The following is a 57671-nucleotide window of genomic DNA, read 5'->3' on the forward strand; positions in this document are numbered from 1 at the left end:
CCTGAGTATAGCGCACTCCCGGGCACGGCCGAAGGTGATGAGGCTGAGATCGGAGATATTCCGAATTATAGCTTCGTCCCGGAAAGTAACAGACTACAGTATCAGGCCGGACTCGGTTGCGACCGTTATGTAGCGACCAGATATCAGCGTTTGTTCTTTTATTACGGACTTGAAGCAGGATTTGCTTACGGACGTAGTACGGCAAATGCCGAAGATGAAACTTATAGCGGGAAGGCTGTCGGCGAGACGTTTAACATCAACGGTTCGTTCGTCACCGGATTCCAGTATTTTATTGCAGATGCCATCTATACCGGTATCGAGATTTGCCCCGTAGGTTATTCTTATGCAGTAAATAATCTCAGACCTCAGGCCGGAGTGAAGATGTTGTCGGCAGATACACATCAGTTCAATTTCCTGGCCAGTCCCATGATTAAACTAGGCTTCCGGTTTTAATTCAAACCCTTTGTATAAATAGAAGGGGGTGTGCCTGGCACATCCCCTTTTTTAGTTTTATTCATTGTGACAAACAATGAAAAAGGTTGTAGCTATACAACCATATTAAAAACATTTTTGGCAGTTATATTTACATGATATGATAATGGGTATGGTACTATATGAAATATCTTAATATAAAGAAGGCTTTGGCCGCATGGCAGGAATTACAGCCATTGTCTGAAAAGGACAGGGAAAATAACAGGGCAGGGCAAGAGGGAAAACTCTCTCCGGTGGAGTTGGCTGCCTTGTTTCATTACCGATATATACGAATTCACCCCTTTGAGGATGATAATGGCCGTATTGCCCGGTTGATGGTGAATTTTATTCTGACTTGCCATAATTATCCGATGGTTGTGATTCGTAGTCGCAAGAAGAGTGAGTATCTTGAGGCTTTGCATCAAACAGACCTTGAAGTCGGTCCTATACCTGGCGATGGTGCCCATGCGGATATTAAAGATATCCGTCCGTTCTTGAAATATTTCAATGATCTGGTTGCTGTTGAAATATATAATGATGTGAAAGAAATTACAGGCATAAGCATCGCTGCCATTCAAAAACTGCCTGACCAACTCATTCAGAAGAAATACGTTGAGCGAGGTGAAAAGGATGGCAGTTGGAGAGTGTTTGTGACACAGTGACATACCCCTTATAGTTGACGAAAAAAGAGGGGGTATCGATCATTTCGACTTACCCCCAATATTTCCCGCAACTTTTTCCATTGTCAGTTTCCGTGTTTGGAATGTAACTTCAGCCGCATCAGCCGAAGATCTTCTTCTGCATAATCTCCTTCGAATTCGTCGAAAGCTTCGGAAATATTGTCGGAACTCGCCTCCATAAAATAATCCATGATTTCCTGCTGTTGCTCTTCGTCGAGGATCTTATTGATATAATAATCGATGTTTAATTTCGTTCCGGAAAAGACGATCGCTTCCATCTCCTTGATCAGTTCGTCGAAGTTGAGCCCCAAAGCCGAAGCGATATCTTCCAGATCGATCTGGCGGTCGATATTCTGGATGATGTATACTTTGAATTTGGATTTATTGGCTACTGTTTTCACGACCATATCCTGTGCCCGTTCGATCTCGTTGTCTTCAACGTATTGTTTGATGACTTCGACGAATTCTTTGCCGTATTTCTGTGCTTTCCCGGCACCTACGCCCTGGATGTTGGCCAATTCTTCGAGTGTGATCGGATAATTGGTACACATATCTTCCAGTGACGGGTCCTGGAAAATGACGTAAGGAGGCAAGTTATTGGTCTTGGCTATTTTCTTCCGTAAATCTTTCAGGATAGCGAATAAAGTGCTGTCCAACGCAGATACACCACCTTTCTCCTGTATCTTTTCTTCTTCTTCGTTCTCGTCGAAATTGTGATCTTCCATCAGCATAAAACTTTTAGGGTTATCCAAAAATTTTTGGCCTTCATCCGTTAGTTTGATTACTCCGTATTGTTCTATATCTTTTTCGATAAATGAACTGACTAAAGCCCTCCGGTATACCATCGTCCAGAATTGCCGGCTTTTTTCCGAACCGGCACCGAATAATTCCAGTTTATCATGCTTATACGATTTGATGGCAGAATCGGCTTCACCGATGAGGATATTAACCAAATGTTCGATTTTGAATTTTTCTTTAACATCGCTGACCAGTTGCAGGGCATCGACCATATAATCTTCGCCTTCGAACTCTTTCTTCGGATAGAGGCAGTTGTCACAACAGCCGCAGTTGTCTTCTTCATAGGTTTCTCCGAAATAATGGAGCAGTACTTTACGCCGGCATAAAGAAGTCTCGGCATAAGCGACTGTTTCCATCAGCAATTGTTTACCGATTTCCTGTTCGGCAATGGGTTTCCCCTGCATAAACTTTTCGAGCTTTTGGATGTCTTTAAAACTATAATAAGTCAGACAGATTCCTTCGCCACCATCCCGTCCTGCCCGTCCTGTCTCCTGATAATACCCTTCGAGACTTTTAGGAATGTCATAATGGATGACAAAGCGTACGTCTGGTTTGTCGATCCCCATACCGAAAGCAATGGTCGCTACAATAACGTCCACCTCTTCCATCAGGAAGCGGTCCTGGTTGGTACTTCGGGTACTGGCATCCATTCCCGCATGATAAGGAGCTGCTTTGATACCGTTGATACTAAGCACTTCCGCCAGTTCTTCCACTTTCTTCCGGCTCAGACAGTAGATGATACCGGATTTCCCTTCATGGTTTTTAATAAACTTAATAATGTCTTTCGTGACATCTCCTTGTTTAGGACGTACTTCGTAGTATAGGTTCGGTCGGTTGAAAGAAGATTTAAAAACCTGGGCATCCATCATATCCAGGTTCTTCTGGATGTCGTTCTGCACTTTGGGTGTCGCTGTCGCAGTCAATGCAATGATCGGCGCTTTACCGATTTCTTCGACGATCGGACGGATTTTCCGGTATTCTGTCCGGAAATCGTGGCCCCATTCCGAGATACAATGTGCCTCATCCACAGCAAAGAAAGAAATCTTGATCTTCTTTAGAAATTCAACATTACTTTCCTTGGTCAAGGATTCGGGAGCAACATAGAGCATTTTCGTTTTACCGCTCAAAATGTCTTCTTTCACATTTAAAATCTCATTTTTGGTCAACGAAGAGTTGAGAAAATGCGCAACTCCTTCAGCGGCTGAAAATGAACGCATGGCATCCACCTGATTTTTCATCAGAGCAATCAGCGGAGAAATAATAATCGCGGTGCCCTCGAGAAGCAATGCCGGTAATTGATAACACAACGATTTACCACCTCCTGTAGGCATCAATACAAAAGTGTTATTTCCTGCCAGCACGTTCTTAATGATGGCTTCCTGATTTCCTTTGAAATGATCGAAGCCAAAATACTCTTTTAATTTTGCGTGTAAATTAATCTGCAATCCCATTGTATTATTCATATATTTTGCACACCCTTTTTCTCAAGGAAATGCAAATTTATAACTTAATTTGTTTGGACAAACAAAATGGCACAATAAATGTTATGATCACCTAAGCAAATGAATGACAAAAATTGGTATTTTTGTCGTTTAGTAAAGTTATAGGAAAAAAATCGGGTTACCATAATTTTTTCTGATTTTTTTGGCATAAATATTGTCTATTGTTTAAGAAATATTTTAAAGAATAATCTAAGATGGTTGATATTAAGGAGGTTGCAAAAAAAGTAATTGCTGATGAAGCTTTAGCTATACAGAATCTGGCTCGATTTATCGACGACGATTTCGAAAAAGTGGTCCGATTGATCTATAATACGAAAGGACGGGTGATCGTTACAGGTATAGGTAAAAGTGCCATTATTGCCCAAAAAATAGTGGCTACTCTCAATTCGACCGGTACTCCTGCTGTTTTTATGCATGCGGCCGACGCTATCCACGGTGATCTGGGGATGATTTGCCACGACGATGTCGTCATTTGTATTTCCAAAAGCGGGAACACCCCCGAAATCAAGGTGCTGGTCCCGTTGATCCGGAATGTCGGTAACGAACAGATCGTGGCTATGGTATCGAATACCGATTCTTTCCTGGCAAAGAATGCGGCTTATGTATTGAAAGCACAGGTCGACCGTGAAGCTTGCCCGAATAATCTGGCGCCGACCAACTCGACGACAGCACAACTTGTGATGGGAGATGCCCTTGCTATTTGTCTGATCCAATGCAGGAGTTTTTCAAGCCGTGATTTTGCTAAATATCATCCCGGAGGATCCTTGGGGAAACGTTTATATACCCGGGTATCCGATGTATTCGATCAGGATAACCGGCCTTATGTATCTTTGGAAGACGGAATCCGTAAAGTGATATTGGAGATGTCGGGCGGAAGATTGGGCGCAGTGGCGGTGACCGATGCCGAAGGAGGATTGTTAGGCATTATTACCGACGGGGATTTGAGACGTATGCTCGAGAAATATGAAGATGTGGATGGCTTGAAAGCCCGGGATATTATGTCGGTTTCTCCGAAAACTATTCAGGAAGAAGAACTCGCTTACAACGCTTTCCAGAAAATGGAACAGAATAGTATCACTCAATTGGTGGTCGTGGACGAAGATAAAAAATACAAGGGAATGGTTCATATCCACGATATATTGAGAGAAGGGGTAGTATAATGATCATGAATAAAAGAATCGTATTATTAGTTGTATTACTGTTACTTGGACAATGCATGTGGGCTCAGAGTACCCGGGTGAAGGGGAAAGTGACGGATGCCAAGACGGGAGAAGTTTTACCTCTGGTCAATGTTTTTTTTACCGGGACGACTATTGGAATGACCACCGACTTCGATGGAGAATATTACCTCGAAACCCGCGAAGAAGTGACTGAGCTCCAGGCGTCTTTTGTCGGTTATCTCCCGAAAACAGTAAAGATAAACAAGGGGGCGTACAATGCTGTCGATTTTCAGCTGGAACCTCAGACTTTCGATCTGGACGAGGTAAAAGTTACTCCCGGAGAAAATCCGGCACATGTGATCCTCCGGAATGTCAGTAAAAACAAATACAGAAATAATCCTGCCCGGTTCGAACAATATTATTGTAAGACTTATACCAAGATGGAGCTCGACCTGACGAATATCAAGCCAGGGTTTAAAAATAAGAAGTTACAAAAGAATTTCGGATTTATCTTCGAGCACATGGATACTTCGGTCATTACGGGAAAGGCTTATCTGCCTGTGATGATTTCCGAAGCTTCTGCCGATTATTATTACCGGAAGTCACCGTCCTTATCCCGGGAGATTGTGAATGCCAGCCGGATTTCCGGTATTGAAGAAGACTATACCTTGGCGCAGTTTACCGGCCATTTACATGCCAACGTCAATTTTTACGACAACTATATCGATATTTTCGAAGTACGTTTCGCCAGTCCGCTTTCGGATCACGGGCTTTTATTTTATAAATATTTCCTGGTCGATAGTTTGCAGATCGATGGCCGGAAGACCTATAAAATCAGATTTCATCCCAAATCTTTCTCTACACCTGTATTGGATGGGGAAGTAAATATCGATTCGATGACCTGGGCATTGCAATCGGCTCACGTCAAAATGATGAAGGGGTTGAATGTGAACTGGATCAGACACCTGGTGTTGGATAATGAAAATCAGTTCCTGGACGATTCGGTCTGGTTTCCGAAGCAGGATAAAATCTTTGCCGATTTTTCCATCGTCATGTCCGATTCTTCGAAGATGGTGTCCTTTTTGGGGCACCGGCAAGTAGATTACTCGCATATACAGCTGAATCCGGTCATTCCCGACAGGGTGCTCAAAATGGATAATAATGTGATTATCGATAATAATGTCCTGAAAAATGACGATCGTTTTTGGGATACGATCCGGCCCTATGCATTGAGTGGTAAGGAAAAACAGATCTATGGAATGGTCGATTCGATTAAAAACGTACCCCTGTATCAAAATATATACACGATTGTCTCTATGGTCCTGGGTGGGTATTACGATACCGAATATGTAGAGTGGGGACCTTATTATAAGTTGCTTAGCTTCAACAAACAGGAAGGATGCCGTTTTCAGTTGGGCGCCCGGACTACAACCGATTTCAGCAAGAAAATCCGTCTTTTCGGTTACGGAGCCTATGGAACGAAGGATCGTCGCTGGAAAGGAGCCGGTGGATTCGATTATTCCTTCAACGATTTACCGACTTCGAAGTTATCGGCTGCTTTCAAACACGATGTCGTGCAATTGGGAGCGGGAATCAATGCGTTTACCGAAGGAAATATCCTGAGTTCAATCTTTTCGAGAGGGGATAACGATCGGTTGAGTATGGTCAACCAGTTGGATGTGAACTTTGAGAAAGAATGGCGGCAAGGGGTTTCCAATACTTTTGGGGTACAGGTCAGGGACCTGTTTTCTAATCCTTATGTGCCTTTTGTGAAACCTGACGGAGAATTGATGCCCTCTGTACAGTCGACGATAGTACGCTTGAATACCCGTTTGTCTAAAGATGAAATAGTCGTTCGTAAAGCATTCGATAAATACAGTTTAGGATCCGATTATCCGATTATCGGCGTCGATCTGGCCATGGGGGTGAAGGGGCTGTTTAAAAATGACTATGAATTTTACCGGGCTGTAGCTTCTATCAATTATGATTTTCCGATTTCGCCGATCGGTAAGTCTCATGTGGTACTGACCGGAGGAAAAATTTTCGGGAAAGTGCCTTATCCTTTACTGAAACTTCACGAAGGAAACGCTACCTATTTTTATGATCCTTACGCTTTCTCATGTATGAATTACTATGAGTTTGCTTCGGATACCTGGCTGGCATTTTTCTACGAACATCATTTTAAAGGTTTCTTTTTGGGGAAGATTCCTTTGATGAAAAAATTGAAATGGCGGGAAGTATTTATTTTCAAAGGATTGATCGGAACACTTTCCGATAAGAATAACGGAAGCCTGCCCGATACCCGGGCCATACTGTTGTTCCCCGAGGGAATGTCTTCGGTGTCCAAGCCCTATTTTGAAACAGGGGTCGGCATAGAAAATATTTTCCGGCTGTTCCGGATCGATGCGATATGGAGACTGACCCACCGCGAAGACCGGCCAGGACAGCATGTCCAGAATTTTGCTATTAATTTTTCTGTTTATTTGAATTTTTAAATCATTTTCCTGTAGTCCTTGTATTTTTTTTCTTCCTCTCTGTCTTTTTCTTATCTTTGTGATCTAAAACAGCACATGATGATACTAAGAGCAGAACATTTGATAAAGAAATATAAAAGTCGTACCGTTGTCAAAGATGTATCGGTGCAAGTGGAGCAAGGAGAGATTGTGGGTTTGTTGGGGCCTAATGGTGCTGGGAAAACGACTTCTTTTTATATGATTGTCGGACTGATCACTCCGAATGGTGGTCGGATCTTTCTGGATGATCAGGAAATAACCAAAGAACCGGTTTATAAGCGTGCACAGTTGGGGGTAGGTTATTTGGCACAGGAGGCTTCGGTGTTCCGGCGGCTGAGTGTCGAAGACAATATCCGCGCTGTATTGGAAATGACCAAAATGACCAAAGAAGAGCAGAAAGACCGGCTCGAAGAAATGCTCGACGAATTCGGGTTGCAGCATATCCGTAAAAGCCTGGGAATCCAGTTGTCGGGAGGAGAACGACGCCGTACGGAAATTGCCCGGGCACTTTCGATCCGGCCTAAATTTATTTTGTTGGACGAGCCTTTTGCCGGTGTAGACCCTATCGCAGTCGAAGATATTCAAAATATCGTACAGAAATTGAAGGATAAGAACATCGGTATTTTGATTACCGACCACAATGTACAGGAAACACTTTCGATCACCGACCGGGCCTATCTGCTTTACGACGGCCGTATCCTGCAAGCCGGAACAGCAGAGCATCTGGCTGCCGACCCGGAGGTACGGAGAGTATATTTGGGGAAAAATTTTGAATTGCGCCGCAAGAAATAATCTCCGGCTAAAATGTAGGTTTATTTCGTTACCAATTCGTCTCCGGTGATCGGAATTGTCGACCCGGTCACCTCTGTCGGTCGTCTACCTTTTTCTATCACTGACCGGCGGGACTCCTCACTTCGCAAAAAACTTTACGTTACGTTTCCGTCAGACACCACCGGTCTGACGGTATAAAAACCGGAATCGGAATAGAAGAAAAAATGCCCCTGGATTTTATTTTTAATTATTATTTCTTTTTATTAATTTCCGCAACAAAAATATCCAATTCAGAAGAGTAAACCTGTATGGTCCAAGTTCATTACGGAGGTATTGATAAGCTCTTTTTTTTAAAGTTTTCAGTGTATTAACCGAAATTTTCAATTGTTCGGCGATTTTGGGATTAGATACTCCTTCCAGCGTCAGTAGTACAATTTTTCGTGTCTGTTCCGGTAATTTATAAATTGCATCGTACATAGATCCGAATACCTCCTCTTCTATGATTTTACGCTCCAATGGCTCCCTCAATTCATTTTGTAGCCATACATTGAGTTCTGTACTATTCCTGTTTCGTACTTTGTCATGCCGGAGATAATCAAGTGCTGCATTCCGGACATTCCGGAAAAGATATACACGGATAGCTGTAAAGCTGTCAAATCCTTTTAAATGATCCCACAACTGGATAAAAGCCTCTTGTACCAAATCTTCCGCTATGTCTTTGTCTTTAACATAGTGAAATGCGAATGACCAAAGTGAAGTGTAATGGCGGTCGAATAACCGGTCGAATACATCTGGCTGGTCATATGAGAATTCCTGTAAATCAGTTTTAGCATGGTTGTCTGAGGCTTTTTTCAGCATAGTATAATAATAACGAACAAAAATAATGGCAAATATATGAAATTACTTATTTTCCTCTATAATTTATTAGTAATCCTATAACTTTTCAGCCATTAAAACTGTTTTATTTTCTCTACTATATCATTTTTTTCCGATTGTTTCTAATGCTTTGTCTACAACTAAAACTTCATTACCTGGCATGTATCCGGAATGGGTCCATACCACTTTCTTATCGTTTATAACTAAAACATAGGGAATTGCTGAAATATTGAATGCTTTATATAGCTCTTTATTCGGGTCGAGCAGTACTTCGAATGGCCATTTTTTCCCTTTTACAAGGGATTTTACTTTAGCCATTGCTCTGGCATCATCAATTGATACTGCTATAATCCGGACTTTATTTTTCCAGGAGTCTTCTAAATCTTTTAATGCTTCCAGTTCACTTTGGCAAGGCTTACACCAGGTTGCCCAAAACGATATGATTACCGGGCCTTGTTGTACTGCGTCTTTAAAAGTAATTTTTTTCCCGTCCAATTGTTTTAAGGTTACATTTTCCGGAATCATTTGTCCGCAAACTTGTAGGTTCCAGATCAATAAAGTGAGTAAAATTAGAATTCCTGTTTTCATTTTTTTCTTTTTATTAGGATGAATAAGTTACTTCTTTTTAAGAAACGTGTAGCCCTGTTATTCGGGTGACAATTCTTTTGATTTTATATATAAAATCCCAGGGATATTTCCGGGAGAACCAATGAAATGGATCTTACCCTTTGCCGCCGGAAAAATATTTTTCCTGAAATGTATTTTTTTTCAGTCACCCTGTCAGGTGGGGTATACGTTTCTTATTTGAAAAATAACTTTTAAACTTATAAATTATGAGAAAATCGTTTTTATTGTTTTTGTCTGTTATCTGTGTGGTAGCGTTTTCTTGTTCTGATTCGGACGATGGAGATGATACTGGTGACGGCATTTTAAGCGGTCTTACCTTGACTTCAGACCGTTTTTATTTTTCAGCAGATGGTGTGGATGCTGTAGTTTTTACCGTGAAGGACAATACCGGGAAAGATGTGAGTACACAGTGTGTGTATAAAGCCAATGACCAGGAATTAGTCGATAACACCTTGTCTTCTGACACTCCGGGTACTTATAAAGTTGTTGCAACTTACAAGGGAATTGTATCTAATACCTTGGATGTGATTGCTATGAATGAGAATGTAAAGTTAAAGGTGACTTCTGATAAAAAGAGTATCGTGGCAGATGGCGGAGATTTTGCCTGTCTTTATTTAGTTGATGAGCAGGGGAGCCGTATTTCTGGGGGAGAGTTTTATATTGACGGGGAAAAGTTAGATAGCCCCTATTTCGGAACGACAGAGGCCGGGATGCATCGAATTACTGCAATGTGGCAGGGGAAAGAAGCTGAAGAGGCATTGAATTTGGGTGCATTTAAAGAAGGTGAGTTTACAGCGCGTATGTTAGTAGAAAGCCTGACTGGAACGAATTGCGGATACTGTACCAGTACAATCCAATTACTGACTGAAGAAGATGCATTGGCCCGGAAAGATCCCAGAATCGTTTTGATCGAGACGCATTACGAGGGACAATCTCCTGAAATGTGGCAGAAATACGATGAACGCAGCCGGGAGATGGAGAAAGCTTTTATTGCATATTTCGGCTCTACGGGTACTCCTTCGGTTTATTTAGATCGTAATAAAGATAAATTTTCAGTCGATGCTATGGGACGTGATGGATTACTGTCGGCTATTAAATCCAAGGCTGAGGTTGCTATCGCCATTAAAAATTCTTTATCGGAAGATAAAAAACAAGTTGAATTGACTGCTGTGATCGGTAGTAAAAAATCTTTCAACGGTAAAGTGATCGCTGCTTTGGTTGAAGATGGCATGTATTTGAATCATGTTTCTTTAGGGATGATAGAGTGGTTTCATACCATGCGTGATTATATGCCTTCATTTGAAGGAGAGGAAGCGGTGGCTTTTGAACCGGGTGCCCCGAAAGAAATTAAATTCCAGATCAATATGGGAAAAGCAGATCCGGTAAAGAGTACGCTTGTGGTTTTTGTAACGAACGAACAGGGGGTGGTTGAGAATGTGCAACAGGTTGCTATTGGGACGAATGTCGGGTATTGAATCTTTGAATATAGGTAGGAATGTGTAATTGTAAAATTCCTGTTTTATTGGTTGTATTTGCTGTATTTTCCGGGTTTGTACAAGCTCAGGAAATACAGCACTCCAAGGGACATTTTAGCGGAAGTCTGGAGACGAACTGGGGATTCTACATGAAGGATGATAAGTTGGGGGTGAAGAAGGTAGAAGATAAAGTGGCTACCAATACTTATCTGACTTTAGGATATTCATTTAAAGCTTTCCGGTTTGGTCTGGAGTATGATATCTATGAACCTCCGATGATTGGTTTTTCTCCGGACTGGGAGGGATGTAAGTTGATGAGAGGATTTGCTGAATGGACCGGTAAGTCTTTGGAATTACGTGCAGGGACGGTATATGAACAGTTTGGAAGTGGTTTGATTTTCCGTACTTATGAGGAAAGGGCCTTGGGGATTAATAATGCCTTGATGGGGGGAAATATCAGGTGGCGTCCGTGGGATGGGGTGACTTTGAAAGGTGTGGCCGGAGTACCGCAGAAATTTCGGGAATATGCTCCGGTACGGATCTATGGTGCAGATGGAGAAATGGATTTGGGGAGTTTGTTGTTCCCGGAAAACGGAATGCTGCTTTCGGTGGGTGGTTCTTGGGTATTGCGTGATGACAGAAGTGACGAACATGATGTGAAGGCCGACCGGGTAGTACGGAATTATGCCGGCAGGCTGGATTTGTCCAAGGGGATATTTTCCCTGGGAGGGGAATATGTTGCAAAGAGTCGCTCTTTGTATTGGGACGACGCATATAATATCCGCTATGGAAAAGGTCGTAATGTGCTGTTGTATGCAGGGATCGATGCTCCGGGAATAGGTTTTTCCGCTACGTTTCGTGCTTTTGAAAACGGAGATTTGCGGGTCGACGATTGCTTAAACGATGAAAGTGTCAGTTTGAATTATGTGCCGGCATTGACCATGCAACATAAATATGCATTGTTGACTTTATTTCCGCATGAGATAAAAATGGCAGGAGAGACAGGAGGACAATTCAGTTTGTTTGGGGAGCTGCCTATAGGAAAAAAAACAGCAAATCCACTGTCTTTTGCAGTGAACGGATCTATGTATCGGAGTCTTACTATGAAAAAGGACGATGAGAGTACGTATCTTTTCAGGCAGAAAGGAAAATTACTTTATGGAGAGATCGGCTTGGAATTGGAGAGAAAATGGTCGAAGAGTTTCAAAAGTACATTGTTGTTTTTCCACCAGAAAAAACTGGAATTCAGTAAATATGGTTTTGGGAATATGAGGATGGACTCAGAGGTATTGGTTGCCGATCTGCTTTACAAAGTTACCCCGAAGACTTCTTTACGGATGGAGTTACAGCATGTGTGGAGTGATTCAAAAGATAATCAGCGTTGGGCCATGGGATTGTTGGAGCTGGGATTGGCCCCGGCATGGATGGTATATGTAAGCGATATGTGCAATTATGAAAGTTATGGTGATAGCCTTCATTATTATCGTGTCGGAGGGAGTTACAGCTGGCGCAGCTTGCGGGCATCTGTCGATTATGGCCGGAATCGGGAGGGAATACAATGTGCCGGAGGAGTATGCCGCTATTTTCCGGAACATACAGGAGTTACTGTTATGTTATCTGTCGCTATTTAAAAATGGTTAACCATTAAATATAAATTTATGAAGACAAAATATTTATTTTTTAGTGTTTTATTCGTGTTCATCGCATGGGGTATCGTTGCCTGTAAAGATGATGATGGGCTCGATATGCCTGTTGAGTTGATAATTGGCGGAAATCAAACAGCTTTTGAGTTTCCGGCAATGGGCGGAGAGCAAAAACTGGCTATGAAATCCAATTATCCCTGGGGAGCGGAGATGTCTCCACTGGAAGACAGTGTATGGTGTAAATTGAAAGTCTCTGAAAAAGAATTGGTGATCAGTCCTTTACAAAATCTGGATACCTTAGTACGTTCTTCCCGGGTGAAAATTTTTTCGGGGGAAGGAGAGAATATGAAAACTTTGTACCTGGACGTTGTCCAAAAGGCCGGAGATAAAATGTCTATTATGTTTTCTCCGGAAAAAGTCGTTTTTTCTCCGAAAGAAGAAACCCGGGAAGTGATGTATATGACTTTCAGTCCGGAAATCGAGTACAAGTGGCATGGGGATACCTTGGTTGATTGGATTACCGTACGACTTGATGCAGAAAATTCAAAATTATTACTGACTTCCGAATTTAATGAATTGTTGACAGCCCGGCGTGCAACGTTGGAAGTATCCGGTGGTGTCGGAGGTAACCGTTTCACCGATACTTTGGCTATCGAACAATTGGGAAATGAGCCGATGATCATGGCGAATCCGGATACTGTCCGTATAGATGCTGCCGGAGGGGCTGTCGATATTGAGGTTTTATCGACGGTTGAAAAATATAATATAGTGGCCGCGGGATGGGTAAAAATGGAGCCGAAAGAAGGAGAAACGGATAAATATCTGTTATCGGTAGAAGCTAATCCGACTCTGAATGAACGTACCATTACAATTTTATTAACCACACCTTACGGTGTTATTCCTTCTGTGAACGGAGAATTGATAGTTATCCAGGAAGGAAATGTTTTGGCGAAAATTTCTACCGATCAGGAAAAAGTCAACTTTAAGACAGAAGGCGGTGAGATGACGGTAAAAGTAAACTCTTCCTGGGAAAACTGGAAAGCAGAAGTCAATAAAGAGGCACAGGAATGGTGTTCTGTCAGTACAGAGGGAGACGTGTTGAAGGTGAATGCGACTGCTTCTGAGTTGGAAACAGAGCGTACGGCTACCATTACCCTGAGTACCGGTGCGGCTTCTAATACGGCTTCATGTGAAGTGATTGTAACTCAACTCGGCACCAAACCGTCACTGGCACTTTCGGCAGACCGGGTTACCCTGAATGAGGCTGGAGATGAAGTGATCGTAAAAGTCTCTACGAATGCAAAAATGTGGGGAACAACCCTGCCTGAAAGCGAAGATAAGTGGTGTACCGTGACACCTGACTTTACTAATAATCAGATAAAGATCAGTGCTACACCTGCGGAAGCCGGTTCCCGTTCTGTTGAATTAATTGTTGAAATTCCTCAGACGGATGTGAAAGTGAAATTGACTATTGTACAGAGTAAATATTATAAAGTAGGTGATTTGTATGTAGTCAATGGCGAAACCTTAGGCCTGGTATATGAAATCAGTGACGGAGGTGCCCATGGTAAAGTGGTAGCTTTGAAAGCTCACAGGGATCTGAACTTGTGGTATCGTGTCGGATTACCTTATGATGAAACCAATGTAGATGATCCTAACAATGTGGGTACAATTGCCCGTAGCGAAACGGACGGACGGGAGAATATGAAAGCTTACAAACAGATTGCCGATTGGAAAACTCATTATCCTGTAGCCGCTTATGTCAGTGATTTGAATGACGGGAATGGAAATCCCGGATGGTATTTGCCGGCTATTCGAGAAATACAGGCAATGGTAGCCTGGATTGACGGAGAAGTTTTATCCCCTGATGGTGAAGCTGGTCGTGAACCTACTGAAGCCATAAAAGAAAAACGTAAAGCTGTTAACCAGTTGATCGTTGATAATGGAGGTGATGAGTTCTATTTCTACGGGAATGATAACAGTTTTATCATTAACCAGGACAATTCATGGGAGGCAGATTATTTCAACCGGATTTATACGTCGACAGAAACCGATTATCAGATACATCCGATGGTATTTAAGTTTTATTTGCGAAATGGTTGGTGGGAAACGATGCATATCTATGGAGATCTGGCCGGAAGTTATGGAGAAGTTCGTCCGTTCCTTGCATTTTAACAAGTAAAAATATCAGATATGAAATATTTAATTAATTTATTGTTTCTTTTGGGAGCAGCCTTCTTTTTAGGAGGTTGCTCAGACAACGGCGATCCTGTAGATACGCCCCGGCTGGAAGTCTCGGAGAGTTCCCTGCGTTTCGGTTCTCTGGCGACAGAGCAGATTATTCAGGTAACTTCTAGTGAGGCCTGGAAAATTGTAAATATTCCCGAGTGGTTATCGGTGGAGCCGGTAAGTGGACCGGCCGGAGAATGTGAGGTAAAGGTTACGGTAATTGAAAATACGACTGAAATAGAACGAAAAGTACGCCTGGTGGTTCAAGCAGGAACAGAAAGCTGGAATTTACCGGTATATCAGATGGAAAAAGGGGTATTGGAGTTGAATGAAAAAGAGTTCATCGCTTTATATAACCATACTTCCTTGAAAGTTCCTTACCGGTCGAACGGAACTTTAAAGGTAACCTTCAGCGAAGGGGTGGATTGGATAACAGCCCCTGTTACCAAGGCGGTAACCGACCGCAACCTGGCTTTAACTTTGACAGTGAACAATTCCAGTGTTATCCGGGAAGCCATGGTTTATTTGAAGGACACCCAGAGTAATCTGAGCGATACGCTGAAAGTGACCCAATATCCGGAACCCAAATGGAAATTGAATAACGATAAGCTGTTTGCCAAATATGATATGACAGAATTGACACATTCGTTTGAATGTAATATACCTTTCGATGTGGTGTTTGACGAAGAGGTAGAATGGGTGAAATTAAAGGAGACAAAAAGCGAAGACGGACAATTCAAGATGGTTTTCGAGTTACAGCCCAATACCGGTGAGTTTTTCAACCGTACGAAATTACGTCTGGAAAATGAAGTACTGGGATTGAGTTTCCCGCTATCCTTGAGTCAGATGTATAAAACTTACGACGGACATACTGTGATCTGGAAAAAACCGACTTATAATGATCCTTTTGCATCAGTACCTGATTTCCCGCGTATTACTTTTAATTTTATTCTGATTGGAGACGGTTTCACGAAAGAAGAAATCGAATCGGGGGTTTATGATTTGTATTGCCAGGAAGCGATGGAGGGCATGGAGTCACTGGAGCCTTTCAAGACTTATTCGGAACGTTTCGGATTTATCCTGCTGCATGCTGAATCTGCCGAATCAGGATGTACGGACTATAATGCGACTTATGGAGGGCCTAAGGAGGTAAATACCCGTTTCAAGTGTTCGTATGATGAGTTCGGAACCGGTATGAATTGTGATTATACGGCTATTCAGGAGTTTGTCAAGACTAGTATTGAGGGGGCAGGTTTAGACTATATTCCGACGCAGGATGTTGTGATTGTGATGGCTAACGGTAAGCGTTACGGAGGGGTAGCCAACCTGACCAAGTCTGGGGAAGGAGTAGCTATTTGTCCGGTATCTGAGGAGCCTTTCCCGAATAATTTTGTCCAGATTGTGCGCCATGAAGCCGGAGGACATGCTTTCGGAAAACTGGCCGATGAGTATTCTTTCGGTGGGCCTATCGATGCGAGTACGGCTAGTTACCTGAAGTCATGGCAGGAGGCAGGAATGTATCTGAATGTATCGATGTCGTCGACCGAATTTCCGAAACCTTGGCAAGAATTGAAAGACAGAGGTAAGATTTCCGATGTATATGTCGGTGGTTTCTCATGTAGTGGCGGGGTATGGCGTTCTTCTGAAAACAGCCTGATGAAAGGGATGGATGAGGGATTCAATATTTTGGGCCGTTATTTGATTTATTTACGAATGAAAAATTTCCGGGGTGAAGGGATGGATTTTCCAGCTGCGTCGCTGGACGATTTCCTTTCCCGTGATAAAGAAGATACTGAATAACTTTTTTGATTAGCTATGAGAACGGACAGTGAAGAGGCGATTAGGCGTTCGATTATTCATTCTCTGTTGGGAGATTTAGACGAGCAGGAAAGTCGGACATTGGAAAACTGGCTGAAAACACCGGAGCATCAGGACTTTTATAAAAAAATCAGTAACCGGGAATATGTCAGATGTAAGATGGCAGGGTTGGAGTTGTCCGATAAGGAAAAAGCCCGTGAACGTTTGAAAATGAATATTGCGCGTCGGATCGAGAGATACAGACGGCGGAAATGGTGGGGGAGGGTAGCAGGGGTTGTTCTGCTGTTGTGTATGGGGGAAGGCGTCTGGTTTTATTGGCAAAATGAAGTGAAGCAAACGGATCAGGACCTGGCAGAGAGAGTGACAGCCTCTTCTCTGCCGGTCATTCGGTTGGCTTCAGGTAAAGAGATTATGTTGAACAGGGATTCTGCTTACAACTGGGAGGGAGGCTTCTTGTTAGCTGAGGATGGGTATGCCCGTTATGAACCGACTGCAAACGTAAACCGGGCAGACTCTTCCCAATATAATGAGATACGGACACCCAGAGGAACGGATTATAAGATGATCTTACCGGATGGGACGAAAGTATGGATGAATGCGGAATCCGTTGTACGTTTTCCGGTAGTTTTTCCGGCAGGGGAACGTCGGGTAGCTTGTGACGGAGAGGTATTTTTTGACGTGGCACGTGATTCCTTGCGGCCTTTCCGGGTGGAAACGGCAGGAAATGTCGTGAGGGTTTTAGGAACCCGTTTCGATATCCGTCATTACGAAGATGAACCTTATTCGGCTGTGTTGTTGTCGGGAAGTATCCGGTTGAGCCGGGGAAATCATGAAATTTTACTGAAACCGGGAGAACAGGCGCAGTTGATGGAAGAACGCTGGGTGGTTGGAAAAGCCGGAGCTTCGGCAACAAGCTGGATCGACGGGTATTTTTTGTTTGATAACCGTTCTCTGGAATATATCATGAGAGAATTGGCACGTTGGTATGATATTGAAGTGTTTTTTGTAGATAGTGATAAACAGAACGAATATTATTCTTTTGAAATTGAACGGAGTAGTTCGTTAAAACATGTGATGAATATACTGGAGAAGACCCGTACGCTGGATATCGAATTGAAAGGCCGGACGGTCATTATCCGTTGAAAGAGAGGAATAGGTAATTTAATGAGAATATGAAAAATAATAGAGAGAATCGAATACGGTGGGGAAAGGTCTGCCGTTGGGCAGGAATATGGATCCGGTTATCCTTAATTACTTTGTTAATATTAACCGAACCTTTAGTGGTTGAAGCTGCCGGACAGAGTGTGGCATTCCGTCTGGAAAATGTTTCATTGAAAGAAGCTTTTAAAGAAATAAAGAGACAGTTGGGTTACAGATTGGCTTATAATGAACAAGTTATAAATGCTATTGGAAACGTTTCCGTAGATGTTGTGTCGGGAAATATAAATGAAGTGATGGAACAATGTCTGCGTGGTTCCGATTTCGGTTATGAGATTGAAGATCAGGTTATTGTTATTTATAAGAAACAGGCTGAAGCCGATATGGTTGCTCCACAGAAATTGATTAAGCTGGAAGGGGTCGTAGTCGATTCTAAAGGAGGTGTGCTGCCAGGAGTTACGGTTGTGGTGAAAGGTACCACGATTGGGGTGGCAACGGATATTGACGGTAAATTCAGTCTTGAAATAACAGAAACTCCGGGTATCTCTCTGGAATTTTCTTTTGTGGGAATGAATTCCAAAGAGATTCCTGTTAAAATAGAGAATGGAAAAGTACAACCTTTGCGGGTTGTGCTGGAAGAAACAGAGACTGAATTGGATGAAGTTGTGGTTACCGGTATGTTTGCCCGTAAAAAGGAAGGATTTACCGGTTCTGCGGTAACGGTAAAAGGGGATGAATTAAAAAAGATCAGTACTACAAGTATTGCTAAGGCTTTGTCTACCATTGAACCCAGTTTCCGGATCATGGAAAATATCAGTGCGGGTTCGGATCCGAACCGTTTACCGGACATGCGTATGCGTGGTTCTTCCACGCTGCCTGCCGGAGGGGCCGGAGACAATAATTTAGTGTCTTTGCAGGGAGAATACGATACTTATCCGAATCAGCCCTTATTGATACTGGATGGTTTCGAGATTGACGTGCAGACGATGGTCGATTTGGACCCGGATCGTGTACAGTCGATCACAATGCTGAAAGATGCTTCTGCAACGGCGATTTATGGTTCGAAAGCATCTAACGGTGTGATTGTAATTGAAACTTACACTCCGAAACCAGGAGAAATCAATGTGAGTTATGGCGGTAACCTGCGTTTGCAAATGCCGGACTTTGATGGATGCAGAGGAAAAAATCCAGGTTGAAGCTTTGGCTGGTTTATATTCTCCCAATGACCTGGATTCCCAACGGGACTATCAGAACCGTTTGCGTGAGGTGAAAAGAGGAGTCGATACGTATTGGTTGTCCCAACCTTTGCGGACAGCTGTACAACACCGGCATGCCCTGACGCTGGAAGGAGGAAGTGAGGCCCTGCGGTATAAATTGTATCTGGGACTCAATCAAACGCCGGGAGTAATGAAAGAGTCACGGCGTAGTACCCAGACGGCAGCGTTGGATCTTTCTTACCGTTACCGTAAATTACTGATGAAAAACAGCCTGACCGTGGATAATTCAACAGGAGATGACAGTCCTTACGGATCTTTCAGTGAATATACCCGTTTGAATCCTTATTTACGGCCTTACGGAGAAAATGGAGAAATCAATAAAATTATGCAGACCTGGGATATGATCTATCTGGGTAATTCACAACCTTATCAGGTAGCTAATCCGATGTATAATACGACCTTTCATAGTAAAGACCGGACCACCTCTTTTAGTATCCGTAACCTTTTTAAATTAGAGTATACTCCGACGGATGCCTGGCGTTTGCAGGCCGATATTTCTATACAGAAATCGACAGGTAAGGACGAGGTTTTCCGTCCTGCACAGCACACCGCTTTTGCTGAAGTGGTGGATCCTACCCTGAAGGGTGATTTTAAACGTAACCAGTCGGAGGATTTCAATTATATGTTTGCTTTTACAGCCAGTTATAACAATGTGGTCAATGATGTGCATTATCTGACGGGAAATCTGCGTTATTCGGTAGAGCAAACTCATAGCGAAGTCTATGGAGCAACGGTGACGGGTTTTCCGAACGGCAATATGGATCATATTTTGTTTGGTAAGAAATACAATGAAAACATGACCGGAAGTGAAGGAACTACCCGGGCTTTGGGAGCTGTGGCTACTTTGGGATATTCTTATGATTATCGTTATTCTGCCGATTTTAATATCCGTATCGACGGTTCTTCACAGTTTGGTAAAGACAATCGTTTTGCTCCTTTCTGGTCTGCAGGTTTACGCTGGAATATGAAGAAAGAAAGTTGGCTGAGAAATGTTAAATGGGTGGATGATGTGGTATTGCGGGCTTCATATGGGGTGACAGGTACACAAGGTTTTTCTCCTTATCAGTCCCGCTCAGTTTATACTTATACCAATTTAATGAAACCTTATTTTTCTTCTAATGCAACGGGGACGGAACTGGTCGCTTTGGGTAATTCGAATCTGAAATGGCAACAGACTGGAACCTGGAATGTTGGCTTGGAACTTTCCTTACTCAAAGGGCGTTTTACTACCCGGGCCGAATATTATATCAAGAATACGAAAAATTCTTTGGCACAGATTACGCTGGCTCCTTCTGTCGGTTTTGCTTCTTATCCGGAAAATATGGGAAATCTGGAGACGAAAGGGGTGGAGCTGAATTTTTCATTTATTCCTTATCGTAATCTGGATAAAGATGCTTATTGGGTGATCACGGTAAATGGTTCACATAATGAAGAAAAACTGAAAAAAATATCGGATGCTTTGCGCCATATGAATGAGCTTAATACCAGCAATGAAAAAGACAAACCTCTGCCGATGTATGAAGAAGGAGAGTCACAGACGCGTATTTGGGTTGTCCGTTCGCTGGGAATCGATCCGATGACAGGAGATGAGTTATTACTGACCCGCAATGGTAAAGTGACCAGTGAGTATAATGCTATTGATAAAATCCCTTACGGGGACACAGAGCCGAAATGGCAGGGAAATATCAATACTGCATTTAATTATAAAGGATTTGGAGCCAATCTTTCTTTTAACTATAAATTCGGAGGACAGGTATATAACCAGACGTTGGTGGATAAAATCGAGAATGCCGATTTACGGTATAATGTAGATAAACGTGTCTTGCAGGAACGCTGGCAGAAACCGGGGGATGTGGCTAAATACAAACGCCTGACAAACTCTGTCAACGGATCGGAAACACGTCCGACATCCCGTTTTGTGATGGATGAGAATACATTGACTTTCGGTTCGTTGTCTCTGACTTACCGGATGGATCAGCAAAATACACGTTTCCTGAAAAAGAGTTTTATCAGTTCGTTGAAGTGGGGATTTACTATGGAGGATATTTTTTATCTCTCATCTGTAAAACAGGAGAGGGGATTGGATTATCCTTTTGCCCGTCAGTTTGCAATTTCGTTAAATGTAGTATTTAAATAATATGAATATGTATAAATTTGTATATGGTTTCCTGTTGGTGATCGTATTGGGGAGTAGCGGATGTTCGGACTGGTTGGATGTACAGCCTAAAACTTCCGTGCCGGAAGAGGATTTGTTTGCAGATGAGTTTGGTTTCCAGGATGCTTTAACGGGCTTTTATCTTAAAATGGGAGAGTCTTCCCTTTACGGACGTGAGCTAACCTATAATTATATGGAGATGCTTGCCGGACGGTATGAGTACGCTCCTGACATAACGAACTGGACATCGATTTATAATTATGACGGAACTTATAAAAGTATTAAAGATAATGTTTTTTCAGGTGCTTATAATATTATTGCGAACATTAATAATTTCCTGCATTATCTGGAGGTGAACCGTGAGGTAATTACAACGCCGGGTTATTATGAGATTATGAAAGGGGAAGCTTTGGGTTTGCGTGCCTTTCTGCATTTTGATCTGTTACGGATGTTCGGGCCGGTATTTGCTATGGAACCTCAGGGGAAAGCTATTCCTTATCGGACAGTATTCAGTAATGAACCGACTCCTGTATTACCTGCTACGGAGGTGGTAGACGCTTGTCTGGCGGATTTACACCAGGCAGATTCTCTATTGTGGGAGGCTGATCATGATATCTTTGTTCATGACGTCAATGCAGACCCGTTTCTGGAGCTGCGTCAGTTTCGTATGAATCGTTGGGCTGTAAAGGCTATGTTGGCAAGGGTATATTGTTACAAGGGGGATGAAGAAAGTAAAGCTAAGGCTTATGCTGTTGCCAGTGAGGTGGTGGAAAGTAAATTGTTCCCGTTGACTGAAGCTTTGACGACAGAAAACAGGATCTTATTCGATGAACATATTTTTAGTTTACATATTTATGAGATGGAGAAAGTGGTGGACCCTGATTTCATCAATCAGAATGTTTCCGGTTTGGGAGTCGGCAAAGAACTGTTCGGGCAGTTTTATGATTTATCTGCCGGTGGTTCTACTGATTTCCGTTCAGGAAATGCCGCTTTTCATGAGATGTTGATTACTGATGATACAAAGAAAATCTTGTCGAAATACGATCAGACCGGATATGCCTCAGATCATTTACCGAATTATACAGGAGCTTATTCCGGTGCAGATGTCATGCCCTTGATCAGGATTCCGGAAATGTATTATATTATGGCTGAATGTGATCCGGATCCGCAGAGCAGCGCTGAAATTTTGGATATGGTTCGTTTTAAACGGGGAATCGCCTCCAGTGATGCGACAGATGGGGGAAAAGGATATGACGAACCGGATACCCGTGAAGGATTTGACAGTGGGCATACGCGCCGGATCAACGAAGTGATGCGTGAATACCTGAAAGAGTATTACGGAGAGGGACAGCTGTTTTATTTTTATAAACGGCACAACTACGTCACTTTTGTAAATTGCAGTTTGGTCGATGTACGGACAAAGTATCAGTTCCCTTTGCCTGAAAATGAAGATATGTTTGGTATAACCGGAAAATAGTAAGTGATGAAAAGATTGATATATGGAATGATGGTTGTATTGATTACCGCCATTTCTTGTGAGAAAAATGATATAAAGGGATATAACGAAGCCCCCCGTCTGGAATTTTTCAATACAAAAGCCGAGTGTGTTTTCGTTGACCGGGATTATATAAATGAAGTTACAGAACGTGCTTTAGGGGTAAAAGTGCGTTGTTTGGGATATGCTTTGGAAAAGCCTTTGAATTTTTGCCTGAAAACGGTCGATCAGATGGAAGGGGTTGTGTTTATACCTTCTTATGAATTTCCTGTTGGGGCTGAAACTTTTACGGCCCAGTTGGTTGTACCCCGTCCCCCTAGGGTCGGTGCCCAGTTGAATACAAAACTGACTTTTGATATAGAGAATGCTGAGCATGAGTTTGGGGAGGGACGTGTGGAGAATTCGGATTGTGAAGTTACTATCGCTTATACGATACGTCCTTCAGATTGGGATGAGAGGTTGTGGGGGATATACAGTAATAATAAATATATGTTTATGATGGACAACTTGGGGAAAATTTATGCTGAGACAGAGCAGACGAAAGAAGTTAGGGATGAGGTCAGTGCTAAGTATGAGGCTTATAAGAAGGCTGGTAATCCGCCTTTGATGGATGACGAAAATCCTCAGAATGAGATTGTGTTTCCTAAGGATTGATGATGAATGTGAACAGAAAAAATGATAGTATGAAAAAGATATTGGTATGGGGATTATTGGCTGTATTGGGAATAGCCTGTTACGATGATTTGGGAAATTATGATTATAATGACATCAACGATATGGTGTTAGAAATGCCGCGGAGCGTCAGTGTTACGATACCGAAGAAAGATTCGGTTTTGGTTGAAGTGAAAGCGGCTGTTACCCAGTTGGACCGGAAAGATAATGCCAATTTGACTTATTTGTGGAAAAAGAATCTAAGTGGGGTGACGTGGACGGAATGTGGTACGGATTCGGTTTGCCGGGTATGGGTTTATCCGAAAAATAGCGGACAGATTACATTACGGCTGGCTGTAACGGATACGGTACAGAATATCGTAACCTTCGGTGAGACGGTGGTTAATTTGGTGGCTGCATTTAACCGTTGTTGGTTTGTGCTGCAGAATATCGGTGAGAGTGCCATATTGGGATGTGTCGATGGGGATGGTAGCAGCCGGGTTACCGTACAAGATATCTATACACAGGAAACGGGAGGCAGGTTGCAAGGTAAACCTTTGTTCTTGTCGATTAATAATTTGCATCTGAAAGATGCCATGCAGATAGGATCTGAGGAGACATTGTTGGGTATTTTCACTGAAGGAGGGAAAAACTATATGCTGGATGGTGCTACTTTGGAAGAACGTTATGCATATAACCGAATGTTGTTATACAAAAAGCTGACTAATGACGCCCATTATGCACCGATGTATGCGGAAGGAGATAAACGGGGGGAATGTATCATTGACGATGGGGTATTCTGGTTTGCCAAGCCGGATGGATTTTCTGTTTATTATCCGGTGAAAGCTGCAGATGGGGATTATTATGCAGAGAGGGCTTCCCTGGCTTATGATGTGTCACCGGAAGGAATAAATATTATTTATGATTCCAAGAACAAACGCTTCCTTTCTTACTATAATGCGGATATTGGCGGTAATAATTATAATACGAACCGCTACATTGCTAGCGGCATGGAAGATCTTTACGATATTGACGGAAGTCTGAATGAACAGAAACTGGAGACCATAGGCGAGCAGGCCGGTTATCCGAATAAATTCGATCCGAACAATATTGGAGATAAAGATGTAATTTATATCGGAGCGACGACTTCCCGCGATGTTCCGAAGATTATGGCGATAGCCAGTCAGGGAAGTAGCTTGTATATTTACGAAATTTCTCCGGAGATGATACAAGGGAAGAAAGGGACAATCTGTAGCGGTTATTGGGAATTAACCCCGGAAACAGGGCTTGTCGAAGGAAAATTACCGGTGGCCACTTCAGCTTATTTTGACCGTATGTTTTACTATGCTGTCGGTAATAAGATTTATCGGGCAGACTTGACTCGTTCAACTCCTCGTTCATATGAAATTTATGCCCATCCGGATCCTTCTGTACGGATTACCCGGTTGAAATTCCGCAGCCAACGGGAGGACCGTTGGGATATTTCGGGAGGAGATGAGGTAGAAGCGATTCCTTATGATTTTGTAAGTTACCTGGGGGGAGTGGCCGAATATCCGGATGGAAATTGCAGTATGCTTGAAATGAAGCTGACTGCAGCCGGAGAGATAGATAAGGAAGAGGGAACGAAAGACTTGATGGTTTATGAGTTTAAAGGATTTAAAAATGTAGTGGATTTTGTCTATGCTTTTAAATAAGAAGCAGTTGTTTTTCCGGGACCTGTTCAGGTCCCGGAAAATGTTATCCTGGTTGAAAAAAATCTGTTGGATTCTTTTTTTCTTGCTGTGTATGATAAAGCTTTATGCACAGTCGGAAGTTATACCTGGTTTGTTTACAACTTATCAACAGAATGGACGTATTTTATGGGTGATCCCGGATAGTCTGCTAGGACGTGATATGAGCCTGACGACTACAATATTGGAGGGTGCCGGACGAAAAAAAAAATCTGCTGATGCTAAATTCGGATATCAGGGCGATCGGTTCGGTCCGAGGATTTTACGGTGGGAGGAAGAGAAGGAACGGATAATATTGAAGGAGATAAGAAGTTATGTGGATACTTCCGGGTCATATTCACTCGGAAGTTTATTGTCTGAACGGGAAATGCCCCTTACCTTACAGGAATTTGAAATCTTGGGGTGTGAAAAGACCGGGAAGATCATTGATGTGACCGAATGGCTTCGTGATGGAAAGTTGTGGGGATTACAACCCTTTTCTTTTTTGATCGGGCTAGGGAGTGAGCGTGAAGGAAGGGTAACGGCAATTCTTGGAACGCCGGAAAGTGTGATTGTCAGGTCTGAACGGATTTATGAAGCTGTAGAGAGGACGCCTGCAACTTCAGCAAATGGAGAAGTGACTCGATGGAAATTAGGTTGTTGTTTAAGGTTGTTGCCCCGGCATCTGATGCAGGTACGTTATGCCTCTTCAGGGGTTGGATATTTTACTGTACCTTATGCACATATGGAACCGGGAAGTTGTCAGGTCATCTCGGATCGCGTAGTGAAACGTTGGCGGCTGGAAGTGGCGGATCGTGATACGGCCCGGTATAGGCGGGGAGAACTGGTTGAACCCCGGCAAAAGATTAGGATATATATCGACCGTAGTTTTCCTGAAAAGTGGCGTCCTTATGTTTTACGTGCCGTGAACAATTGGAATGCTCTTTTTGAACGTAGCGGTTTTAAAAATGCCATAGCAGGACTTATGGCTCCGGATTCGGCCGGATTTACTTTAGATAATTCTGCTTTGTCATGGATCGTCTATAAGGCTTCTCCGATGGAGAATGCTTATGGACGTCCTTTTGTAGATTTCCGTACCGGTGAGATCCTGAGTTGTCATATTGCGGTTTTTCATTCGGTTTTTGATATGTTATGCCAGTGGTATATTGCACAGACAGGAGAAAGCGAGGAGGAGTTCCCGGACGAACTGGCTGGTAGATTGCTGGAGATGGTGGTGTCACACGAAGTCGGGCATGTACTGGGATTGACCCATAATTTTTATGGGAGTTCTTTGTGTGAAACAGAGCAGTTAAGAGATGCCGTTTTTTTACACCGTCATGGTTATGGTAGTTCTATAATGGATTATATGCGTATGAACTATGCTGTACAACCCGAAGATGGAGTCGATATGTCCGACCGGATACCCCGGATTGGCGCTTATGATTCATTGGCTATTGAGTGGGGATACCGTTATTTTCCCGGATTGGCGTCTGAAGAAATTCAGGAAAAATTGTCTGTTTGGATAGAAAAAAAACAATTGGAGCGTAAATATCGTTTTCAGGATAGCGGTGGAAACTTACCTGAAGCACAAGCCGAAGATTTAGGGCGTTATTCGTTGGAAACGGCAGAATTGGGCATGTGTCACTTGAAGCGTTTGTTGCGAGATACTCTGAGAAATAACGGGCGTCTGAGTGTTGAAAGTTGGAATCTTGCTATCCGAAAACAATATTCGGAGTACATAAATCAGGCTTTTACCTATCTCGGAGGGATAAGGAAATGTTGGGGGAATGATTCGGTTATAGTTGTTGCTGTGGGGAGGGAAGAACAGCAGGATGCCCTGCGTTTTTTACAAACCTATGTGTTGGAATCGGGAAAGGACCTGCCTCGGGAGTGGTGGGAAGACTGGGGAAGGGAGACTGTCAGACGGTTGGTAGAAAAAGCGGATTGTTTTGTAGGTTACGATCGGGAATATTCGGTCACTGAATATATCAGAGATTTGGGAAAAATATTCCGGAATGTATCTGGTGAGGAGTGTTGGGGAAGATTCTTGATATGGTGTTATACGGATTGTTTGATGGAATATATACAAACAGAAAGGAATAGGTATCCGGAAGTGGTGGCTTTGATGGAGGAACAATTGAAAGTGATGTATCGGAAAACAGACAAGGAAAAGGATGTTTTTTGGAAAGCGTGGAGAAAAAATGTGAATTCAATATGGAAATAACATGAGGACAAAGTTATTGGTATTGTTGTTTTGTTGGGTAGGGATGGTTGGGATAAAAAGTGGAAATGCCTGTGGTAAAGATAAGGATGAGAATGCTGTGGTGTTACCGGTATATGAACGGAATGGCAGAATGTATGTAGAAATTGAGCAGACATATTTGGGGCGGGAATGGATGGTATTGGCCCAGATAGACAGAGGATTGGGAATTCGGGGGAAGTTATTGGAGAGTAAAGGAATTTTTAGATTGGAACAAGGCAGGGATTCTATGACCCTGGATGTTTTTGCGGTTTTCTGTCCGGAGAGAGTTTCAGATACAACATGGATGAGTAACGGATTGCTGAAGATGTCCGGTTTACAGACACCGGTGGAAACTTGGCCGGTAGCGGAGAAAAAAGAAACAGGTTATTTGATTGATGTGACCGATGGTATAAAGGAAAAGTGGTATGTGGGGGACGGGAAATGGGGACGGATACAGTATGGCCGTTCGGAGATTATAACTGTCGATACCTGTAGGAACGGAGCATGTTTTACTATCCGGCATTATTTGGAGTGTTCTCCTGAACAGCAGGTCGTGGAAATGTTGCCCGAAAGCGGTTCGGTACCGGTAGAAGTATCTGTGGCTTTGTGTCTCTTACCGGATAGGGGTTTGAGGAACAGAGGGGAAGACCCGGATGGGTTATTCCGGACGCAGGTTTATGTCGATTATGGAGTGAATCCTTTCCGTTGTGTAGAGTGTACCCGTTGTGTGTGCTGGGATACATATGCCGGAATGCCTCTGAATATATGTCTTGCTGAGGATATTCCGGAAGAATATGTGGAACTATTGTATACAGCAGTGGAAAAGCTGAATGCAGTGTGGACTGCCCGGACGGGAAGAGTATTGCTTGAATTGGAACGGAAAAAAGGAAGGGTGAAAGCTGATGTCCCCTGCGCAGTTGTTTTTGATGTCGGAGGTGGAGGGATAAAAGTGGATTTCCAGGAACATCCCGGAGATGGAAGGATTTTAGCTGCACGTTTACGTATCAGTGCTGATGTTTCTATGGAATCGGTGATCCGCTACCGATTGGAAAATCCGGTCCGGGAAGAGGACGGGATATGGAAGATGTGTTCGGAAACAGAGGCTTTACAGGGGTGTCGTGAACAGGAAATCGATAGAGCTTTGTCCATATTGTTGGGATTGGATCCGGAACAACTGGAGAATAGAAATATCACAGCTGCAAAACGATTGGAGGCTTTGTGGTATTGTTATGCGGAAAGAGAAGATATAAAAACAGAGAAAGAGGCTGCCGGACAGTGGGGATGGAAGAGGTATGAGGAAAGGCGTGTGGCTTGGCAACAGGTGTTGAAGGAGGTGGAAAATGAAAAGGTAAAGCATTATTACCGGGAAGTATTGAAATTGAGTGAAAAGGATTATATCCGTTGGTTAGATGAGACTTTTTTTCAAGAGGGAATGGCGGAACAGTTGATGCAATTATTGAAAGAAGATATTATGGGATTTTATGCTCCTTCCTTTTTACAAAAAAATAAAATGGGAATGGAACGTGATGATATGCTTGGGCGATTACAAAGAGTATGGGGAGAATTTTTTCGGACCGAGCGTTGGCTACAGTTAGCAGAAAAGGAGAATGGAGAACAGCAGGTCGGTCAGTTGGTAAAAGAATTGAAGAGGCTGATTACGGGAAAACGGGTAGACCGTTTATCAGTACAAGAGAGGTTGGTACGGCAAACTTGTGTTATGGCTTTTTGTGAAGAATTGAAAAAATACAAGGATACGGTAGATTGTGGAGAGGGGATGGCGAAACTTTTATTATGGACTTATTGGGAGGATTTGTATGATTATTGGAAAATACGTTCAGGGGGATTAGCCAGGATTTAATCTGGTTTGGATCAAGACGAATTTGTATGACTGGGAATCGACTGTCAGAATAATCAATACTTATTCTGACAGTTGAGTGATAAGGGCTAATTCGTAAAACATCCGGGCTCCATTTTGCAAAATGTTGTTAGGAAAATCGTAATCCGGAGTATGGAGGGCCGGAGTAGAGATGCCTGCTCCCAGACCGAACATAGCACCTGGAATATGTTGAGTGAATAATCCGAAATCTTCTCCCCAGGCAAAAGGATGATCGGTTTCCTCGTAAACCAATCCGTTGCTTTTGGCTGCTTCCTGAATCCAGGTTACGGATTCAGGATCATTTTCATTGGCCGCAAAAGGTTCTGTCCATTCGATGGAGCATAGTAAGGCCGGATGAGAATCAATGGTTTGCTGAACGAATTGTTCCAACTGTTGCCGGTGTTTTTGCAGTATTTTTTCGGATGCGGCGCGGAGAGTCAACCGGATAAGTCCGCTTCCTGCAGCAACGCCATAGGCTTCTTCGCCGATATGAAGTTCGATAAGTGTCGTACGGAAATAATCCGGATCTTTCAAGGTCCCTCGATTCCAGCTTTCGCTTAGATGCAGGATATGCAGTAAAGGTGCGGTCGGGGAAACCGCTTTTTCAGGTTCTGCGGCATGTGCTGTTTTTCCGGTGAAGGTGATGGTACAGCTGATGACCGAGCAGGTAAAACTGCCTGTCCGGCAGATAATCGTAGAAAACGGATAGCCGGGAAGATTATGCAGAGCGAAAGCCCGGTCGATTTTCTGTTGCCGGAACCAGGGGTCCTGAAGTACTAGTTGTGCGCCCTGTCCATTTTCTTCGGCAGGTTGAAAGAGTAATAAAATGCGTCCTCGTTCCAGGGGATGATCATATAGGAATCCGGCCAGCATGAGTAACATGGTTGTGTGTCCGTCGTGTCCGCATTTATGGGCTATCCCCGGATTTTCCGAACAATAGGGAAGAGGTGATTTTTCTGCAATGGCCACAGCATCGATATCGGCTCTGAATAATAGGGTCGGACCTTCGCCCGGGAAACTGTATTCTGCCACCAGTCCATGGCCCTTTTCCAGGGGATGGATTCGGGAGGGCTGAAATTCCTGAAGTACTTGCCGGATATATTGTATCGTATGTTTTTCCTGTCCGGATAATTCGGGATGCCGGTGAAGTTCTTCCCTGATCCGGTAAAATTTATTCCTGTCCATAGGCTGATCGTTTGAACCTTTAAAAGTAATCTTTTTTTTATTTTTAAATCTTGTTTCATTCAGATTTGTTTGCTATATTTGCACCGTTGTTTAACGCAAAACAGGCGATAATAGCTCAGTTGGTAGAGCGTTGGCTTCCCAAGCCGAAGGTCGCGGGTTCGAGTCCCGTTTATCGCTCTTCATAATCAGCCACTTATAAAGGTGGCTGATTTTTGTTTTAGGTGGTTTTTAGTGGTGTTTTGAGTGCTTGTTTAAACCGAGAGTTAAACCGAAACTGACTGAATCTATTTATTTTCTTTAGCTGTCCGCTTTTTCACAGATTATGTATTGTAAGCCAACGTGTTTATATACATGTTTACCCTAGCTGTAGGTTTATAAGTGTAACATGTATATAACTATCTAATATAAAATGGAGACCTGAATTTTAGTGTGGAATTATATTTGGATTCAGGGGAAAATAGGTTTCTTTCTCTAATTTTTTTTGTATTTTTGATGGGAATTGGTGTTGGTTAAGAAATTATTAATAATTCTGTTAATAGTTCAGGAATAAGTTTGTTCTTGAATTAGGAGGGGATAGAATATACAATAGGAGCAAAACGAATAATAATGAAAAGAACGATGAAAAAGTTATTTGGCTTATTATCAGTGGTATTGGTTGCCGTTATCTGTTTTACACAGCCTGTTGATGCGGCAAAGAAAGAAAAAAGAGCGAAGTATGTTTTTTATTTCATCGGAGATGGAATGGGAATAAATCAGGTGAACGGCACAGAGATGTATCTGGCTGAGAGAGCAGGAAAAATCGGTGTCGAGCCTTTAAATTTCACCACCTTCCCGGTCAGAAATTTTGTGACTACTTATTCGGCCTATAATTCGGTGACTTGTTCGGCTGCTGCCGGTACGGCTTTAGCTACCGGCGAAAAGACAAAGAACGGGACGATAGCGATGGATAAAGAACATAAAGCACCGGTATACAGTATCGCTACCAAAGCCAAAGAACTGGGAATGAAAGTAGGGATCGCTACCAACAATAGTATCGATCATGCTACTCCCGCTTGTTTCTATGCTCATCAGCCGGACCGGAATATGACCTATGAGATCGCAACCGATTTGCCGAAAGCGGGTTTCGATTTTTATGCCGGAGCCGGTTTTGTAAAGCCGGAGAAAAAAGATTCCGTAAATATTTATACTCTTTTCGATCGGGCGGGGTATACGATAGCCCGGGGAAATGACGATTTCCAGAAAAAAGCAGCGAAAGCAGATAAAATTATTTTTATGCAGGAGCAAGGATGTGACATGGGGAGTTTGCCTTATGCCATCGACCGGAAACTGGGGGATTTGTCACTTGAAGAGATTACACAGGGAGCGATCGATTTTTTGAGTAAGGATAAAAAGAACGGTTTTTTCGTGATGATCGAATGCGGATTGATCGATTGGGCCTGTCATAGTAACGATGCGGCGGCTATGTTTAACGAGGTAATCGATTTTCAGAAATCGATACAGAAGGCGATCGATTTTTATAAGCAGCATCCGGATGAAACCCTGATTGTCGTTACGGCAGATCATGAGACAGGGAACTTTGCTTTGGGAACAGGTAAATATGAACTGAATCTGAAAGCGTTGCAACATCAAATGGTCTCCAAGGGGCAGCTTTCGAAAAAGATTTCTGCTTTGCGGACAACCCACCATTATGCAGTGACCTGGGAAGATGTAAAGAAATTGTTGAGTGATAATCTGGGGCTGTGGACGAAGGAAGAACTCAAGGAGTCGTATGAGAAAGATTTGAGACACCGTTATGATAAAGCCTTTTCGAATGGGGAACAGGAGATGGTGAAAAGTCTTTATGCCGAAGATGAACCCTTGGCCAATACGGCGGTTCAGATACTGAACCGGATAGCCCGCATCAGCTGGGGAAGTGGCGGACATTCTGCCGGGTATGTGCCCTTGTTTGTCCTGGGTGTCGGAGCAGAAAACTTTAACGGTAAGTTGGATAATACGGATATTCCGAGGCAGATTGAGGCATTGATGAAACGGTGACCGGTAGAATCGGCAGGTATTTTGTTTGGCTGTCGTAACCCCGAAAGATTTTATTTCATCTCGTCCCGTTTCTTTTCCAGTTGAAACATTTCATCCCGCAGGCGGGCTGCTTCGATGAAGTCGAGTTCTTTGGCTGCTTTTTGCATGGCAGCCTTGGTTTTTTGGATCATTTTTTCAATCTCGGGTTTACTCATGTAAGCTACGACGGGGTCGGCAACCAGATGGAGGTGTTCTTCCTCCACATACGCTTTGGAGGTATCCTGAGTCAGCGCTGCATCTGTCGATTTGTAGATCTGCCGGGGAACGATGTGATGTTCTTCGTTGTATCTCAGCTGCTTTTCACGGCGGTAATTCGTCTCGTCTATCGTTTCCTGCATAGAACGGGTTACTTGGTCGGCATACATAATGACTTTCCCGTCTACATTACGGGCAGCTCGTCCGGCAGTTTGAGTCAGTGAACGTGTAGAACGCAGAAAGCCTTCTTTGTCTGCATCCAGAATTGCTACCAGAGATACTTCCGGCAAGTCCAGCCCTTCCCTCAATAGATTGACACCGATCAATACGTCGATGATTCCTTTACGAAGATTCTCCAGGATTTTTACCCGTTCGATAGTATCGACATCCGAGTGAATATATTGGCATTTAATACCGATCCGGTCCAGGTATTTACTGAGCTCTTCCGCCATTCTCTTCGTCAGGGTTGTCACTAATGTACGTTCCCGAAGGTCTATGCGCTGCTGAATCTCGTTCACCAGATGGTCGATCTGATTTTTGCTGGGGACGATTTCGATTACCGGATCCGGAATACCTGTCGGACGGATAATTTGTTCCACGATGATGCCTTCACTTTTTTCCAGTTCATAGTCGGCAGGTGTGGCACTGATGTAAATCGTCTGGCCGGTTTTACTTTCAAATTCATCGAACGTGAGGGGACGGTTGTCGAAAGCTGCCGGTAAACGGAAACCATAATCCACCAGCGTCAGTTTCCGTGCGTGATCGCCTCCGTACATCGCCCGTATCTGGGGCAGGGTAACATGCGATTCGTCGATGACCATCAGAAAATCTTCCGGGAAATAATCCAATAAGCAGAAAGGACGAACTCCTGCTTTCCGGCCGTCGAAATAGCGCGAATAGTTTTCAATGCCCGGGCAATAACCTAATTCCCGGATCATTTCCATATCGTATTTCACCCGTTCTTCCAGGCGTTTGGCTTCCATAAATTTCCCGATCTCTTTCAGATAAGCCAGTTGATCTTGCAAATCCTGGCCGATTTCAACCAGGGCGTGGGCTATCGTGGCTTTGTCGGTGACAAAAAGATTGGCCGGATAAATATCGAGTTCATCCTGACTACCGATGCTCTGTCCGGTAACCGGGTTAAAAGAAGAGATCCGGTCGATTACGTCGTCCCAGAATTCGATCCGGTAAGCTACGCCGTCGTAAGTTTCTATGGCAGGAAAAATATCCACGGTTTCCCCTTTGGCCCGGAAACAACCCCGTTTGAATTCGATTTCGTTGTTTGCATATAAAGCGTCTACCAGCCGGCGTAATAAGACATTCCGGCTGATAGTCATGCCTCTTTTCAAATGGGTGACGTTCGAGCCGAAAGCCCGGGGATCGGCCATACCGTACAGACAAGACACCGAAGAGACAACGATGACATCCCGACGTCCCGAAAGCAGGGAAGCGGTGGTCCGTAAACGAAGTTTGTCTATCTCGTCATTGATGGCGAGGTCTTTTTCGATATAGGTATCTGTTGTCGGCAGATAAGCTTCCGGTTGGTAATAATCGTAATAAGATACAAAATATTCGACTGCATTTTCGGGGAAAAAAGATTTGAATTCCCCGTATAATTGAGCTGCTAATGTTTTATTGTGACTTAAAATCAGAGTCGGACGATGGATTTCGTTGATGACATTAGCTACAGTAAAAGTTTTTCCTGAACCGGTGACTCCCAGTAAGACCTGTGATGACCGTCCGCTTTGAAGTCCCTGGATCAATTGGCGGATGGCTTCCGGTTGATCGCCGGTAGGTTGGAATTCAGAGGTTAGTTTAAATTGCATATCAGGATAAATATTTACTTAATGTTTCAAGTAATTCTTTCCGACGGATCGGTTTTAATAAAAAACCATCGAACTTCTCATTTATAATCTCCGAAGAAGAGAGATCATGTGCTGTTTGTGCTATTACGATTTTTCCGGGCAATTGTTGCCGGATAAACCGTAAAGCCTCTATTCCGTCAGAATCCGGCATGCTGATATCCATTAGAATCAGATCGATGGAGGCCGTTCCTGAAGCGATTTGTATCGCTTCTTTTCCGTTACGTGCCCGTAAGATACGGACATGTGTTTTTTTTAACAGAGCCGCAAGGATCGTATAATTACTGTCGATATCTTCTGCTATCAGAAACGTTTTGTCCGACCAATCCGGATACTCTGGGTAAGTTTCCACTACAAACGACTTATAATTTACTCATGAATTTCTCCGGGTAGATGATAAAGCGGTCGTGAATAGCATGTCCTATTGTTCCTTTTTCATCCGTGGCTTCGATCTCAAAACGTATCCGGCGGCCATCGATTTCGACGATCGTCGCTTTGCACATCACCTTTTTACCGACGGCTGTTGCCTTGGTATGCTGTACATGAATTTCAATACCTACGGTATCTGTATCCGGTTCCAACATGCCTTCCAGGCAGTGTATCGCCGTATTTTCCATCAGTCCCACCATTGCTGGTGTCGCAAAGACTTCCAAATGGCCCGAGCCGTGAGCTAAGGCGGTGTCTTTAGGACCGACGATGATTTCTTGTGTATATGATTTTCCGGTTTCCAACATAGGATTCGATTTAAAGTTTATGGTTAAAATTCTGAGGTAAAGTGAAAAATCAGTTTTTTGTAATTTTCCTGAGCCATATGCAACATATATTGTGAGTCGGCCAGAAATACATCTCTGCCTTCTTTGTCTTTCGCCATATATTGAGCTTTATGTTTTTTGAAATCTTCCAATTCTGCCTGATCCTGGGCTTCGATCCAACAAGCTTTGTAAAGATTGATCGGTTCCCAGCGGCAGGCGGCGGCATATTCGTGTAAAAGCCGGTATTCGATCACCTCGAACTGCAGTGCTCCTACCGTGCCGATGATTTTCCGGTTATTGAATTGGCTGACGAATAATTGGGCTACCCCTTCGTCCATCAATTGATCGATCCCTTTGGCCAATTGTTTGGATTTCATCGGATCGGCATTTTCGATATACTTGAATAATTCCGGAGAGAAACTGGGGATACCTTTGAAATGCAGTTTTTCTCCTTCTGTCAGGGTATCTCCGATTTTAAAGGTACCGGTATCGTGCAAACCGATGATATCACCAGGGTAAGCTTCATCGATCACCGATTTCTTGGAGGCCATAAAAGCGGTGGGAGTGGAAAATTTCAACATTTTACCGTTTCTGACATGTAAATAATTGGTATTCCGTTTGAAAATTCCCGAACAAATTTTCACAAAAGCAATTCTGTCTCGGTGGTTAGGGTCCATGTTGGCATGAATCTTAAATACAAAACCGGTGAATTTCTCTTCTTCCGGCCGGACGGGGCGTTCTTCGGTTTCCCGGGCAAGAGGTGCCGGAGCTATTTCGATGAAGCAATCCAGAAGTTCCCGGATACCGAAATTATTCAACGCCGAACCGAAAAATACGGGAGCTACATGTGCGTCCAGGTATTCCTGCCGGTCGAGACTGGGATAAACCCCCTGAATCAGCTCCAGGTCTTCCCGTAGTTTACCGGCAGCCCTTTCGCCGATATGATGGTCGAGTTCGTCCGATCGGGTATCGGTGATCTCAATGCCTTCGGGGATGTTCTGAATGCTAGGACTATACAGGCAAAGGTTTTGCCGGTGGAGGTTATAGATACCTTTGAAGGTATCTCCGCTTCCGATCGGCCAGCTGAGTGGGTTTACCCTGATCTGTAGTTCTTTCTCTACATCGTCGAGAATATCGAAAGGATCGTTGGCCGGACGGTCCAGTTTATTGATAAACACGATCACCGGGGTTTTGCGCATCCGGCAGACTTGCATCAGCTTACGGGTTTGCGTTTCTACTCCTTTGGCTGCATCGATCACGATGATTACACTGTCGCAAGCCGTTAAGGTTCGGAAAGTGTCTTCGGCAAAGTCCTGGTGACCCGGGGTATCCAGAATATTGATCTTGATTCCGTTGTACTCAAAACCCATGACAGAAGTCGCCACAGAAATACCACGCTGACGTTCGATCTCCATAAAGTCGGACGTGGCTGTCTTCTTGATCTTATTCGATTTAACAGCTCCGGCAACGTGAATGGCTCCTCCGAAAAGCAATAACTTTTCCGTTAATGTGGTTTTTCCGGCATCAGGGTGACTGATGATTCCGAAAGTACGGCGTCTTTCAATTTCTTCTTTAAATCCCATAATTATTTTTTTGAGTGTGCAAAGATAGTTAGTATTTTTTTGCTTTCCTTTTTAACCTAACAAAAAAATGCTTACCTTCGTTAAATAAAAAAAGAAAGATCTTTAATTGTAATTTATATGCAAATTGTTTACACGACTTCGAATTTTAAAGGAGGCATATACAGGGCGGTTTTAGCGATTTTGCTCGGTTTGGCTCTTTTGATCTGGCCGGCCGATGCATTGAAGTATGTTGTTATGCTGATAGGTATCGTTTTCCTGGCCATCGGTATTATTGCGTTTATTATCTCTTCCAGAAACCGCGAGGAACATCAGCGGAGTTTTGCTCCCTTGAGCGGAATCGGAAGTGTTATTTTGGGATTACTGCTGGTATGTCTGCCGTCTACTTTTGCGACCGTTTTTATGTTTCTCCTGGGATTTATTTTGGTGGTCGCTGCTGTCGGACAATTTGTGACCCTTGCCGCAGCCCGTCAGTTCGGGCGTATTGCGCCGGTTAGTTTTTTATTCCCGGTCCTGATCCTGATTGTCGGTATCGTGATTTTATTCGATCCTTTCAGTTCGGCCGAAAGCGTGTTCATCCTGTTCGGGATTACCGCCGTTTTTTATGGCGTAACCGATCTGCTCAACCAATATTCCATCCGTAAAATGCGCAAAGCCAGTGAAGAAAAAGAAAAAATCGTGAAGATGGGAGGAGATTCGGATATCGAGGATGCCGAATTCGAGGAAGTGGAAGAAGGCAAATAAGAAGGAAATCGCCTTCTCCGATCTAAAGACTGGAAAATAGAAAAAGAAAGAAATAGATTAAAACTGCCAGGATAACGCCTTTCGAGGCGTTATTCTTGTTTAAGTGCAGAAATAAATAAAATAAGCCTAAGTCGGCAAAGAATACACCGACGGAAATGAGTTTGAATTGTACTTTCAATGCGATCGCCTGGTGGATAAATTGGGAAAGCGGGAGGTCGTGAAAGCGGAAAAGCCAGAACAACAGGATGATGATGAAAGGAGCTGACAGGCCCGGGAATAATCCGTATAGAAGACGATCTTTCATCGGAGAGCTTTAAAATTGTACCGCAACAAAACAACGGGGCGTATGAAAATCCGGTTTGGGAGAATCGATCGGACGCCAGGATAAATAATGCCGGCAGGATAGCCGATCTCCGCATTTATAAAGGTTGATGCGGGCTTTCAAACCCTGCCAGGTATCGATGTTGTGACGGAAAAGAGCTGAAGCCGGAATTCCCACAGTCAGTTCCCAGGGATGGCCTAGCCGGGTTTCTTCGAAATTTGCCCCGCCCAATGAAGGATAACGGAGAATCGAGGCCATGATATCTTCCGGGGCATGAACCGCCGCTGGGCGTTCTTTCCGGAAACCTAACAAAGTTTTACCGATACAGGTAAATTCGAAATTGTAATACCCACTATCGTCGACTGCCAGGAAAAATTCGACACAGGAATCGTTACACACTTGCTCGTTGTCTTCCCGGGTGAGGGCCATGGTACTGGTCTCGTCGACCTTAAACCGGATAAAGAGCATTTCTCCGTTGTGTGCCATGGTAAAAGCTGCGTAAGGCGTGTAAGGGAATTGCTCCGGCCAGTTATTCTGTCCGATTCGGTGAAAATCGATTTTGTTCAGTTGCTCACCTGCCTGTCGGAGGTCGTTGCTGTCTAAAAAAGGAAGATAGGGAATTTGCATGTTGGTATTGTCAAAGAAAATCATTCGTCAGTAAAAGTTCTTAAAGTTTATGGATCCCTGCAGGGTTTTCTTCATGGAACCGGAGGTCACTTTAAGAAAATATCCCGCAGGGGTCTGGAACTTTACAAACCGATCAATGTTCGGTGTCACCTTTATTTCGTTCTGATTTTATAACCGGCTACACCATAATACAGGATAAACAGAAAACAAGGCAAGGCTAACCAATAAGCCCCTTGTGCCCCCAAACCTTCTTGCAAAAATCCGAAAACAGTCGGGATAACGGCTCCTCCGGCGATAGCCATTGTCAGAAGAGCACTGCCTGATTTGGTGAATTTGCCGAGGTCTGCCATAGCAAGCGGCCATAATGCCGGCCACATTAGCGAGCACCCTAGAGCCATCAGGAAGATTGCCCAGATAGATATTTCGGCAGGCAGCAATACAATGGCCAGAGAACCGGCTACACCGATGCAGGCACAGATTCTCATTGCCATGTCTTGAGTTAGGTATTGCGGAATCAGAATGATACCGCAAATATAACCGATGACCATACCGATACTCGGAATCCAGGCATATAAATCGGGATTTTCCAAATTCAACGCTTTGGCGTAGTCGACGGCTGTACTTAGAGACAAAGTTTCGACACCGACATAAATGAACAAGGTCAGTGCACCCAGAACCAAGTGGGGAAATTGCCAAATAGAAGTTTTATTTGCTGCATACGGGCAATTGGCGGTATCCGATTCGTCTTCTCCGGCAGCTTTTACTTCGGGAAGCGGAGCCATTAAAGAGATGATACCTAACAATAGAAATACGCCGATGATGATGTAGAAAGGCAGATACAGATCGGAAGTCTGCACATTGGTTTGGTCGGCTACCACGAGTGCGAAAAACAAAGGAGCTACCGGCCATGCCAGTTTGTTGCAGATACCCATGATACTCATTCGTTTGGCCGCGCTTTCAATCGGTCCCAGAATGGTAATGTACGGGTTTACCGATGCTTGTAAATAAGCGTTGGCGGCACCGCTGACGAAAGAAGCGATGAGGAAAAGAATGAAATTTTCCAATTTAGCTGATAATACAAATAAAATAAAAGCAACGGCAAAAATCAAAAACGAGAGTGCCATTGTTCTTTTGTAACCGATTTTGGCAATCGTGGCAGAAGCCGGGTAGCCGAAAATCAGGAAAGGAACGAAAGTAGCTGCTAGCAGCAGGTAGGCTACCCCTGAAGGCAGAGACAAAGCACCTTTTAATACCGGAATCAAAAATGAGTTGATGCCCAATGCGAATCCGATCGCAAAAAACATCATACCGACGAATGCCAAAGGCACAGCAAAATTTGTTTTGTTTTGTGACATAATATTTGGGTTTGTAGATAATAATTCAGCACGCTGTTTCAAAAGGTAAATGTAATAAAAAAATGAAATAGGGTGCCACTTTTGACACCCTATTTAAAATGCTTCGCCCGAAGATTATTGTTTCGGTTTGAAAATCAGATCGACAACATCGGCACCCTTGAAAAGAGACTGAGCAAATTTCTGAATGTCTTTGGGTTGCAGTTTATCGACAATGTGATCGAAGTTTTTCGGATCGTTCGGATTCACACCACTGATATAATAAGAAGTAATACAATTCATCCAATAGCTGTTGTGGTTTTTGGATTGTTCGTGGTTTTTCTTCATATTGGCGATCACTTTATTCATTTCTTCCGGAGTCGGAGCTTCTTTCATGATTTTATCCAATTCGGCATAAATCAACGATTTCAGATGTTGTGCCTTGTCCGGATCACAATCGAAGCTCATCGTCATGCTATAGTTGGAGTAAGGCTCGCGTACAGAACCGGCCTGAACACCTACACCGTAAGTTCCTCCTTCTTTTTCCCGGATATTTTCGGTATATCTTAAATCCAGGATTCCTTCCAGAATATTATTACAGATATTGTTGTAAACACTGTATTTCATATCTTTAGAGAAATTTGTGATCACGGTCGATTTCGGGGTAGTCAGTTCCAATTCGATTTCTTTTACCGTTTTGCCTTTCGGACCTCTTACATGGTTGTCGCGCCAGGTTTCTTTCCGGTTTTCAGATTTTAATGAACCGATGTATTTTTCTACCAATGGTTTTACCGTTTCTGCATCGATATTACCTACGATGAAGAAGGTGAAATCGCTGGCATCTTTAATCCGGTCGCGATAAACCTGTTCGATCTTTTCGATACTGATCTGATCCAGGTATTTTTCGTTGAAGAGCAGAGTACGCGGATTGTAGTTACTCATGATCAGACTAATCGAATCTTTCATGATTTTCTGCGGATTCTTCTCCATATTGGCGATAGAGGCCCTGTTGCGGCTCATCATAGCTTCATGGGCTTCCTTGTCGAAACGGGGTTTTTCGAAACGCAGATACAACAATTGAAGCATGGTTTCGAAATCCTGAGGTGTAGAGCTACCGCTGACAGATTCCGACAAACCGTTGATAGAAACTCCGCAGGAAGCCATCTTCCCGGTCAGGATTTTTCTTAAAGTGGTTGCATCGAAATCTCCTAAACCGTAAGCTCCTACAAATGCAGCAGCGTTATTGGCGGAAGGAAGCATGTCTATATCGTAAAGTGAAGTTCCTCCTTTGCTGTAAGAAGTCAGTGATACGGCATCTTTTTCGTAATCTGCTTTACGGAAGACTACTTTCGCTCCATTGGCCAGTGTCCATTCTTCTGCATCGAATAAGGGAAGTTTCTTGGTAGAAACGATTTTTGAACCCGGTAATTCTTCGCTGATCAATGTTGCATCGGTTACTTCGTCGCGATAGGGTTCGATCTCTTTTTTAGCAACCTTATCCATAATAGCGGTTACTTCTTCCCGGGTCAGGTGCTTGGCATTCTCTGACGGACCGGAAACGACTACTGTACGGTTTTTATCGGTATTCCACTCTTTAGCCCGTGCAGATACCTCTTCTACGGTAATGGTCGGAATAATTTGTTTGACAGCATTGTAATAGAAATCGAAATCTACGATCGGTTCCTGTTCCAGGAAATTCGCTTGCATTTCCTCGATATAACTTTCGTTACCGGTTTTGTCTTTTTCTTTATAAGCCGATTCCAGGCCGACCAGCATATTGGTTTTTACCCGTTCCAGTTCACTCGGGGTGAAACCGAACCGCCGGATTCTTTCATTTTCGGTTAAGATGGCTTCCAGGGCAACGTCTTCTTCGTTGGGTTTGGCCGTTGTGTTGATGTTATAAGCATTATAACCTCTCACAAAACCACCGAATCCGAAACCTCCGTTGATAAAGGGAGGATTACCTTTCTGCATCATTTCGCTGATCCGTGCTCCGGCCATCTGATTGTAGAAAGAGTTGATTATGTTATCTTTAAAATAAGCCAATTTATTCTTTTCTGTTGCCGGAGTACCGGGTAACAGGGTCACGATCTGAATAGAAGATTGCTGTACTTCTTTGTCGGTTGCCAGGCAATAATACATCTCGTCGTGTTCGGGAATTTCGTAGAAAGGACGGGGAGTCGGATTTTCTACAGCAGGGATTTTACTGAACAATTCTTTTACTTTTTGTTCCATTTTAGCTACATCGAAATCGCCGACGATTGCTATGGCTTCCAGGTCTGTCCGGTACCATTCATGATAAAAATCACGGATAGTCTGGTATTTGAAATTTTTGATTACATCTAAATTACCGATAACGTCCCGAATGGCGTATTTTGAATCTTTGAAAAGTACCGGGAACATCTGTTTTTGAATCCGGAATTGCGGTGTCCGGCGGGTTCTCCATTCTTCGGTGATCACTCCGCGCTCAGCATCGATTTCGTCGTCTTCCAGGGTAAGATAGTAAGACCAGTCGTGCAGAATCAACAGGCAGGTATCTAACAGAGATTCGCTGTTTGTCGGTACATCGCTCAGATTGTAGACCGTTTCATTTTGTGCAGTGTAAGCATTGATGTTACGGCCGAAAGAAACTCCGTGCTTTTCCAGAGAGGTGATGATACCTTTCCCAGGGAAATTCTTGGTTCCCTGAAAGGCCATGTGTTCCAGGAAGTGGGCCAGACCGTCTTGTTCATCGTTTTCGAGCAGGGCTCCGGCATTGCGTATGATGTAGAAACTCGCTCTGCCTTTGGGTTCTTCATTGTGACGCAGGTAATACACTATACCGTTGGGGAGCTTTCCCGTTACAATGTTCGGATCTTGAGGAAGCGGGGCCTGAAGATCGACCTGTGCAAAACTTCCTTGCAGGAATAATAAACAGGAAAATGTAATTAAAATAAATAGTCTTTTCATAGTTAAATTTTTATGCTTTGAAACAAAAGTAGCTTTATTTACGATCAAATATAAATACAATAAGGGGTTTAACTTAAATTTAATAAGGGACCGCTATTCCTGTAAAAAGCTCAGATTGAGCATAAACAATATTTTAACATATCATACTTATGAGAGACTCTGTTTCTTTTTTGCATCGGGTATCCGCCTGGACTGAAAAAGTCGGAATGACAGATGCCGAAAGCACTCTAATAAAAATTGCGATAACGATTACCGTTGCCATTCTGATTTATATTATTTCCAGGAAATGGCTCTCCAAACTCTTGAAAAAAGTTGTAGGAAAGACCAAAAGTACTTGGGACGATATCCTTTACGATCAGGGTTTTTTCCGTAAACTGGCTTCCCTGATCCCTCCTTTTACAGCTTATATCGTTCTCACTTTTATTACCTGGGAATATAAATATGTCCTTCGGCGCCTGGTAGATATCTGGTTGATTGTCGTCACCTTGTTTATCATCATTTCTTTGCTGAATGCGATCAACAAGATTTATGAGAGCTATCCGGTTTCCAAAAATCGTCCGATTACTTTTTTTATCCAGTTGATCAAGGTGTTTTTGTATACGGTTGTGGTGATTACCGTCGTCAGCGTGCTGGTGAATAAATCGCCTGAACACCTGATTGTCGGTTTGAGTGCTTTTGCTGCGGTGCTGCTTTTGATCTTCAAGGATTCGATCCTGGGATTCGTTGCCGGAATCCAGCTGACTTCCAATAATATGATCCGCATCGGCGACTGGATTCAGATGGATAAGAATAATGCCAATGGAGTTGTGTTGGAAGTGAATCTGTACACCGTCAAAGTGCAGAATTGGGATATGACTATTTCGATGGTACCCACTTATCAGTTGGTGTCGGAATCTTTCACCAACTGGCGGGGAATGCAGGAATCGCCGGGACGGAGAATTATGCGGAGTATCAATATCGATATCGATTCGGTTCATTTTTTGAGTCATGACGAAGTCGTAAAATTTGCTTCTTCGGCCTTCCTGAAAGATTATATCGATCAGATGGTTGCTAAACTGGGAGATATCAATAAAGATAAAATTACGATTCTGGATGAGCGTAAGCTGACCAATATCGGTATATTCCGTTATTATATGGATGCATGGATCGAAGCTAATCCCGATATCAATACGAATATGACACATATGGTCCGCCAATTACAACCCGGCCCGACCGGTATGCCCATCCAGATTTATTGCTTCTCGGCTATTCAGGAGTGGGTGACCTATGAAAAAGTCCAGGCCGACATTTTCGACCATATCATGGCGGTATTACCCGAATTCGGACTGAAAGTGTTCGAATATAAATCCATGTATGTGGGTGGGGAAAACCAATCGTGATTAACTGCGTATACGGCAGTTCGGGTTATCTGTTGTGACGACTAAAAAGGCGGTTTCGGTCACGGCTCTTTTAACTGAAAAAAACATGTCCAATAAAGAGAATAATTATAAAATACACCGTTTTATTCAATATACCTAATTAGAAATAGTGTATCGAAGAATAGTTGCATAGCCATATTCTTCGATACTATAATCAATTATTAATGTAAAAATATAAAAGAAAAAAGAAAGAAGCCAAAATCATCAGTATTAATTGGTACTTTTTTCTTTCTTTGATATAATAATACCATTCTTCGGGTAATTTTCTTTATCAAATTGGAAAGAATGGAAAAGGGCCGGGGGAATATGTCAACTTGCAATCTTCTGTTCAAATAAAAAAAATTCTTCTTTTGATATTATCGATCTCAATGGAGCCAAATATTTAAATTACTCTCCCGATAATGGAGTGAATATAGAACAACCTCTCCCTGTCAGAGTAGAAGGTTATCCTGAAGTGTGGCTTAACGATACATTGCTTTTGATGAGTTATAAACGATCAGTCATTGCGACATTGATTTTTTTGTTGTAATTTTGGAAGCTAAAAAATCGGGGCATGGCTAAAGAAAAAGTAAGACTTTGGGATCGTCTGAAATATAAATATAAACTTTCTGTCATTAACGAGACTTCTTATGAGGAGGTGTTCAATTTCAGATTGTCCCAGTTGCATGTATTGACTGCATTGAGTGTGCTGGCGGTAATTTTGGTCGTTCTGACCATTTTATTGATAGCTTTCACCGACTTGCGGGAATTTATTCCTGGCTATCCGGATGGAAATATGCGGCAGATGATCGCCCAAAATGCGCTCCGGGTAGATTCGCTGGAGAATGAATTGCTGAAGAGAGACCGCTTTTTCAAATCCATCCGGTTGGTTTTGAATGGGGGAGATACCACTTCCCTCGAACGTTCGCGGGAGGATACGGCGCGCTACCGGAACGATACCATCCGATTTCAGATCAGCGAACAGGAAAATGAATTCCGGGCTGCTATCGAAGAGCGTGAACGCTTTAATCTATCGCTGGGAATGAAAGAACAAAACCACGATTATTATCATTTTTTTCCGCCTGTGGAAGGAATTGTAACCCAAAGCTTCGATGAGAAGAAACGGCATTACGGCACTGATATTGTGGCGAAAGCCAATGCTAAGGTGGCTGCGGTATTGGATGGGGTCGTGATTTTTACCGATTGGACGGTGAAGACCGGATATGTGATCCAGGTGCAACATACCAACGACCTGATTTCTGTATACAAACACAATTCTATCCTATTGAAAAAACAGGGAGATTATGTCAGGGCCGGAGAGGTCCTGGGGGTAGTGGGAAATACCGGAGAGGAGTCCAGCGGCCCCCATTTGCATTTTGAATTGTGGCGGGCAGGTAATCCGCTCAACCCGGAGAATTTTATTAAGTTTAAATAAAGAATCAATAACCGGAAGTTGTTTCGGCAATTTCGGTTTGGAAGAATGAATATATGAGAAAGATTGCGATATTAGGTTCGACAGGATCGATCGGAACACAGACGCTGGAAGTGGTGGAAGCCAATCCCGAACGGTTCAGTGTTGAAGTGCTGACAGCCAATAATCATGTTGATTTATTGATCGAACAGGCATTGAAATTCCACCCGGATAGTGTGGTGATTGCCAATGAGGAGAAATATCCGCTTCTGCGCGATGCCTTACAACATGAAGATATAAAAGTATTTGCCGGAGCCGATGCGCTTGCCCAGATCGTGACTTTTGCAGACGTCGATCTGGTGGTGACAGCTTTAGTCGGATACAGCGGTTTAATCCCGACGGTAAATGCCATTAAAGCCGGAAAAAATATTGCTTTGGCTAACAAAGAGACTCTGGTCGTAGCCGGAGAATTGGTCAACGAATCGGTCGCAGAACATCGGGTAGCTATTCTGCCTGTCGATTCGGAACATTCTGCCATCTTCCAGTGTTTGGCCGGAGAGAGCCGGAGTAAAGCCGAAAAACTGATTTTGACCGCTTCCGGAGGTCCTTTCCGGGGAAAAGACCGGGCTTTTTTGGAAAAGGTGACTCCTGCCGATGCTTTGAAACACCCTAACTGGCATATGGGTGCTAAGGTGACGATCGATTCGGCTTCTATGATGAACAAAGGGTTTGAAGTGATCGAAGCCAAATGGTTGTTCGGCATGAAACCCGAACAAATCGAAGTGGTGGTGCATCCCCAATCTATCGTTCATTCGATGGTGCAGTTTACGGATGGCTGCGTGAAAGCCCAGCTCGGAGTGCCGGATATGCGGCTGCCGATTCAGTATGCCCTGACTTTCCCCGAACGGACTACAGCTGATTTCGGACGTTTGGATTTCAAGGTATGTCATTCCCTGACTTTCGAACAGCCTGACGAGAAAACCTTTCGTAACCTTGGATTGGCTTACGAGGCTATGCGGCAAGGCGGAAACATGCCCTGTATCCTGAATGCGGCCAATGAAGTCGCTGTGGCTGCCTTCCTGCAAGGGCGCCTGTCTTTCACCGGTATGTCCGATCTGATCGAAAAAACAATGCAACAAGTAGATTTCCTGAAGAAACCGACTTTGGAGGATTATATGGAAACCGATCGCCTGACCCGTGAAATCGCCAGGAAAAATGTATCCCCCAAAATACCTCCTCTATAGCTTTCTAGCTTATAGTCTTTTAACTTTAATCTTTTACTTTTTACCTCATATCATGGATATTTTTATAAAAATAGTACAATTTGTCTTGAGTCTTTCTATCCTGGTTTTGTTCCACGAATTCGGACACTTTTTGTTTGCGAAGTTGTTTAAGACCCGGGTAGAAAAGTTTTATATGTTTTTTAATCCCTGGTTCTCTTTATTTAAATTTAAAAAGGGAGAGACCGAGTATGGAGTCGGTTGGTTGCCGTTGGGTGGATATGTGAAGATCGCTGGAATGATCGATGAATCGATGGATACCGAGCAGATGAAACAACCGGCTCAGCCTTGGGAATTCCGGGCTAAACCGGCCTGGCAACGCTTGCTGATTATGTTGGGCGGGGTATTGGTGAACGTCTTACTGGCTTTTGTCATTTATATCGGCATCCTATTCACCTGGGGGGAGACCTATCTTCCTGCAAAAAACGTCACTTACGGAGTGGTATGCGACAGCGTCTTCAAAAATATCGGAATGCGAAACGGTGATATTATCGTTGCTCTCGACAATAAAGAAGTGGTCCGTTTTGACGATGTGCTTCCCGAAATATTGTTCAATCGTTCCAAGACTATTCAGGTATTGCGCAATGGAGAGCAAGTTTCTTTGGATATTCCGGATGACTTTATTGCTACGCTGTTGGAATTATCGTCCAAGAGTTTCAAGCTGAATCCGCTGCTTACTCCCCGTATCCCGGTCGATGGAATCGAGATACAGGACTTCGGGGATTATTCTGTGGCTTATGATGCAGGTATGCGAAAAGGGGATAAGATTCTGTCTGTCAACGGACATACTTTTCGTTTCTACGATGAATTTTCGGATTTGCTCGCCGCCAATAAAGGAAAGCGGGTGGAAACGACCGTATTGCGGGGAGCGGATACATTATCTTATGCTTTTGCTTTGGGGGAAGACGGAAAATTCGGTTTTTATCCTTTGCTGACTGCCAATGCCTATGAATTGGCGACTCAGAAATATACACTGGCAGAAGCGATTCCTGCCGGAATCGAGATGGGGATCGGACAACTCGGCTCTTATGTGAAACAGCTGAAATTACTCTTTTCTCAGGGAGATACCGCTTATAAGTCGGTCGGTGGGATGGCTTCGATCGCCAACATTTTCCCGGGGTATTGGAATTGGCATTCTTTCTGGGAACTGACCGCTTTGATCTCGATCATGCTGGCCGTCGTGAATATTCTGCCTATACCGGCTTTGGACGGAGGACATGTCTTGTTCCTGTTGTATGAAGTGGTTACCCGTCGTAAACCGGGAGAGAAATTTATGGAGTATGCTCAGATTACAGGCATGATTTTTATCTTCGGCTTGTTTATTCTGGCTAATGTAAATGATATAATTAAATTTTTCGGGTAATGAAAGATCAGATTGAAGAATTCAGAGCTTACCGGGCTAAAATGAACGAGAGGATTCTGGCAGCCGATAATAAAGTGATCAAAAGAATCTACAATATCGATACCAATACTTATATGGAAGGGGCACTCTCCTCCAAGGTAAAGGAGATGTTGGGACTGGCCACTTCCATGGTTTTGAGATGTGACGATTGCATCAAGTATCATTTGGAAAAATGTTATGAACAAGGGGTGACTACTCCCGAATTGTTCGAAGTTTTTGCTGTGGCCGACGTGGTGGGGGGGACTATCGTTATCCCTCATTTGAGAAGAGCTGTCGAATATTGGGAGCTGTTGCAGGCTCAAACCGGCCCGGAGGTCGAAAACGAAAAATAAAGCATGAGGTATAACGGTTCTTCCTTTTCGATGAGAACGGAAAGCTGATAGAACGTCTGTATTATTATCTGGACTGCCGGCGGGGAAGTATGATTCTGGATTATATCGGTTCGGATTTGTATAAAGATATGGTGTGGAGTGATTATGTCAGGATGAGGTCGAAAGAATGCCTGTGATCGGGTTGGTTGATAAAGCTCATTTCAAAATTCAGACAAAGATGAAATTATTGGGTATATTATTCTTGCTTTGTGTGCTGACGATGCCTGTTTTGGCACAGGATCATTGCCGGATTATGTTTTATAATGTAGAGAATTTATTCGATACCGCCGATGATCCCTCGACTGCCGACGACGAGTTCACTCCCCGGGGAAAGAAACATTGGACGAAGGCTAAATATACGGATAAATTATTGAAAATCGCAGAAGTGATCGATAGCGTGGGAGATAAAGAACTGCCTTGTATCATCGGTTTGGCGGAAGTGGAAAATCGCTGGGTATTGGAAGATTTAACGCAGAAAACGGCTTTGGCCGACGGGAATTATGGAATTGTTCATCAGGATTCTCCCGACCGCCGGGGTATCGATGTCGCTTTGCTTTACCGGAAAGACTGTTTCGAACTTTTAGAAACCGATTTCTTGCGCTTGTCATTTCCCGAGGATACCACCATCCGTACCCGGGATATTTTGTATGCTTCCGGGGTGTTGGATTCGGATACCCTTCATTTTTTTGTCTGTCATTTCCCTTCGATGATCGGTGGTGAGAAGCAAAGCGAGTGGCGCCGAGAAAGGGCAGCTTCGACGGTACGGCATAAAGTCGATTCATTATTGGCTGTTCAGGCCCGCGCCGGTATTGTAATCATGGGCGATCTGAACGGGAAAGCAAATACCCCCGCACAAAAGGTGTTGGGTACCAAAAGTTCCGATAAAAAACCGAGGTGCAAAGATTTATATAATACAGGCTATTATTTATTGAAAAAGAATTACGGTAGCTACCGTTACAAAGGCAACTGGCAGACCATCGACCACCTGATTCTTTCGGGAGCTTTACTGGATGGGCACTCTGTCTGGAAAGCCGATCGGCGGCTTACTGTTTTTTCAGCTTCTTTTCTACTGGAAGAAGATAAAACTTATTTCGGATACAAACCTTGTCCTACTTACCGGGGACCGCGTTATGTCGGTGGATATAGCGATCATTTACCGATATATATCGATTTGAAAAAATGATTTCTTTTTCTATTTTTGCCGCGCAAAATTCATAACAATAGATATGGACGATTATCATCAAAAGTATTAATCTGAACAAAGGTTTTCTCAGGCCTTTGTTCGTAACGAATGGAGGGTTTTATATGAGAAAATTTTTATGTTGCAGGGATAATTTTGCCGAAAAGCAGGCCTGGCAAAAATACTGTTGGGTGAATATCGAAATGCCGACCGAGGAAGATACGCTCTACCTTACTCGTGATTTGAAGATTCCTTCTGCATTTTTATCCGATATCCGGGATGTCGACGAACGTCCCCGTATCGAAACGGAAGATGGCTGGACCTTGATGATTCTGCGCATTCCCTACCGGGATGAGGGAAACGATATACCCTATATCACCGTTCCTTTGGGAATCATCATGAAAGCCGATTATTTCGTGACGATCTGTCACCACGCAACGGATATGCTGCCCGATTTTATCCGGTATATGCAGCGTAAGAAATTGCCGATCGATGGGAGTTGGGATCTGTTGTTCAGATTGTTTTTGTCTTCCTCCGTGTGGTATCTCAAATATTTGAAACAGATCAATAACCAAAGCCGGGCCGTTGAAAAAGAACTGGAAAGATCGATTCAGAATGCCGAATTGCAACGGTTGCTGAAAATCGAAAAATCATTGGTGTTTTTTATTACCTCTTTGAGAGGAAATGACAACCTGCTGGTGAAATTAAAGAATTTAAAAAGCCAACGGGAGTTTTTCGATCCCGATCTGGTAGAAGATGTGGAGATCGAACTGCGGCAGGCTCAGGACACCGCCCGAATCTATAGTGATATCCTGAGCGGTACGATGGATGCCTTTGCTTCGGTTATTTCCAACAATCTGAACGTAATCATGAAGCGTATGACCGCTATTTCCCTGCTTTTGATGATCCCGACATTGATTGCCAGCTTATATGGTATGAATGTACACAATGGATTGGAAGACAGCCATTATGGATTGTTTGTCATCGCTATTATATCGGTTGCTTTTTCTATATTGAGTTATTGGATGTTCAGGAGAAAGAGTTGGCTTTAACAAAGTGTTAACATTTTTAGGGATAAACTCCCGGAGGTTTTGTTTGTCTAAACCTCAAAACAGTTATTTTTATTGAAAAAAGAACTGAAAAAGGTGGCTTACAATTTTTAGATCGTTTAGCAAGTTCGTAAAGTCTGTCAGGTTTGTAAAAGTTCTGAATCCTGCGGGCATTTTTTTACGGCTGTGTGAGGCCGACCGGAATCTCCGGTTTCGTTAAAAAGGTGCACATAGACTTTATGGACTTTTAGCGATGAAGGAGCAACTTTATGAACTTTATAAACTAAAAAGGGTTGGTTTATTGGATGAAATATGAATAAATACGTAAAAAGATCATTACAGATCGGGATTCCGCTGGCTTTGGCAGCTTGGATTATAATCCCCCGGATGGGTGGAAATGGGGTGCAATCACAACAAAATGCACCAGGTAACAAGGGGAAAGGTAGACTTCCGGTAACGGGGATTATTGCTAAGAATTCCGTTGTGGCTGCCGGATTTCCGGTGAATGGTTCTTTGTTGGCAAACGAAGAGGTCGATTTGGTAGCAGAGATCGTGGGAAAAGTCAGAAAGATTTACTTTCAGGAAGGGGTGGCCGTTAAAAAGGGACAGCTGCTATTAAAAGTAGACGATGCCGATTTGCAGGCTCAGTTGACCCGGGCGGAGTTTCAGAAAAAATTACTGGCCGAGAAGCTCGAACGGCAACGGATTCTTTTGAAGCGCGAATCGATCAGCCGTGAAGCCTTCGATCAGTTACAAACCGATTATAATATGCTCGAAGCGGATATCGAACTGCTGAAAGTGAAAATCAGCCGTACCGAAATCCGGGCTCCGTTCGACGGGGTAATGGGGTTCCGGTATGTCAGTGAAGGTAGTTATGTGCAGCCCAGCTCACAAATTGCCCGGATCGTAGACAACTCTACCCTGAAATATGAGTTCAATATTCCGGAGAAATATGCCGATAATAATTTGAAAGGGCAGGAAGTATTTTTTAAAGTGACCGGAAATGATAAACTCTATTCGGCCAAGGTTTATGCTGTAGATCCTTTTATCGACGTGAAAACCCGTATGATTCTTCTACGGGCTCGTTTCCGGAATACAAACGGGGAGTTGATGCCCGGTATGTTTGCAAAAGGAAACCTGGTGGTGGGTGGAAAATCTGAATTCATTGCCGTACCGACAGAAGCCGTCGTGCCCGAAATGGACGGAAAAAGAATGTGGATCGTGAAAAATGGAAAAGCCTTAAGTGTACCTGTCGAAACAGAAAGCCGCGATGAGAAAAATGTAGAGGTGACTTCCGGTATCAGCGTCGGAGATACCGTACTCACCGGTGGGTTGATGCAACTCAGAGATGGGATGGCGGTGGAGGTGAAGATAAAAAGGTAAAAGGTTAGAGGTAGGGGAGAAGGTTTAAAGTTAAAAAGGAGGAGGGATGCTGAGATTTGACAATTTAGTGATTCGATGATGTAATAATGAATAACTTAATAAACTCACAAACTCAGCAACTTAGTAACTCTATTAACTTAGTAACTCAGTAACTCAGTAACTCTATAAACTCAGCAACTCAGTAACTCTATAAACTCAGTAACTCAGCAACTCTATAACAAATGAGCTTATCGTCAACATGTATAAAGCGACCGGTATTTGCAACGGTGATGAACATCATTATGATGTTGGTTGGTTGTATCGGTCTGGTATTTTTGGGGGTACGTGACTATCCCAGTGTCGATCCGCCTATTATTTCGGTATCGACCAGTTTTCCAGGTGCTAATGCCGATGTAATCGAGACGCAGATTACCGAGCCTTTGGAGTCGGCTATCAACGGAATCCCGGGGATTCGTTCGTTGACCAGCCAGAGTAGGGACGGACGGAGTAATATAACGGTAGAGTTCGAGTTGGAGGTCGACCTGGAGACGGCTGCTAACGATGTCCGGGATAAAGTTTCCGGAGCGATGCGCCGTTTGCCGAAAGACGTGGATCCTCCGACCGTGAGTAAGGCGGATGCCGATGCTCAGCCGATCTTTGCGGTTTCATTGCGGAGTGACCAGCGGTCATTGATCGACCTGAGTATGTATGCCGATCAGTACTATAAGGAACGCTTGCAGACGATCTCAGGAGTGAGTAGTGTCTCCATCTGGGGAGAAAAAAGATATTCCGTACGGATGCGGATGGATCCGTCTTTGCTGGCTGCTTATGGAATCACTCCTATGGATGTGAGGGACGCTGTGACTCAGGAAAATGTGGAATTACCTTCCGGACGGATCGAGGGAGAAAATACCGAACTGACTATCCGTACCCTGGGACGACTGATGACGATCGAGGATTTTAATAATCTGGTCATTAAAGAGGAGGGCGATAAAGTCATTCGTTTCCGGGATATCGGTATTGCAGAAGTAGATGCCGAAGATACCCGTTCGATTATGAAGCGGAATGGGGTGCCGATGGTGGCTTGTGCCATCATTCCTCAGCCGGGAGCCAATTATATCGATATTGTCGACCGGGCGTATGAAGTGATGGCCGATTTGCAAAAAGACTTGCCTGATGACGTCGAAGCCGGAATTGCTTTCGATAATACGGTCTTTATCCGCAATTCGATCAATGAAGTGAAAGACACGATCGTGGAGGCTTTTATTCTGGTAGTGTTGATTATCTTCCTGTTTTTACGGAATTGGCGGACGACATTGATTCCCGTATTGGCTATCCCCATCTCTTTGGTCGGTGCTTTTTTTGTGATGTATCTGGCCGGATTTACCATAAATATTCTGACCTTGCTGGCGATTGTGCTGGCGATCGGTCTGGTTGTCGACGATGCGATTGTGGTGATGGAGAATATCTATACGAAGATCGAACAGGGAATGTCTCCGCTCGAAGCCGGTTTCAAGGGGTCGAATGAGATCTTCTTTGCAGTTATCGCTACCACTATAGCCTTGGTGGCTGTGTTTTTCCCGATTGTCTTTTTGCAGGGGACGACCGGGCGGTTGTTCCGGGAATTCAGTATCGTGATTACCGGGGCGGTCATTATTTCTTCATTTGTCGCACTGACTTTTACCCCGATGATTTCCACCAAGTTGCTTACCCGCAATGTCACCGATAACTGGTTTTACCGTACGACAGAACCTTTCTTCGACGGTATGGTCAACTACTACCGCCGGGCATTGGAAGGTTTTATGAAATACCGGTGGATCGCTCCTTTGATACTGATCGGTTCGGGCGTGGTGATCTGGTTATTGTGGCAGGCTATTCCTTCGGAAATGGCTCCCCTCGAAGACCGTTCGAATATCCGGATCACCTCTACGGCTCCGGAAGGCGTTACGTTCGAGTATATGAGCCGATATGCCGATGAGTTGAGTAGTTATATCGAACAAGAGGTCCCTGAACAGGAAAAGATAATCGAAATGATCGGTGGGGGAAATACCAATCGTTCCAACTTGAACCTTTGGTTGGTAGATCCCGAAGAACGGGGACGTACCCAACAGGAGATTGCCGATGAATTGGGAGTACAGGTACGTAATTTCACCGGAGCCCGGACGATGGTTTCACAACAGCAGACTTTTGGCGGACGTCGCGGAGGCTTGCCGGTAGAATACGTTATTCAGGCCAAGAACCTCGACGACCTGAAACGGGTATTGCCCCGCTTTATGGACGAAGTGAATAAAAGTCCGGTATTCTCGGTGGCCGATTTGAACCTTAAATTTACCAAACCCGAATTGACCATCAATATCGACCGGGATAAAGCTGCCGTATTGGGCGTTTCTATGCAGAATATCGCACAGACTTTGCAGCTGACCATGAGTGAACAGCGGGTCGGTTATTTCATCCTGAACGGGAAGCAATATCAGATATTGAGTCAGATCGACCGCGAAAACCGGAATAAACCCTCTGATTTACAGAATATCTATGTACGGAATAATAATGGTGAATTGATTGCATTGGACAATCTGGTGACGACTTCCGAGAGTTCTATGCCTCCGCAATTGTATCGCTACGACCGTTTTGTGGCCGCTACGGTTTCGGCTGGATTGGCTAAACGAAAAACGATATCAGAGGGATTGGCTGAAATGGACCGGATTGCTGCCGATGTGTTAGACGATAATTTTAAGACGACACTTTCCGGTAGTTCGAAGGATTTTGTGGAAAGTTCGTCCAGTCTGATGTTTGCTTTTGTATTGGCATTGATATTCATTTACCTGGTTTTATCGGCTCAGTTCGAGAGTTTCCGGGATCCCCTGATCATCATGTTTACTGTGCCTTTGGCGTTGATCGGGGCGATGGTGTCCTTGTGGTATTTCGATCAGACTATGAATATTTTCAGCCAGATCGGTGTAATCATGTTGATCGGGCTGGTGTCGAAGAACGGTATTCTGATTGTAGAGTTTGCCAACCAGCGGAAAGCGATGGGTGAACCGATGCTGATAGCTGTGAAAAATGCTGCAGTCGCTCGTTTCCGGCCGATTCTGATGACGAGTTTGTCGACGGTTTTGGGTATTCTCCCGATGGCTATTGCTACCGGTGCCGGTGCTGAAAGCCGGGTGGCTATGGGGATCGCCGTTGTCGGTGGGATGGTATGTGCTACTTTCTTGTCCTTGTTCGTGATTCCGGCGATTTATTCTTATCTGTCGACAGAAAAGGTGAACGTGATCGGGGAAGAGCATAAAGAGTAAAGAATTTTTTGATTATGATTATGGGAAAATATAGTTTACTATTCTTCATCGTTTGTTTTTTATTTTTTATTCCAGGGTTTTCTTCTGCCCAGGTTAAAATTACATTGGATAGTTGTATCGCCCGGGCGTTGGAATCGAATTATTCGATCAAAATTATCCGCAATCAACAACGGCAGGCTGAAAATAACCTGAATTACGGGCCTTTTCTTCCGACTATCGGTATCGATGCTGCCCAGAAACAATCGATTACCGATAGTAAAGTGGTCTCCGACGGAGAAGACAGAAGGGCCGATAATTCCCGTTCGGATGCTTTGAGTGCCGGAGTTTCTCTCAACTGGCGTTTGTTCGACGGTATGGAAATGTTTATGACTCACAATCGTTATGCCGAAATGCTGGCGATCGGCGAACTGAACACCAAGGCAGCTGTCGAGAACCTGATCGTCGAAGTAAGTTCTTATTATTACGATGTTGTACGTCAGCACAGTAAGCTCGAAGCTGCACGGCATTCTTTGGAGTTGTCGAGTGCCCGTTATGCCGAGGCCCGTGATAAATATGTGATCGGAGTATTGTCGGGTTTGGAGGCCCAACAGGCAAAGCTCGATTTAAATGCCGACAGTTCGAATTATATGAAAGAAAAAGAATTGTTGAAAAGTGCTTATATTTCACTGAATACTATCATGAATACCGATCTGCAAAAACATATGTACGTAGATGATTCTATCCGGCTGCATATGCCTTTGCAATATCAGGATTTGTTGACCGATCTGTTGCAATACAATACGACCCTGCAAATCGGACGCCGGGACCGGAAAGTCTCTGAATTGAACATGAAGATCGCCCGGGCCGCTTTGTTCCCTAAATTGGATTTCGATGCCGGATATAACTACAACCGCACCAAATCTCCGGCCTCGGTCACTTCCCTCAACCGTTCGAACGGTCCGTATTGGGGTTTTTCCTTGAGTGTGGATATTTTTAACCGATTGGAAAACCGGAGGAAGATCAGAAATGCGAAATTGGATATGGAAAATGCCGCCCTTTCTTATCAGGAAGCGGAACAGCAGGTAAAAGCCGATTTGGCACAGCTCTACAATACCTACGAGAATAACCTGCAGATCGTAAGCTTTGAGGAAGAAAGCGAACGGGTTGCTTTCGATAACCTCGATGCGGCACTCGAAAAGTATAAATTGGGAACCTTGCCGGGAATCGAATTCAGGGAATTTCAGCGCAGTTATATCGATGCCGTCGACCGTAAAGTTTCTGCCCTCTATCAGGCAAAAATCTCCGAACTGACCTTATTGCTCATTAGCGGAAAAATATTGAAGTGATTCCGTCATGGTATAGAATATAAATTTGTTTTCATTTTTTATTTGTGCTCAAATCAATCAATAATTAAAAAAGTGAAAAACAAATTATTCCTGTATTGGGGATAGGTAGGTGTTTACATATCGACTTTTCAACTAAAAAGTCGAATGGTCTGATTTTTAAAAATATTGAAGCATTAGCTACTATAGAGACAGATGGTATACACAATTTTCAAATAGGAGAAAAACAAATTGCCACTGGCCGGAAATATTCTACGACAGAACCGGGATGGACCTGGGATGTTGGACTTCAGGTTGGGTTGTTTCATGGGAAAGTCTCTAAAGGACAGCCTAGTTCATACACGGAGGAGTCGAGTTCGGAGATAGTCAAGATAAAATGTTGTCGGGTCCAGGGCCCGGAAAAAGAATGTTGGTATGAGGAGTGTTAGTTTGGCCTATTTGTCCGGTTGTTTGGTTATTCTTCTCATCCTGATGTTATCAGTGAGGAGGGGGTCGAATTAAAAAAAATAAAGGGTATACAGTCCATTCCGGAGATCATCCTATTTTATTGCTGTTTTACTTGAATGACTTGGAATGAAAAATGTTTTTTGGATCAAAAAATATTGTATCTTTGCTCAACTAGTAATAACTTAAAAAAAATTGTCCATGTGTCGAGTTTTAATTATCGGTGCCGGAGGCGTTGGTACCGTTGTTGCGCATAAAGTTGCAAAGAATAAGGTTTTTACCGATATTATGCTGGCCAGCCGCACCAAATCGAAATGCGACGAGATTGCTGCAGCCGTAGGGGGTAATCGTATTCAGACCGCTCAGGTGGATGCAGATCATGTTGAGGAATTGACCGGACTTATGCGTTCA

At 43.6% G+C, this 57671-nt stretch carries 42 protein-coding genes, 1 tRNA gene and 1 pseudogene (1 of these 44 running past the window's edge); 32 read left to right on the forward strand and 12 right to left on the reverse strand.

What is annotated here, in order from left to right:
- Both WS34_RS04405 and WS34_RS04410 read left to right on the forward strand, forming a co-directional pair.
- The coding region (locus tag WS34_RS04405; protein WP_046403383.1) for a BT1926 family outer membrane beta-barrel protein at window positions 1-453 on the forward strand (453 nt) is incomplete at its 5' end.
- 161 nt (window positions 454-614) lie between these two features.
- Window positions 615-1133 carry a Fic family protein gene (locus WS34_RS04410; protein WP_046403385.1) on the forward strand — a complete coding sequence of 173 codons (519 nt, stop codon included), beginning with the start codon at window positions 615-617 and terminating at the stop codon, window positions 1131-1133.
- 83 nt (window positions 1134-1216) lie between these two features.
- On the opposite strand, the gene recQ is transcribed toward WS34_RS04410, so the two are convergent.
- Window positions 1217-3400 (reverse strand): DNA helicase RecQ, encoded by a 2184-nt coding sequence (gene recQ, locus WS34_RS04415; RefSeq protein ID WP_013611904.1) that lies wholly within the window; start codon window positions 3398-3400, stop codon window positions 1217-1219.
- 245 nt (window positions 3401-3645) lie between these two features.
- Between recQ and WS34_RS04420 the strand changes: the two genes are divergently transcribed.
- The 3 genes from WS34_RS04420 to lptB all read left to right on the forward strand — a co-directional run bounded on the left by WS34_RS04420 (window position 3646) and on the right by lptB (window position 7916).
- Window positions 3646-4611 (forward strand): KpsF/GutQ family sugar-phosphate isomerase, encoded by a 966-nt coding sequence (locus tag WS34_RS04420; protein ID WP_013611903.1) that lies wholly within the window; start codon window positions 3646-3648, stop codon window positions 4609-4611.
- A 5-nt stretch (window positions 4612-4616) separates the two neighbouring features.
- A complete protein-coding gene (locus WS34_RS04425; RefSeq protein WP_046403418.1) occupies window positions 4617-7106 on the forward strand; it encodes a DUF5686 and carboxypeptidase-like regulatory domain-containing protein in 2490 nt (829 codons plus the stop codon).
- Window positions 7107-7184: 78 nt separating this feature from the next.
- Window positions 7185-7916: an LPS export ABC transporter ATP-binding protein gene (gene lptB, locus WS34_RS04430; RefSeq protein ID WP_022160188.1), complete on the forward strand. Its 732-nt coding sequence runs from the start codon at window positions 7185-7187 to the stop codon at window positions 7914-7916.
- A 222-nt stretch (window positions 7917-8138) separates the two neighbouring features.
- Here the strand turns inward: lptB and WS34_RS04435 are convergent, their stop codons facing one another.
- Both WS34_RS04435 and WS34_RS04440 read right to left on the reverse strand, forming a co-directional pair.
- Complete coding sequence (locus tag WS34_RS04435) at window positions 8139-8753, reverse strand: RNA polymerase sigma-70 factor (RefSeq protein ID WP_087394931.1); 615 nt, start codon at window positions 8751-8753, stop codon at window positions 8139-8141.
- Between the two features lie 120 nt (window positions 8754-8873).
- On the reverse strand, window positions 8874-9359 hold the full coding sequence (locus tag WS34_RS04440) for a TlpA family protein disulfide reductase (RefSeq protein WP_022160187.1): 486 nt from the start codon (window positions 9357-9359) through the stop codon (window positions 8874-8876).
- A 245-nt stretch (window positions 9360-9604) separates the two neighbouring features.
- Here WS34_RS04440 and WS34_RS04445 point away from each other — a divergent pair, with 245 nt between their 5' ends.
- The 12 genes from WS34_RS04445 to WS34_RS04495 all read left to right on the forward strand — a co-directional run bounded on the left by WS34_RS04445 (window position 9605) and on the right by WS34_RS04495 (window position 29108).
- Entirely contained in the window at window positions 9605-10873 is a 1269-nt protein-coding gene (locus WS34_RS04445; protein WP_046403388.1) for an Omp28-related outer membrane protein, read from the forward strand.
- A gap of 20 nt (window positions 10874-10893) precedes the next feature.
- Window positions 10894-12504, forward strand: coding sequence for a DUF6029 family protein (locus WS34_RS04450; RefSeq protein WP_046403391.1), 1611 nt, complete (start codon window positions 10894-10896; stop codon window positions 12502-12504).
- A 27-nt stretch (window positions 12505-12531) separates the two neighbouring features.
- Window positions 12532-14691 carry a BACON domain-containing protein gene (locus WS34_RS04455; protein WP_046403393.1) on the forward strand — a complete coding sequence of 720 codons (2160 nt, stop codon included), beginning with the start codon at window positions 12532-12534 and terminating at the stop codon, window positions 14689-14691.
- A gap of 18 nt (window positions 14692-14709) precedes the next feature.
- Entirely contained in the window at window positions 14710-16545 is a 1836-nt protein-coding gene (locus WS34_RS04460) for a M64 family metallopeptidase (protein ID WP_046403396.1), read from the forward strand.
- A 15-nt stretch (window positions 16546-16560) separates the two neighbouring features.
- Entirely contained in the window at window positions 16561-17706 is a 1146-nt protein-coding gene (locus WS34_RS04465) for a FecR family protein (protein ID WP_046403398.1), read from the forward strand.
- A 29-nt stretch (window positions 17707-17735) separates the two neighbouring features.
- Window positions 17736-18917 (forward strand): SusC/RagA family TonB-linked outer membrane protein, encoded by a 1182-nt coding sequence (locus tag WS34_RS15410; protein ID WP_286693623.1) that lies wholly within the window; start codon window positions 17736-17738, stop codon window positions 18915-18917.
- A complete protein-coding gene (locus WS34_RS04470) occupies window positions 18889-21135 on the forward strand; it encodes a SusC/RagA family TonB-linked outer membrane protein (RefSeq protein WP_286693624.1) in 2247 nt (748 codons plus the stop codon). The genes WS34_RS15410 and WS34_RS04470 overlap by 29 nt, the downstream gene beginning before the upstream one ends.
- Before the next feature lie 7 nt (window positions 21136-21142).
- Window positions 21143-22630 carry a RagB/SusD family nutrient uptake outer membrane protein gene (locus tag WS34_RS04475; protein ID WP_046403422.1) on the forward strand — a complete coding sequence of 496 codons (1488 nt, stop codon included), beginning with the start codon at window positions 21143-21145 and terminating at the stop codon, window positions 22628-22630.
- Between the two features lie 6 nt (window positions 22631-22636).
- Window positions 22637-23302: a DUF4843 domain-containing protein gene (locus WS34_RS04480; protein ID WP_046403399.1), complete on the forward strand. Its 666-nt coding sequence runs from the start codon at window positions 22637-22639 to the stop codon at window positions 23300-23302.
- 29 nt (window positions 23303-23331) lie between these two features.
- Window positions 23332-24993, forward strand: coding sequence for a PKD-like family lipoprotein (locus tag WS34_RS04485; protein WP_286693625.1), 1662 nt, complete (start codon window positions 23332-23334; stop codon window positions 24991-24993).
- Between the two features lie 91 nt (window positions 24994-25084).
- A complete protein-coding gene (locus WS34_RS04490) occupies window positions 25085-27232 on the forward strand; it encodes a zinc-dependent metalloprotease (RefSeq protein WP_286693626.1) in 2148 nt (715 codons plus the stop codon).
- A gap of 1 nt (window position 27233) precedes the next feature.
- Window positions 27234-29108, forward strand: coding sequence for a hypothetical protein (locus tag WS34_RS04495; RefSeq protein WP_046403404.1), 1875 nt, complete (start codon window positions 27234-27236; stop codon window positions 29106-29108).
- Between the two features lie 60 nt (window positions 29109-29168).
- Here WS34_RS04495 and WS34_RS04500 read toward each other — a convergent pair whose 3' ends face one another.
- Window positions 29169-30311: a M20 metallopeptidase family protein gene (locus tag WS34_RS04500; protein ID WP_046402632.1), complete on the reverse strand. Its 1143-nt coding sequence runs from the start codon at window positions 30309-30311 to the stop codon at window positions 29169-29171.
- Between the two features lie 104 nt (window positions 30312-30415).
- Between WS34_RS04500 and WS34_RS04505 the strand changes: the two genes are divergently transcribed.
- Window positions 30416-30488 (forward strand) — tRNA-Gly (locus WS34_RS04505).
- A gap of 441 nt (window positions 30489-30929) precedes the next feature.
- Complete coding sequence (locus WS34_RS04510; RefSeq protein WP_046403406.1) at window positions 30930-32345, forward strand: alkaline phosphatase; 1416 nt, start codon at window positions 30930-30932, stop codon at window positions 32343-32345.
- A 50-nt stretch (window positions 32346-32395) separates the two neighbouring features.
- On the opposite strand, the gene uvrB is transcribed toward WS34_RS04510, so the two are convergent.
- Genes uvrB through WS34_RS04530 form a run of 4 tightly spaced genes read right to left on the reverse strand, consistent with a single transcriptional unit; the run spans window position 32396 to window position 36776 of the window.
- Complete coding sequence (gene uvrB / locus WS34_RS04515) at window positions 32396-34405, reverse strand: excinuclease ABC subunit UvrB (protein WP_013611885.1); 2010 nt, start codon at window positions 34403-34405, stop codon at window positions 32396-32398.
- Between the two features lies 1 nt (window position 34406).
- Window positions 34407-34793 (reverse strand): response regulator, encoded by a 387-nt coding sequence (locus WS34_RS04520; protein ID WP_022159484.1) that lies wholly within the window; start codon window positions 34791-34793, stop codon window positions 34407-34409.
- 10 nt (window positions 34794-34803) lie between these two features.
- A complete protein-coding gene (locus WS34_RS04525) occupies window positions 34804-35175 on the reverse strand; it encodes a thioesterase family protein (protein WP_022159483.1) in 372 nt (123 codons plus the stop codon).
- 23 nt (window positions 35176-35198) lie between these two features.
- On the reverse strand, window positions 35199-36776 hold the full coding sequence (locus WS34_RS04530) for a peptide chain release factor 3 (RefSeq protein WP_013611882.1): 1578 nt from the start codon (window positions 36774-36776) through the stop codon (window positions 35199-35201).
- A 117-nt stretch (window positions 36777-36893) separates the two neighbouring features.
- Here WS34_RS04530 and WS34_RS04535 point away from each other — a divergent pair, with 117 nt between their 5' ends.
- Window positions 36894-37517 carry an HdeD family acid-resistance protein gene (locus tag WS34_RS04535; protein ID WP_013611881.1) on the forward strand — a complete coding sequence of 208 codons (624 nt, stop codon included), beginning with the start codon at window positions 36894-36896 and terminating at the stop codon, window positions 37515-37517.
- Window positions 37518-37539: 22 nt separating this feature from the next.
- On the opposite strand, the gene WS34_RS04540 is transcribed toward WS34_RS04535, so the two are convergent.
- From WS34_RS04540 to WS34_RS04555, 4 genes are all read right to left on the reverse strand, one after another.
- Window positions 37540-37821 (reverse strand): hypothetical protein, encoded by a 282-nt coding sequence (locus WS34_RS04540; RefSeq protein WP_013611880.1) that lies wholly within the window; start codon window positions 37819-37821, stop codon window positions 37540-37542.
- Window positions 37822-37830: 9 nt separating this feature from the next.
- A complete protein-coding gene (locus WS34_RS04545) occupies window positions 37831-38490 on the reverse strand; it encodes a carbohydrate-binding family 9-like protein (protein WP_229032327.1) in 660 nt (219 codons plus the stop codon).
- A 128-nt stretch (window positions 38491-38618) separates the two neighbouring features.
- Window positions 38619-39821 (reverse strand): glucose/galactose MFS transporter, encoded by a 1203-nt coding sequence (gluP, locus tag WS34_RS04550; protein WP_013611878.1) that lies wholly within the window; start codon window positions 39819-39821, stop codon window positions 38619-38621.
- 114 nt (window positions 39822-39935) lie between these two features.
- The gene (locus tag WS34_RS04555; protein ID WP_022159481.1) at window positions 39936-42746 is read right to left on the reverse strand and encodes a M16 family metallopeptidase; all 2811 of its coding nucleotides are present in this window, start codon (window positions 42744-42746) and stop codon (window positions 39936-39938) included.
- Between the two features lie 149 nt (window positions 42747-42895).
- Here WS34_RS04555 and WS34_RS04560 point away from each other — a divergent pair, with 149 nt between their 5' ends.
- From WS34_RS04560 to WS34_RS04615, 12 genes and pseudogenes are all read left to right on the forward strand, one after another.
- Window positions 42896-44125 (forward strand): mechanosensitive ion channel family protein, encoded by a 1230-nt coding sequence (locus WS34_RS04560; RefSeq protein ID WP_286693627.1) that lies wholly within the window; start codon window positions 42896-42898, stop codon window positions 44123-44125.
- Between the two features lie 302 nt (window positions 44126-44427).
- A pseudogene (locus WS34_RS15850) lies at window positions 44428-44550 on the forward strand (hypothetical protein); the annotation flags it as partial.
- Window positions 44551-44717: 167 nt separating this feature from the next.
- Window positions 44718-45578 (forward strand): peptidoglycan DD-metalloendopeptidase family protein, encoded by an 861-nt coding sequence (locus tag WS34_RS04565; RefSeq protein WP_013611875.1) that lies wholly within the window; start codon window positions 44718-44720, stop codon window positions 45576-45578.
- 53 nt (window positions 45579-45631) lie between these two features.
- Window positions 45632-46798, forward strand: a complete 1167-nt coding sequence (locus WS34_RS04570) for a 1-deoxy-D-xylulose-5-phosphate reductoisomerase (protein ID WP_013611874.1) — start codon at window positions 45632-45634, stop codon at window positions 46796-46798.
- Window positions 46799-46850: 52 nt separating this feature from the next.
- Window positions 46851-48197, forward strand: a complete 1347-nt coding sequence (gene rseP / locus WS34_RS04575; protein ID WP_022159480.1) for an RIP metalloprotease RseP — start codon at window positions 46851-46853, stop codon at window positions 48195-48197.
- Window positions 48197-48568 (forward strand): carboxymuconolactone decarboxylase family protein, encoded by a 372-nt coding sequence (locus tag WS34_RS04580; protein ID WP_013611872.1) that lies wholly within the window; start codon window positions 48197-48199, stop codon window positions 48566-48568. The genes rseP and WS34_RS04580 overlap by 1 nt, the downstream gene beginning before the upstream one ends.
- 217 nt (window positions 48569-48785) lie before the next feature.
- Entirely contained in the window at window positions 48786-49790 is a 1005-nt protein-coding gene (locus WS34_RS04585; protein WP_286693628.1) for an endonuclease/exonuclease/phosphatase family protein, read from the forward strand.
- Between the two features lie 122 nt (window positions 49791-49912).
- On the forward strand, window positions 49913-50839 hold the full coding sequence (locus WS34_RS04590) for a magnesium transporter CorA family protein (protein WP_022159478.1): 927 nt from the start codon (window positions 49913-49915) through the stop codon (window positions 50837-50839).
- Window positions 50840-51148: 309 nt separating this feature from the next.
- Window positions 51149-52219 carry an efflux RND transporter periplasmic adaptor subunit gene (locus WS34_RS04595; RefSeq protein ID WP_046403408.1) on the forward strand — a complete coding sequence of 357 codons (1071 nt, stop codon included), beginning with the start codon at window positions 51149-51151 and terminating at the stop codon, window positions 52217-52219.
- A 221-nt stretch (window positions 52220-52440) separates the two neighbouring features.
- Window positions 52441-55494 (forward strand): efflux RND transporter permease subunit, encoded by a 3054-nt coding sequence (locus tag WS34_RS04600; RefSeq protein ID WP_046403410.1) that lies wholly within the window; start codon window positions 52441-52443, stop codon window positions 55492-55494.
- A 20-nt stretch (window positions 55495-55514) separates the two neighbouring features.
- A complete protein-coding gene (locus tag WS34_RS04605; protein ID WP_286693629.1) occupies window positions 55515-56819 on the forward strand; it encodes a TolC family protein in 1305 nt (434 codons plus the stop codon).
- 642 nt (window positions 56820-57461) lie between these two features.
- Window positions 57462-57671, forward strand: partial view of a saccharopine dehydrogenase family protein gene (locus WS34_RS04615; protein ID WP_013611866.1) — the beginning only. It continues 981 nt past the right edge of the window; 210 of the gene's 1191 nt are visible here — the first part of the coding sequence; its start codon is at window positions 57462-57464; its stop codon lies off the right edge, out of view.

Source organism: Odoribacter sp. N15.MGS-14 (assembly GCF_000980245.1).
Lineage (GTDB): Bacteria > Bacteroidota > Bacteroidia > Bacteroidales > Marinifilaceae > Odoribacter > Odoribacter splanchnicus.

Bases quoted from the DNA above. Each gene is read 5' to 3' on its own strand.
- WS34_RS04555 (WP_022159481.1), bottom strand. From the start codon at position 42,746: ATGAAAAGACTATTTATTTTAATTACATTTTCCTGTTTATTATTCCTG.
- rseP (WP_022159480.1), top strand. From the start codon at position 46,851: ATGGATATTTTTATAAAAATAGTACAATTTGTCTTGAGTCTTTCTATC.
- WS34_RS04485 (WP_286693625.1), top strand. From the start codon at position 23,332: ATGAAAAAGATATTGGTATGGGGATTATTGGCTGTATTGGGAATAGCC.
- WS34_RS04560 (WP_286693627.1), top strand. From the start codon at position 42,896: ATGAGAGACTCTGTTTCTTTTTTGCATCGGGTATCCGCCTGGACTGAA.
- WS34_RS04460 (WP_046403396.1), top strand. From the start codon at position 14,710: ATGAAATATTTAATTAATTTATTGTTTCTTTTGGGAGCAGCCTTCTTT.
- WS34_RS04595 (WP_046403408.1), top strand. From the start codon at position 51,149: ATGAATAAATACGTAAAAAGATCATTACAGATCGGGATTCCGCTGGCT.
- WS34_RS04585 (WP_286693628.1), top strand. From the start codon at position 48,786: ATGAAATTATTGGGTATATTATTCTTGCTTTGTGTGCTGACGATGCCT.
- WS34_RS04545 (WP_229032327.1), bottom strand. From the start codon at position 38,490: ATGATTTTCTTTGACAATACCAACATGCAAATTCCCTATCTTCCTTTT.
- WS34_RS04495 (WP_046403404.1), top strand. From the start codon at position 27,234: ATGAGGACAAAGTTATTGGTATTGTTGTTTTGTTGGGTAGGGATGGTT.
- gluP (WP_013611878.1), bottom strand. From the start codon at position 39,821: ATGTCACAAAACAAAACAAATTTTGCTGTGCCTTTGGCATTCGTCGGT.
- WS34_RS04535 (WP_013611881.1), top strand. From the start codon at position 36,894: ATGCAAATTGTTTACACGACTTCGAATTTTAAAGGAGGCATATACAGG.
- WS34_RS04410 (WP_046403385.1), top strand. From the start codon at position 615: ATGAAATATCTTAATATAAAGAAGGCTTTGGCCGCATGGCAGGAATTA.
- WS34_RS04435 (WP_087394931.1), bottom strand. From the start codon at position 8,753: ATGCTGAAAAAAGCCTCAGACAACCATGCTAAAACTGATTTACAGGAA.
- WS34_RS04455 (WP_046403393.1), top strand. From the start codon at position 12,532: ATGAAGACAAAATATTTATTTTTTAGTGTTTTATTCGTGTTCATCGCA.
- WS34_RS04590 (WP_022159478.1), top strand. From the start codon at position 49,913: ATGAGAAAATTTTTATGTTGCAGGGATAATTTTGCCGAAAAGCAGGCC.
- WS34_RS04470 (WP_286693624.1), top strand. From the start codon at position 18,889: ATGGATGCAGAGGAAAAAATCCAGGTTGAAGCTTTGGCTGGTTTATAT.
- WS34_RS04445 (WP_046403388.1), top strand. From the start codon at position 9,605: ATGAGAAAATCGTTTTTATTGTTTTTGTCTGTTATCTGTGTGGTAGCG.
- recQ (WP_013611904.1), bottom strand. From the start codon at position 3,400: ATGGGATTGCAGATTAATTTACACGCAAAATTAAAAGAGTATTTTGGC.
- WS34_RS04480 (WP_046403399.1), top strand. From the start codon at position 22,637: ATGAAAAGATTGATATATGGAATGATGGTTGTATTGATTACCGCCATT.
- WS34_RS04500 (WP_046402632.1), bottom strand. From the start codon at position 30,311: ATGGACAGGAATAAATTTTACCGGATCAGGGAAGAACTTCACCGGCAT.
- WS34_RS04450 (WP_046403391.1), top strand. From the start codon at position 10,894: ATGTGTAATTGTAAAATTCCTGTTTTATTGGTTGTATTTGCTGTATTT.
- uvrB (WP_013611885.1), bottom strand. From the start codon at position 34,405: ATGCAATTTAAACTAACCTCTGAATTCCAACCTACCGGCGATCAACCG.
- WS34_RS04420 (WP_013611903.1), top strand. From the start codon at position 3,646: ATGGTTGATATTAAGGAGGTTGCAAAAAAAGTAATTGCTGATGAAGCT.
- WS34_RS04540 (WP_013611880.1), bottom strand. From the start codon at position 37,821: ATGAAAGATCGTCTTCTATACGGATTATTCCCGGGCCTGTCAGCTCCT.
- lptB (WP_022160188.1), top strand. From the start codon at position 7,185: ATGATACTAAGAGCAGAACATTTGATAAAGAAATATAAAAGTCGTACC.
- WS34_RS15410 (WP_286693623.1), top strand. From the start codon at position 17,736: ATGAAAAATAATAGAGAGAATCGAATACGGTGGGGAAAGGTCTGCCGT.
- WS34_RS04510 (WP_046403406.1), top strand. From the start codon at position 30,930: ATGAAAAAGTTATTTGGCTTATTATCAGTGGTATTGGTTGCCGTTATC.
- WS34_RS04525 (WP_022159483.1), bottom strand. From the start codon at position 35,175: ATGTTGGAAACCGGAAAATCATATACACAAGAAATCATCGTCGGTCCT.
- WS34_RS04490 (WP_286693626.1), top strand. From the start codon at position 25,085: ATGATAAAGCTTTATGCACAGTCGGAAGTTATACCTGGTTTGTTTACA.
- WS34_RS04580 (WP_013611872.1), top strand. From the start codon at position 48,197: ATGAAAGATCAGATTGAAGAATTCAGAGCTTACCGGGCTAAAATGAAC.
- WS34_RS04475 (WP_046403422.1), top strand. From the start codon at position 21,143: ATGTATAAATTTGTATATGGTTTCCTGTTGGTGATCGTATTGGGGAGT.
- WS34_RS04465 (WP_046403398.1), top strand. From the start codon at position 16,561: ATGAGAACGGACAGTGAAGAGGCGATTAGGCGTTCGATTATTCATTCT.
- WS34_RS04600 (WP_046403410.1), top strand. From the start codon at position 52,441: ATGAGCTTATCGTCAACATGTATAAAGCGACCGGTATTTGCAACGGTG.
- WS34_RS04570 (WP_013611874.1), top strand. From the start codon at position 45,632: ATGAGAAAGATTGCGATATTAGGTTCGACAGGATCGATCGGAACACAG.
- WS34_RS04565 (WP_013611875.1), top strand. From the start codon at position 44,718: ATGGCTAAAGAAAAAGTAAGACTTTGGGATCGTCTGAAATATAAATAT.
- WS34_RS04530 (WP_013611882.1), bottom strand. From the start codon at position 36,776: ATGGGATTTAAAGAAGAAATTGAAAGACGCCGTACTTTCGGAATCATC.
- WS34_RS04425 (WP_046403418.1), top strand. From the start codon at position 4,617: ATGAATAAAAGAATCGTATTATTAGTTGTATTACTGTTACTTGGACAA.
- WS34_RS04440 (WP_022160187.1), bottom strand. From the start codon at position 9,359: ATGAAAACAGGAATTCTAATTTTACTCACTTTATTGATCTGGAACCTA.
- WS34_RS04605 (WP_286693629.1), top strand. From the start codon at position 55,515: ATGGGAAAATATAGTTTACTATTCTTCATCGTTTGTTTTTTATTTTTT.